The organism is Polaribacter aquimarinus (assembly GCF_003129485.1).
GTDB classification, from domain to species: domain Bacteria; phylum Bacteroidota; class Bacteroidia; order Flavobacteriales; family Flavobacteriaceae; genus Polaribacter; species Polaribacter aquimarinus.
Genome location: NZ_QFFG01000003.1, coordinates 57,672 through 115,342, shown reverse-complemented (window position 1 = coordinate 115,342; position 57,671 = coordinate 57,672). Strand labels below are relative to the sequence as shown.

The 57,671-nt window shown below is 29.7% G+C and carries 55 protein-coding genes, 1 other RNA gene and 1 riboswitch (2 of these 57 cut by a window edge); of the genes, 35 read left to right on the top strand and 21 right to left on the bottom strand.

Going from position 1 to position 57,671, the window contains the following annotated elements; genetic code table 11:
* Together DIS07_RS07730 and DIS07_RS07725 are read right to left on the bottom strand one after the other, a co-directional pair.
* Positions 1–1,099, bottom strand: the 5' portion of a protein-coding gene (locus tag DIS07_RS07730; RefSeq protein ID WP_109404674.1) for a peptide chain release factor 3. The gene continues 494 nt to the left of window position 1, outside the view; 1,099 of the gene's 1,593 nt are visible here — the first part of the coding sequence; its start codon is at positions 1,097–1,099; the stop codon falls past the left edge of the window.
* Between the two features lie 44 nt (positions 1,100–1,143).
* A complete protein-coding gene (locus DIS07_RS07725) occupies positions 1,144–1,830 on the bottom strand; it encodes a peptidylprolyl isomerase (protein ID WP_109404673.1) in 687 nt (228 codons plus the stop codon).
* A 120-nt stretch (positions 1,831–1,950) separates the two neighbouring features.
* Here DIS07_RS07725 and idi point away from each other — a divergent pair, with 120 nt between their 5' ends.
* From idi to DIS07_RS07690, 7 genes are all read left to right on the top strand, one after another.
* Positions 1,951–2,469: an isopentenyl-diphosphate Delta-isomerase gene (idi, locus tag DIS07_RS07720; protein ID WP_109404672.1), complete on the top strand. Its 519-nt coding sequence runs from the start codon at positions 1,951–1,953 to the stop codon at positions 2,467–2,469.
* Complete coding sequence (locus tag DIS07_RS07715; RefSeq protein WP_109404671.1) at positions 2,462–2,875, top strand: 6-pyruvoyl trahydropterin synthase family protein; 414 nt, start codon at positions 2,462–2,464, stop codon at positions 2,873–2,875. The genes idi and DIS07_RS07715 overlap by 8 nt, the downstream gene beginning before the upstream one ends.
* A 225-nt stretch (positions 2,876–3,100) precedes the next feature.
* Positions 3,101–4,072: a type I phosphomannose isomerase catalytic subunit gene (locus tag DIS07_RS07710; protein WP_109404670.1), complete on the top strand. Its 972-nt coding sequence runs from the start codon at positions 3,101–3,103 to the stop codon at positions 4,070–4,072.
* A 5-nt stretch (positions 4,073–4,077) separates the two neighbouring features.
* Positions 4,078–4,809 carry a 3-deoxy-manno-octulosonate cytidylyltransferase gene (kdsB, locus tag DIS07_RS07705; protein ID WP_109404669.1) on the top strand — a complete coding sequence of 244 codons (732 nt, stop codon included), beginning with the start codon at positions 4,078–4,080 and terminating at the stop codon, positions 4,807–4,809.
* Between the two features lie 3 nt (positions 4,810–4,812).
* Positions 4,813–5,514, top strand: coding sequence for an HAD family hydrolase (locus tag DIS07_RS07700; RefSeq protein ID WP_181374566.1), 702 nt, complete (start codon positions 4,813–4,815; stop codon positions 5,512–5,514).
* 41 nt (positions 5,515–5,555) lie between these two features.
* Complete coding sequence (locus DIS07_RS07695) at positions 5,556–5,816, top strand: hypothetical protein (protein ID WP_109404668.1); 261 nt, start codon at positions 5,556–5,558, stop codon at positions 5,814–5,816.
* A 126-nt stretch (positions 5,817–5,942) separates the two neighbouring features.
* Positions 5,943–6,137 carry a hypothetical protein gene (locus tag DIS07_RS07690; protein ID WP_109405052.1) on the top strand — a complete coding sequence of 65 codons (195 nt, stop codon included), beginning with the start codon at positions 5,943–5,945 and terminating at the stop codon, positions 6,135–6,137.
* A 31-nt stretch (positions 6,138–6,168) separates the two neighbouring features.
* On the opposite strand, the gene DIS07_RS07685 is transcribed toward DIS07_RS07690, so the two are convergent.
* The 4 genes from DIS07_RS07685 to DIS07_RS07670 are packed head-to-tail and all read right to left on the bottom strand — an operon-like array spanning position 6,169 to position 9,240.
* A complete protein-coding gene (locus tag DIS07_RS07685; RefSeq protein WP_109404667.1) occupies positions 6,169–6,621 on the bottom strand; it encodes a hypothetical protein in 453 nt (150 codons plus the stop codon).
* A gap of 1 nt (position 6,622) precedes the next feature.
* Positions 6,623–7,165, bottom strand: coding sequence for a hypothetical protein (locus tag DIS07_RS07680; protein ID WP_109404666.1), 543 nt, complete (start codon positions 7,163–7,165; stop codon positions 6,623–6,625).
* A 33-nt stretch (positions 7,166–7,198) separates the two neighbouring features.
* The gene (locus DIS07_RS07675) at positions 7,199–7,747 is read right to left on the bottom strand and encodes an RNA polymerase sigma factor (protein WP_109404665.1); all 549 of its coding nucleotides are present in this window, start codon (positions 7,745–7,747) and stop codon (positions 7,199–7,201) included.
* A 50-nt stretch (positions 7,748–7,797) separates the two neighbouring features.
* On the bottom strand, positions 7,798–9,240 hold the full coding sequence (locus DIS07_RS07670; RefSeq protein ID WP_109404664.1) for a nicotinate-nucleotide adenylyltransferase: 1,443 nt from the start codon (positions 9,238–9,240) through the stop codon (positions 7,798–7,800).
* Positions 9,241–9,317: 77 nt separating this feature from the next.
* On the opposite strand from DIS07_RS07670, the gene DIS07_RS07665 reads away from it, so the two are divergent.
* The 5 genes from DIS07_RS07665 (at position 9,318) to DIS07_RS07645 (ending at position 13,400) form a co-directional block, all read left to right on the top strand.
* Positions 9,318–10,100: an MBL fold metallo-hydrolase gene (locus DIS07_RS07665; RefSeq protein ID WP_109404663.1), complete on the top strand. Its 783-nt coding sequence runs from the start codon at positions 9,318–9,320 to the stop codon at positions 10,098–10,100.
* A 108-nt stretch (positions 10,101–10,208) separates the two neighbouring features.
* On the top strand, positions 10,209–10,559 hold the full coding sequence (locus DIS07_RS07660) for a hypothetical protein (protein WP_109404662.1): 351 nt from the start codon (positions 10,209–10,211) through the stop codon (positions 10,557–10,559).
* Positions 10,560–11,372 (top strand): cell envelope biogenesis protein OmpA, encoded by an 813-nt coding sequence (locus DIS07_RS07655; RefSeq protein WP_109404661.1) that lies wholly within the window; start codon positions 10,560–10,562, stop codon positions 11,370–11,372.
* Positions 11,373–11,384: 12 nt separating this feature from the next.
* Complete coding sequence (locus DIS07_RS07650) at positions 11,385–11,870, top strand: Rab family GTPase (RefSeq protein ID WP_109404660.1); 486 nt, start codon at positions 11,385–11,387, stop codon at positions 11,868–11,870.
* A gap of 6 nt (positions 11,871–11,876) precedes the next feature.
* The gene (locus tag DIS07_RS07645) at positions 11,877–13,400 is read left to right on the top strand and encodes an ATP-binding response regulator (protein WP_109404659.1); all 1,524 of its coding nucleotides are present in this window, start codon (positions 11,877–11,879) and stop codon (positions 13,398–13,400) included.
* Here DIS07_RS07645 and DIS07_RS07640 read toward each other — a convergent pair.
* From DIS07_RS07640 to lysA, 3 genes are all read right to left on the bottom strand, one after another.
* Positions 13,393–13,908: a GNAT family N-acetyltransferase gene (locus DIS07_RS07640; protein ID WP_109404658.1), complete on the bottom strand. Its 516-nt coding sequence runs from the start codon at positions 13,906–13,908 to the stop codon at positions 13,393–13,395. The two genes, DIS07_RS07645 and DIS07_RS07640, sit on opposite strands and share 8 nt — an antisense overlap.
* A gap of 1 nt (position 13,909) precedes the next feature.
* Positions 13,910–14,521, bottom strand: a complete 612-nt coding sequence (locus DIS07_RS07635; RefSeq protein WP_109404657.1) for a fumarylacetoacetate hydrolase family protein — start codon at positions 14,519–14,521, stop codon at positions 13,910–13,912.
* A 90-nt stretch (positions 14,522–14,611) separates the two neighbouring features.
* Positions 14,612–15,883, bottom strand: a complete 1,272-nt coding sequence (gene lysA, locus DIS07_RS07630) for a diaminopimelate decarboxylase (RefSeq protein WP_262503134.1) — start codon at positions 15,881–15,883, stop codon at positions 14,612–14,614.
* Between the two features lie 321 nt (positions 15,884–16,204).
* On the opposite strand from lysA, the gene DIS07_RS07625 reads away from it, so the two are divergent.
* The 5 genes from DIS07_RS07625 to DIS07_RS07605 are packed head-to-tail and all read left to right on the top strand — an operon-like array spanning position 16,205 to position 23,372.
* Positions 16,205–18,064 carry a DNA topoisomerase IV subunit B gene (locus tag DIS07_RS07625; protein WP_109404656.1) on the top strand — a complete coding sequence of 620 codons (1,860 nt, stop codon included), beginning with the start codon at positions 16,205–16,207 and terminating at the stop codon, positions 18,062–18,064.
* 3 nt (positions 18,065–18,067) lie between these two features.
* Positions 18,068–20,794: a DNA gyrase/topoisomerase IV subunit A gene (locus DIS07_RS07620; protein ID WP_109404655.1), complete on the top strand. Its 2,727-nt coding sequence runs from the start codon at positions 18,068–18,070 to the stop codon at positions 20,792–20,794.
* 11 nt (positions 20,795–20,805) lie between these two features.
* Positions 20,806–21,342, top strand: a complete 537-nt coding sequence (locus tag DIS07_RS07615) for a YcxB family protein (protein ID WP_109404654.1) — start codon at positions 20,806–20,808, stop codon at positions 21,340–21,342.
* 18 nt (positions 21,343–21,360) lie between these two features.
* Positions 21,361–22,056, top strand: a complete 696-nt coding sequence (locus DIS07_RS07610; RefSeq protein ID WP_109404653.1) for an aspartate/glutamate racemase family protein — start codon at positions 21,361–21,363, stop codon at positions 22,054–22,056.
* Positions 22,056–23,372, top strand: a complete 1,317-nt coding sequence (locus tag DIS07_RS07605) for a LuxR C-terminal-related transcriptional regulator (RefSeq protein ID WP_109404652.1) — start codon at positions 22,056–22,058, stop codon at positions 23,370–23,372. The genes DIS07_RS07610 and DIS07_RS07605 overlap by 1 nt, the downstream gene beginning before the upstream one ends.
* Positions 23,373–23,520: 148 nt before the next feature.
* On the opposite strand, the gene DIS07_RS07600 is transcribed toward DIS07_RS07605, so the two are convergent.
* Together DIS07_RS07600 and DIS07_RS07595 are read right to left on the bottom strand one after the other, a co-directional pair.
* Positions 23,521–24,657 (bottom strand): ABC transporter substrate-binding protein, encoded by a 1,137-nt coding sequence (locus DIS07_RS07600; protein WP_109404651.1) that lies wholly within the window; start codon positions 24,655–24,657, stop codon positions 23,521–23,523.
* The gene (locus tag DIS07_RS07595; protein ID WP_109404650.1) at positions 24,657–25,694 is read right to left on the bottom strand and encodes a GMP reductase; all 1,038 of its coding nucleotides are present in this window, start codon (positions 25,692–25,694) and stop codon (positions 24,657–24,659) included. Before DIS07_RS07595 ends, DIS07_RS07600 begins: the two co-directional genes overlap by 1 nt.
* A gap of 76 nt (positions 25,695–25,770) precedes the next feature.
* Positions 25,771–25,967, top strand: a riboswitch (cobalamin riboswitch).
* Between the two features lie 84 nt (positions 25,968–26,051).
* Here DIS07_RS07595 and DIS07_RS07590 point away from each other — a divergent pair.
* A complete protein-coding gene (locus DIS07_RS07590) occupies positions 26,052–27,998 on the top strand; it encodes a TonB-dependent receptor plug domain-containing protein (protein ID WP_109404649.1) in 1,947 nt (648 codons plus the stop codon).
* A gap of 53 nt (positions 27,999–28,051) precedes the next feature.
* Here DIS07_RS07590 and DIS07_RS07585 read toward each other — a convergent pair whose 3' ends face one another.
* Complete coding sequence (locus DIS07_RS07585) at positions 28,052–28,564, bottom strand: DUF7935 family protein (protein WP_109404648.1); 513 nt, start codon at positions 28,562–28,564, stop codon at positions 28,052–28,054.
* A gap of 1 nt (position 28,565) precedes the next feature.
* The gene (locus tag DIS07_RS07580; protein ID WP_109404647.1) at positions 28,566–29,828 is read right to left on the bottom strand and encodes an amidohydrolase; all 1,263 of its coding nucleotides are present in this window, start codon (positions 29,826–29,828) and stop codon (positions 28,566–28,568) included.
* A 127-nt stretch (positions 29,829–29,955) separates the two neighbouring features.
* Between DIS07_RS07580 and DIS07_RS07575 the strand changes: the two genes are divergently transcribed.
* The 12 genes from DIS07_RS07575 to DIS07_RS07525 all read left to right on the top strand — a co-directional run bounded on the left by DIS07_RS07575 (position 29,956) and on the right by DIS07_RS07525 (position 44,604).
* A complete protein-coding gene (locus DIS07_RS07575) occupies positions 29,956–32,277 on the top strand; it encodes an ATP-dependent helicase (protein ID WP_109404646.1) in 2,322 nt (773 codons plus the stop codon).
* A 131-nt stretch (positions 32,278–32,408) separates the two neighbouring features.
* On the top strand, positions 32,409–33,059 hold the full coding sequence (locus DIS07_RS07570; protein WP_109404645.1) for a DUF4290 domain-containing protein: 651 nt from the start codon (positions 32,409–32,411) through the stop codon (positions 33,057–33,059).
* Positions 33,059–34,369, top strand: a complete 1,311-nt coding sequence (murA, locus tag DIS07_RS07565) for a UDP-N-acetylglucosamine 1-carboxyvinyltransferase (protein ID WP_109404644.1) — start codon at positions 33,059–33,061, stop codon at positions 34,367–34,369. Before DIS07_RS07570 ends, murA begins: the two co-directional genes overlap by 1 nt.
* A gap of 104 nt (positions 34,370–34,473) precedes the next feature.
* Positions 34,474–35,022 carry a nucleotide exchange factor GrpE gene (locus DIS07_RS07560; RefSeq protein WP_109404643.1) on the top strand — a complete coding sequence of 183 codons (549 nt, stop codon included), beginning with the start codon at positions 34,474–34,476 and terminating at the stop codon, positions 35,020–35,022.
* 68 nt (positions 35,023–35,090) lie between these two features.
* On the top strand, positions 35,091–36,221 hold the full coding sequence (gene dnaJ / locus DIS07_RS07555; RefSeq protein ID WP_109404642.1) for a molecular chaperone DnaJ: 1,131 nt from the start codon (positions 35,091–35,093) through the stop codon (positions 36,219–36,221).
* A gap of 191 nt (positions 36,222–36,412) precedes the next feature.
* Positions 36,413–36,716, top strand: an RNA gene (gene rnpB / locus DIS07_RS07550) — RNase P RNA component class A.
* Between the two features lie 207 nt (positions 36,717–36,923).
* Positions 36,924–39,704 (top strand): bifunctional aconitate hydratase 2/2-methylisocitrate dehydratase, encoded by a 2,781-nt coding sequence (locus DIS07_RS07545; RefSeq protein ID WP_109404641.1) that lies wholly within the window; start codon positions 36,924–36,926, stop codon positions 39,702–39,704.
* Between the two features lie 189 nt (positions 39,705–39,893).
* Positions 39,894–42,161, top strand: a complete 2,268-nt coding sequence (locus DIS07_RS07540) for an aconitate hydratase (protein ID WP_109404640.1) — start codon at positions 39,894–39,896, stop codon at positions 42,159–42,161.
* Positions 42,162–42,345: 184 nt separating this feature from the next.
* Entirely contained in the window at positions 42,346–42,483 is a 138-nt protein-coding gene (locus DIS07_RS15180) for a hypothetical protein (RefSeq protein ID WP_235869111.1), read from the top strand.
* Positions 42,458–42,727, top strand: a complete 270-nt coding sequence (locus tag DIS07_RS15175; RefSeq protein WP_235869110.1) for a hypothetical protein — start codon at positions 42,458–42,460, stop codon at positions 42,725–42,727. The genes DIS07_RS15180 and DIS07_RS15175 overlap by 26 nt, the downstream gene beginning before the upstream one ends.
* Positions 42,728–42,953: 226 nt before the next feature.
* Positions 42,954–43,625, top strand: coding sequence for a Crp/Fnr family transcriptional regulator (locus DIS07_RS07530; RefSeq protein ID WP_109404639.1), 672 nt, complete (start codon positions 42,954–42,956; stop codon positions 43,623–43,625).
* A 76-nt stretch (positions 43,626–43,701) separates the two neighbouring features.
* Positions 43,702–44,604, top strand: a complete 903-nt coding sequence (locus DIS07_RS07525; RefSeq protein ID WP_109404638.1) for an anti-sigma factor — start codon at positions 43,702–43,704, stop codon at positions 44,602–44,604.
* A 141-nt stretch (positions 44,605–44,745) separates the two neighbouring features.
* Here the strand turns inward: DIS07_RS07525 and DIS07_RS07520 are convergent, their stop codons facing one another.
* The 5 genes from DIS07_RS07520 to DIS07_RS07500 form a co-directional block, all read right to left on the bottom strand.
* Positions 44,746–45,090: a hypothetical protein gene (locus DIS07_RS07520; RefSeq protein ID WP_109405050.1), complete on the bottom strand. Its 345-nt coding sequence runs from the start codon at positions 45,088–45,090 to the stop codon at positions 44,746–44,748.
* A 211-nt stretch (positions 45,091–45,301) separates the two neighbouring features.
* The gene (locus tag DIS07_RS07515) at positions 45,302–46,486 is read right to left on the bottom strand and encodes an aspartate aminotransferase family protein (RefSeq protein WP_109404637.1); all 1,185 of its coding nucleotides are present in this window, start codon (positions 46,484–46,486) and stop codon (positions 45,302–45,304) included.
* Complete coding sequence (locus DIS07_RS07510) at positions 46,487–48,091, bottom strand: OstA-like protein (RefSeq protein ID WP_235869109.1); 1,605 nt, start codon at positions 48,089–48,091, stop codon at positions 46,487–46,489.
* A 148-nt stretch (positions 48,092–48,239) separates the two neighbouring features.
* Positions 48,240–49,460 carry a hypothetical protein gene (locus DIS07_RS07505; protein WP_146190719.1) on the bottom strand — a complete coding sequence of 407 codons (1,221 nt, stop codon included), beginning with the start codon at positions 49,458–49,460 and terminating at the stop codon, positions 48,240–48,242.
* A gap of 5 nt (positions 49,461–49,465) precedes the next feature.
* Entirely contained in the window at positions 49,466–49,906 is a 441-nt protein-coding gene (locus DIS07_RS07500; protein ID WP_109404635.1) for an RrF2 family transcriptional regulator, read from the bottom strand.
* Positions 49,907–50,045: 139 nt separating this feature from the next.
* Here DIS07_RS07500 and nirK point away from each other — a divergent pair, with 139 nt between their 5' ends.
* The 5 genes from nirK to DIS07_RS07475 all read left to right on the top strand — a co-directional run bounded on the left by nirK (position 50,046) and on the right by DIS07_RS07475 (position 55,638).
* Positions 50,046–51,506, top strand: coding sequence for a copper-containing nitrite reductase (gene nirK, locus DIS07_RS07495; protein WP_109405048.1), 1,461 nt, complete (start codon positions 50,046–50,048; stop codon positions 51,504–51,506).
* Between the two features lie 19 nt (positions 51,507–51,525).
* Entirely contained in the window at positions 51,526–52,293 is a 768-nt protein-coding gene (locus DIS07_RS07490; protein WP_109404634.1) for a formylglycine-generating enzyme family protein, read from the top strand.
* A 7-nt stretch (positions 52,294–52,300) separates the two neighbouring features.
* Entirely contained in the window at positions 52,301–53,008 is a 708-nt protein-coding gene (locus DIS07_RS07485) for an SCO family protein (protein WP_235869108.1), read from the top strand.
* 1 nt (position 53,009) lies between these two features.
* The gene (gene ric / locus DIS07_RS07480) at positions 53,010–53,735 is read left to right on the top strand and encodes an iron-sulfur cluster repair di-iron protein (RefSeq protein WP_109404633.1); all 726 of its coding nucleotides are present in this window, start codon (positions 53,010–53,012) and stop codon (positions 53,733–53,735) included.
* A 106-nt stretch (positions 53,736–53,841) separates the two neighbouring features.
* The gene (locus tag DIS07_RS07475; RefSeq protein ID WP_109404632.1) at positions 53,842–55,638 is read left to right on the top strand and encodes a hypothetical protein; all 1,797 of its coding nucleotides are present in this window, start codon (positions 53,842–53,844) and stop codon (positions 55,636–55,638) included.
* A gap of 78 nt (positions 55,639–55,716) precedes the next feature.
* Here DIS07_RS07475 and DIS07_RS07470 read toward each other — a convergent pair whose 3' ends face one another.
* The 3 genes from DIS07_RS07470 to DIS07_RS07460 all read right to left on the bottom strand — a co-directional run.
* On the bottom strand, positions 55,717–56,988 hold the full coding sequence (locus tag DIS07_RS07470; protein ID WP_109404631.1) for an adenylosuccinate synthase: 1,272 nt from the start codon (positions 56,986–56,988) through the stop codon (positions 55,717–55,719).
* Positions 56,989–57,028: 40 nt separating this feature from the next.
* Complete coding sequence (locus DIS07_RS07465) at positions 57,029–57,478, bottom strand: Fur family transcriptional regulator (protein ID WP_109404630.1); 450 nt, start codon at positions 57,476–57,478, stop codon at positions 57,029–57,031.
* Between the two features lie 73 nt (positions 57,479–57,551).
* Positions 57,552–57,671, bottom strand: the end of a protein-coding gene (locus tag DIS07_RS07460) for a RelA/SpoT family protein (protein WP_109404629.1). 2,106 nt of this gene lie beyond the right edge of the window; only the last 120 of its 2,226 coding nucleotides appear in the window; the start codon falls outside the window, past its right edge; it ends in the stop codon at positions 57,552–57,554.

Below are 57,671 nucleotides of genomic sequence, written 5' to 3'. Positions count from 1 at the left end.
TATCATGTAACCCAACAATATCTCCTGGGTAAGATTCCTCAACAATTTCTTTTTTCTCAGCAAAAAAAGCATTTGGACTAGAAAATTTTACTTTTTTTCCATTTCTTACATGTAAGTAAGGAGCATTTCTTTTAAACGTACCAGATACAATTTTTATAAAAGCTAATCGATCTCTGTGTTTAGGATCCATATTTGCGTGGATTTTAAACACAAAACCAGTCATTTTATTCTCTTTAGAATCTACTAAGCGTTCTTCTGCTTTCTTAGGTTGAGGAGAAGGTGCAATTTCGATAAAAGCATCTAATAATTCTTTAACTCCAAAATTGTTTAGAGCAGAACCAAAAAAAACAGGTTGAAGCTGTCCTTCTAAATACTCATCTTGATTGAAAGGAGGGTATACTTCATCAATCAATTCTAATTCTTCACGTAAGGTTTCTGCGGCAGTTTCACCAACTACTTTATCGAGTTCTGGATTTGATAAATCGTCAAACTCAACACCTTCTGAAATACCAGTTTTATTATCTCCAGAAAAGAGATTTAATTTCTTTTCCCAAATATTATAGATTCCTTTAAAATCATAACCCATTCCAATAGGAAAACTCATAGGGGTAACCCGTAAGCCTAATTTTTGCTCAACTTCATCCAATAAATCAAAAGCATCTTTACCTTCTCTATCTAATTTATTGATAAAAACAAGCATAGGAATATTACGCATTCTACAAACTTCTACAAGCTTTTCGGTTTGCGGTTCAACACCTTTGGCAACATCAATAACCACAATAACACTATCTACAGCTGTTAAAGTTCTAAAAGTATCTTCTGCAAAATCTTTATGACCAGGGGTATCTAAGATGTTAATTTTTTTATTTTGATAGATAAAGGCAAGAACTGAGGTAGCCACCGAGATTCCTCTTTGACGCTCAATTTCCATAAAATCTGAAGTTGCACCTTTTTTAATCTTATTATTCTTAACAGCACCAGCTTCTTGGATTGCACCACCAAATAACAATAATTTCTCCGTTAATGTAGTTTTACCAGCATCTGGATGCGATATAATTCCGAAAGTTCTTCTACGTTGTATTTCCTCTAAAAAGCCCATCTACAAAATTTGAGGTGCAAAGATAGGTTTTACAAAGAGAATTATCAATCTAAAATTTCGATTGTCATTCTAATATCTTCTTCAGGCCATTCATCAACTCCAACTTTAACTCTTGATATTTTATCCATGGTATTGAAACCAGAAATAACTTCACCAAAAACAGTATGTTCTTTGTTTAAATGATGGGCACCATTTCTATTATGAACCATATAAAATTCAAATGGATTAGAGAGTTTATTTGGGTTGTCTTCCCAATCTCTTGCCGCTGCTAATGCCCCATATTTATGACGTCTATTAGCTTTAAACTCTGGTTTTAATCGGTAATTACCGTATAATCTTCTTTGTTTTATAGTGTAGGTTTCATCAGAGTTTCCACCTTGAATTACAAAATTTTTAGCCACTCTGTATATTTCTGTTGTATTAAAATATTTGATTTTTGTTAAAAAAATAAAGTTAGCTCTATGAATAGGAGTGTCTTTATACAAGCGTAATTTAATATTACCAAATTTAGTCTTTATGATAACTTTTGTTTCTTTATTTTTTTTACCATATTCTGTAAAGAAAGCCTCAACATTGTTCTTATGTAAGCTATCCCAACGTTTAACAACTTTTTTTTCAAGTTTCTTCTTCTTTTTAATTGCACTTTTTTCAGTTTCTTTTTTCTTTTCTTCGTTGCATTGAAAAAGAATGAAAGCACCAAGTATTAAAATAATGAGTTTTAAAATCTTCATAAAGACTAACTTTGCATGTTATGCAAATATAAATCATCAGTATAAAAGAATAGAAAAGAGTTATAGATTTTGTATTTTTTTTATGATTTATAACATAATCATTTCACTATTTTTGTAAATATGGAAGAACAAGTAGTTTTAGTTGATGAAAAAGACAATGCCATTGGTTTAATGCCTAAAATGGAAGCACATGAAAAAGCAGTTTTGCATAGAGCTTTTTCTGTATTCATTTTTAATAGTAAAGGAGAATTAATGCTGCAACAAAGAGCGGCTCATAAATATCATTCACCATTATTATGGACAAATACTTGTTGTTCTCACCAAAGAGATGGAGAGTGTAATATTGAAGCGGGAAAAAGGAGGTTGCAAGAAGAAATGGGTTTTGTAACTGAAATTAAAGAAGTATTTTCTTTCATTTATAAAGCACCTTTTGATAATGGTTTAACAGAACATGAATTAGACCATGTTATGGTTGGATATTATGATGAAAAACCAGAAATCAATAAAGACGAAGTACAGGATTATAAATGGATGACTTTAGCTGATGTAAAATCTGATATTAAAAAAAATCCTCAAAGATATACAGAGTGGTTTAAAATTATTTTTGATAAATCTTACGAAAAATTAGTACATGCCTAAAGTAACTGTTCATAGAAAAGCACATTTTAACGCAGCACATAGACTATATAGAAATGATTGGTCTGATGAAAGAAATTTTGAAGTTTTTAGTAAGTGTTCTAACCCAAATTTTCACGGACATAATTATGAATTGATTGTTTCTCTAACAGGAGAAATCAATAAAGAAACAGGGTACGTTTACGATTTAGGAATTTTAAAAAAAATAATAAAATCAGAAATTGAAGATTGTTTTGATCACAAAAACTTAAATATAGAGGTTCATGAATTTAAAGAATTAAACCCAACAGCAGAAAATATATGTGTGGTTACTTATCAAAAATTAAGAAAACATTTGCCTTCTAATTTAGATTTAAAAATTACTTTATATGAAACTCCAAGAAACTTTGTGAGTTATTCTGGAGAGTAATTTCTTTTAATATTTGTATCTAAATATGATGAGATTTTATTTAATATTTAAAAACCATTTGTAATATCTAGCTAATCGATTTGTTTTTTTTAAAATAAATCTACTATATTTTCCAAGTATTTTAAGCTAAATGTTAAGTGAAAAGAGTAATTTAAAAATCAAAGTTATCAATTTTTATTGTACATTTTTTCATTGTAGATTTGTAGCTTATTTTAAAAGAAATTAATGAATCAGTTATTAAAGTTTAAACCAATACTAAAAGAAAAAGTTTGGGGTGGTGAAAAGCTGAAAAACTATCTAAATAAAGAATCTGAACTCAAAAACATTGGTGAAAGTTGGGAGATATCAGATGTAAAAGAAAATGCATCTGTAGTTTCTAATGGAACTTTAAAAGGGAAAGACTTAAAAGAGTTAATTTTAGAACATAAATCAAGTTTAGTAGGAGCAAAAGTTTACAGTAAATTTAGAGATAAATTCCCTGTTCTTATAAAATTTGTTGATGCTAAAAAACCTTTAAGTGTACAGGTTCATCCTAATGATAAATTAGCACTAAAACGTCATAATTCTCTTGGTAAAACTGAAATGTGGTATGTGATGCAAGCTGACAAAGAAGCTAGTATAATTGTAGGTTTTCAAAAAGAGGTTAACTCTAAAACGTATTTACATCACCTAAAAAATAAATCTTTAACTGATATTTTAAATATTGATAAAGTAAAAAAAGGGGACGTTTATTTTATTCCTACAGGTACAGTTCACGCAATTGGAGCAGGTGTTTTATTTGCAGAAATTCAGCAAACATCAGATATTACCTATAGAATTTACGACTGGGATAGACCAAATTCCGACGGAACTTACAGAGAGTTACACACAGAAGAAGCTTTAGAAGCCATAGATTATTCAGCTAAAGAATCCTATAAAACTAATTATACAAAACAACAAAATTCTTCATCAGAAATAGTTTCTTGTCCTTATTTTACGACCAATGTTTTACCTTTAATGGGTAAAATAGCTTTAAATCATTCTGATAAAGATAGTTTTGTAATATATATATGCGTTGATGGTGATGTTGAATTTAAGTATCAAAATCAAGTAGAAAAATTAAAAAAAGGAGAAACCATTTTAGTCCCTGCTTCTATTAAGGAGTTAGAAATTTTTTCAGAAAAGCATTCTGAGTTGTTAGAGGTCTATATTAAATAAATTTTATGAAAGTTATTGCAATGATCCCAGCACGTTATAGTGCTTCTCGTTTCCCAGGTAAATTGATGAAAGATCTCGCAGGAAAACCAGTGATTTTAAGAACTTACGAAGCTGCTCTACAAACTAATTTATTTGATGAGGTTTATATTGTAACAGATTCTGATATTATTTTTAAGACAATCGAAAATGCAGGAGGAAATGCAATTATGAGTAAAAAAGAACACGAATGTGGTTCTGATAGAATTGCTGAAGCTGTTGAAAATATAGATGTTGATGTTGTAATAAATATTCAAGGAGATGAACCTTTTATAGATACAGTTTCTTTATCGAAATTGATTGATGTTTTTATAAATGACACTAATAAAGAAGTTGATTTAGCTTCTTTAAAAGTGCACATTACCAACATAGAGGATATCAAAAACCCTAATAATGTTAAGGTAATCACTGACATTAATAATATGGCAATTTATTTTTCTAGAAGCGTAATTCCTTATCATAGAGATACCTCAATCAATGTCAAATATTTTAAACATAAAGGTGTTTATGCTTTTAGAAAACAAGCCCTATTAGATTTTTATAATACACCAATGACGCCTTTAGAAGCAGCTGAAAAAATAGAAGCGATTCGATATCAAGAAATTGGTAAAAAAATAAAAATGGTAGAAACAGATGTAGAAGCAGTAGGTATAGATACACCAGAAGATTTAGAAAAAGCCATTAAATTTTTAAACTCTTAAATTATGAATAAAATAAGTGAAAACATAAAGGTAATTGCTTTTGATGCAGATGACACCTTATGGGTTAATGAAACTTATTTTAGAGAAGCAGAATTGGAGTTTGCAAAATTATTAGCCAAGTACGAAACTGCCAACAAGATTGACCAAGAATTATTTAAAACAGAAATTAAAAATTTAAAACATTATGGTTATGGAGTTAAAGGATTTGTCTTGTCTATGGTAGAATGTGCTTTAGATCTTTCTAATTATCAAATCAATCAAAGGACAATTGAGGAGATTTTAAAAATTGGAAAAGAAATGTTAGAAAAACCAATCGAATTGTTAGATGGAGTAGAAGAGGTATTGGAAAAACTTCAAGAAAAATTTAAATTAATTGTTGCAACAAAAGGTGATTTATTAGACCAAGAACGAAAATTAGAAAAATCGAATTTATCAAAATATTTTCATCATATAGAGGTGATGAGTGATAAGAAAGAAAAAGATTATAAAAAGCTCATAAAGCATTTAGATATTGAGTCTTCAGAGTTATTAATGATTGGAAATTCACTAAAGTCAGATGTTTTACCTTTGATTGAAATTGGTGCATCTGCAATCCATATCCCTTTTCATACCACTTGGATTCACGAAGAAGTTACAGACGATAAATCATCAAAATCTAATTACATTACTTTACTAAATATCAAAGAAGTTACATCGTTGTTATAAATAAATAAACTAAATTTGCAGCATTAAATTATAAATAAGTTATGGCAAGTATAAAAAACTTAAAAAAAGATATTAATTACGTTTTAGGTGATGTTATTGAATATGCATTAGATGTTTCTGCATTAAAAAACCAAGCTAAAAAGATTGATGTGATTATAGATGAAGCAATTGAAACTTTTGATGCTTTAATTGAAAAAGTGAATGCTAAAGATGTTGAAAACAAAAAAGCACATTTTAAATCAGTAAATCAGGAACTAGAAAATAAAGCAAAAGCTTTAGTAGAAAAAATAAGTAAACTATAGTTTATTTAACTTTTTTTTTAACAAATTTTATAACCAGCATCATTTTTTGATGTTGGTTTTTTTATTAAATTTGAAAAGTAATAAGTAGTTAAAGTTTACGTTTAATTATTATAAAAATTGATGAAAATGGCTAGAGCAATGTTTGAATACACAAAAACAGTACTAAAAAAGGTAAGTTTTAATTCAGATTTGTTTTGTAAAGAATTAGAGAAAGCGTTAACCAGATTATTGCCTTACGAGGTGGATGAACTTACAATTTGGTTAAGACAATTTACAGCTAATAAACCTGAATTATATTCTTGTTTAGCCTTAATAAAATAAACAAAAAAAGAAGCTCTTAAAGCTTCTTTTTTTATTTGTTATTAGATTGTTTTCTATATTTTCGCATTAGTTTTCTTGCAAACTCTCTCTGAGATAATTGTAATTTTAAAATTTGTTTGTAAGATAAAACTTTTGATATTTTTTCTAAGAATTTTTCTTTTTCTACTAATTCTTTTTTGTCCAGTTTAATTTTAGATTGCACAAAAAATTTAGATTCTTCTTCTGTTAAAGCTTCAAGCCCACCGGCATTTTTTAATTTATTTTTAATATCTAACATACCTTTTCTTCTTAGAACATCTAAATTATTTTCATGCTCATTATAAAGAGGCCAAAATTTTTGTGCAGTTTTAGTATCTAAATTTAATTCTTGAGTTAAAAAAGCGACTTTTAAAGCTTTTATTTTTTCTTTATTTTTTCTTTTCTGAGCATTAATTGTAACAGTGGACAAAACTAATACTAAGATTATTAAAATATATTTTTTCATACTAATTAATTTCGTTTAATAAAGTAGTGTTATCGTTATAAATAATGTAATCTTCTATAAGATCATTATCAATATTTGTATATGCAAAATCATTCATATTCATATTGTCGACAGATACAAAAGTAGCAATATCTTCTGATGTTATACTAGATGAATTTTCTAAAAACCAAGTTTCGATGTCTGTTTCAGCTAAATTATCAAAGCGGGTCTCAATATTCTCTTTGTTAAAATAATTTATACTGATGAATAGTGCTATTGATGCAGCTATAGCAGCAGGAATTATTTTGTAAAATTTTTGTTTTAAAGAGATTACTTTGATGTTTTTTTTCTCTGATTTTAATGAATCTAAAATAGAATCTTCTAAATTGTTAAAATAAGAAGTTGGAGTTGAAAAAGCATCCTTTTTAGGAATAGCGTTTTCAGCTAAAGCAATAAAAAAATGTTCTTCTACATCATCAAAATAATCTTTTGAAGTAGAGAAACCAGATTTTTTTCCTAAAACCGAATCTAAATACAATTCACTATTTTTTATTTTTTCTTTCATTATACCCTTTAGACCTTTTTATTTTTAATTGGTTTAATTTGACATGGTTTTTATATAATGTTCAATTTTTTTTACAGCATGAAAATAAGAAGCTTTTAATGCTCCAACAGAAGTTTCTAAAATTTCTGATATTTCATTATATTTTAGTTCATCAAAATACTTCATATTAAAAACTAATTGTTGTTTTTGAGGTAATGTTGCTATAGCTTTTTGAAGTAAAATTTGAATTTTTTCTCCTGTAAAATAATCGTCACTGGTTAAATTAGAAGCCAATTCTTGTTGATAATCAGATATATCAAGATTTCTTTGTTTTGCTCTTTTATTAATAAATGTTATAGATTCGTTTGTAGCTATTCGATACATCCAAGAATACAGTTTGCTATTTTGATTGAATTTATCTATATTTTTAAAAATTTTAATAAATGTGTTTTGTAGCACATCATCAGCATCATCGTGAGATATTACAATCTTACGAATATGCCAATACAAGCGTTCTTTATAGAGTTTAATGAGTTCTCTAAACGCTTTTTCTTTAGTCTGAACATTTTGTAATTGTTCTATTAAAAGAGATTCCTCTGTCAAGTAATTAAATTATAAGTGTAAGACTCTAAAAATATAAAAAAGTTTAAAATTTATTTTTTAGATCTAGAATAACCAAATAATCTTTTTTGTTTGATCGTTTCTGCGATGCCCTCTGGTAACATTTCTTCCCATCCTTTTTCGCCTTCTCTAATTAACTTTAAGACTGTTCTTGAAAAAATGTCTAAAATATCTTTGTCAAAATCATCAATATTTACAAGCTTTCCATTGTGTTTAAAGAATTTATATAACTCTTTCATTCTTGGATGTACTTTAAGGTTTTCGCTATTAATATATTCTCCAGATGCTTGATTATGGTATGGATACATGTAAACTTTCAAATCTCGGTAGAAAAGTTTACCGAAAGCTTCTAAAATTCCACCACTTAGATTACGGTAGTATTTTTCATCAAAAATTTGAATCAAATTTTGAACCCCCATGGTTAATCCCATTCTTTCTTTGGTAAATTCACTAAAGTATTCTACTAGTTTAAAGTATTGTTGAAAACTGGTAATCATTACATTTTGACCTAAAGAACACAATAATTCTGCTCTATCTAAGAAATCTCTTTCATTTATTTTTCCTTCTGAAGTAAGGTTACTTAGCGTAATTTCAAAAATAATTTGTGTCTTATCTTTATCAACTTTATTTTCTGCAAAAAATAACTTTTTGGATTTTTCAAACATATCCATATTTACTTTAGTAACAGGTCTAAAACTTCCTCTTAAAGCTAAAATATTTTTTTTGTAAAGTACTTGAGCAGGCAATAAGTTATTTCCATCTGGACCAAACATTACAGCATTAGTCATTCCGTATTTTAGTAGTTGTAAACTCATTAAACGATTATCTACATACATAAAACGAGGACCAGAGAAATTAATCATATCAATTTCTAATTGGTCATTACTTAAATTATCATAAAAAGATTTTACTAAATCCTTTGGGTTGTCATTTAAATAAAAAGCCCCATATATTAAATTTACACCTAAAACACCTAAAGTTTCTTGTTGCAAACGTGCATCAGTTTCTTTAAAACGTAAGTGCAAAACTATTTCATTATAACCTTCTAAAGGATCTAATTGAAAACGAATTCCAACCCAACCATGTCCTTTAAATTTCTTAGCAAAATCAATGGTAGTAACTGTATTGGCATAACTGAAAAATAATTTATCTGGATGTTTTTGTCGGCTTAAACGATCTTCCATTAAGTCAATTTCGTGACCTAACATTTTCTTTAAACGAGGTTGAGTAACATATCGCTTATCGTCTTCTACACCATATATTGCATCAGAAAAGTCTTTGTCGTAAGCACTCATTGCTTTGGCAATGGTTCCAGAAGCAGCACCAGATCTAAAGAAGTTACGAGCGGTTTCCTGTCCTGCCCCAATTTCAGCAAAAGTCCCGTAAATGTCAGTATTTAAGTTAATTCTTAGTGCTTTACTTTTAGTAGTAGGTACACTACTAATCTTTTGATCTCCTTTTAAAGAAATGGCCATGTATTATTATTTTAAGGTTAAAACAAATGTACTAAAATAGAGTGCTATCAGTCAATTTTTATACTATTTTTGTTATGATGAATTTTACCAAAAAACTGTTAAAAATTACCTTTTTAGGTACAGGAACTTCTCAAGGAATTCCTATGATTGCAAGTAATGACCCTGTATGTAAGTCAAAAAACCCTAAAGACAAACGTTTGCGTTCATCAATTTTAATTTCTTGGGATGATGTGACTTACACAGTAGATTGTGGGTTAGATTTTAGGCAGCAAATGTTAAGAGAAGACATACAATCTTTAAATGGAGTTTTTTTTACTCACGAACATGCAGATCATATTGGGGGTTTAGATGATTTACGCCCCTTTTGTTATCAATTAGGAGAGATGCCTATTTATTTAAATAAAAGAACTTTACATAGTTTGGAAAAGCGATTTGAATACATTTTTAACCCTAAGTTTAAATATCCTGGCGCTCCAACTGTAAAACCAAAAATTGTTTATAAAACTAAGTTCAAAGTAGATGGTTTAGAAGTAATTCCAATTGAAGTTTTTCATGGAAAGTTACCAATAACTGCTTATCGTTTTCAAAATTTTGCCTATTTAACAGATGTGAAATTTGTGGAACCTGCTGAAAAAGAAAAGCTTAAAAATTTAGATGTTTTAGTAGTTGATGCCTTAAGAATAAAACCACATACAACACATTTTAATTTACAAGAAGCATTAGATTTTGTTGAAGAACTTAAGCCCAAAAGAGCTTATTTTACTCACATTAGTCACAAATTAGGTTTTCATGAAGAAGTTTCAAAACAGCTTCCAGAAAATGTGTTTTTAGCTTATGATGGTTTAAAAATCGAAGTTTAGATTTTTATAATTTGTTTTTTAATGTATATTTGTTAGAATGCCTATGATTTCAGGCAACTCAATCAAACTCGTTATAGATATAGTTACAAAATAACCAACTTAAAATAAATGGCAGAAAATAAAGACAAGAATAAAGCTGTTGAAAGTCAAAAAGAAATAGACAGAATTGCAGCGGTAAGAGAACTCATCTTTGGTGAAAACATGAAGGAATACAACAGTGAATTTGCTGATGTATATAACAAAATTCAATCGCTAAAAGATGCAACAGATAAGAATTTACAAGAAGCTGTTACTAATTTAGAAAATAAATTATCTGATCTAGAAAGCTTAATGGATCATAAATTTCAAGATTTAAATGATGATTTAGATAAAAGATTAGCAGATTTAGATGATGAAAAAGCAGATAGAAGAAAATTAGGAAAAGCTTTAGAGAAAATTGCATTGATGTTGCAAGAATAGATGAAAAAAACGCCTGTAGATAACACAAAAGACAATCGTTTTGAGTTACTCAGAGAACTTTTATTAGCTGAAGATAGAGAAAAGTTTGAATCTCTTAGTAAAGAGGTAATTCTTAAAGAAAAGTTAGCTAAGAATGTTTCTCCATTAATGGATGAAAAAATCTTAGATCTTCGTGAAAAGTTTCCAGAATACTTTGGAGATACTATTACAGAAACTATTAAAGTTCAAATTAGAGATTCTCAAGACGAAGTTGTAGAAGCCTTATACCCAATAATGGGTAAGTTGGTTAAGAAAGCTATTATTAGCGAAATTACAAAGTTAACTGAGAGCGTAAACAAAACCGTTAAAGAAAAATTCTCTATTCAAGAAATTTTAAAACGCTTTTTTAAAGGAAAGAAAAATGATGCAGATGTTGTTTTACAAGAGGTTTTCGAACCTATTATAGAGGAAGTTTTTATTATCGAAAAAGAATCTGGTTTACTTTCTGGGAGCTATTCTAGAGGTAATATAGCAGACAAAGATATGGTTTCTGGAATGTTAACTGCTATTAAATCATTTGTAGAAGATGCTTTTTCAAAAGAAGGTCAAGACTTAGAAGATATTAAGTTTGAAACCTTTCAACTTTCTATTCAAAATTTTAAGAGCATATATATTGCTATTGCTTGCTCAGGTGTATTAAACACTACTTTTAAAGAAGAATTATCTGATAGAATTAACAATTTGGCAGAAATTATTTTAAGAGATCGCTCATATTTATCTGATGAAAATAGGTTGAATAATGTAATTTTTCAACAATTAATTGAAGAGCAATAATAGTCTTAGCATATGATTGCAAAAAAAGTGTTACTAGTTGGTAATTTTGGTGTAGGTAAAACCTCTTTAATTAGAAGGTTTGTCTTGAATGAATTTTCTGAAGATTATATTAGTACCATTGGTGTTAGAGTGAGTAAAAAAGTGGTAGAGTATCAAAATGAAACTATTAAACTGATGATTTGGGATGTTGCTGGTACAAGTGGTAACGAAAAAATCCCGAAAGCTTATTTTTTAGGAGCTCATGGCGCTATGTTTGTTTTTGACTTAAGTAGAGAAGAAACATTTTTAACCATTGATAAAAATTTACAAATGGTAAAAGATTTGTCTGGTATTGAAAATATTACTATTGTTGGTAATAAGAAAGATTTACTTACAGATGAAGAAGTTCAAAATGTAGTCAAAAAAGTTTCTGTTGATATTGACTTGATTACAAGTGCTAAAGAAGGAGATAATGTAGAAGATGCCTTTATGCAATTAACTGCCCAAACTTTAAAATAACTTTTTTTGATACCTGCTAAAATTGAAGATGTTTTTTTACAAATCACTACTGATTTTTCAGGAGTAATTCAAAGCATAGATGCAGGCAAGTTTATTAAGAATGAATTTATTTTAAAAGATACTGTTTACAATACTTGTCCTTTTTTAGAAGGAACTTTAGATGCTCTAGAAATTAAAGAGCCTTTTCTTTTAGAAGGTATGGTTGTTTTTTCTGATAATCAAGAGTTTAATGTTGATTTGGAGGTTTTTAAAAACAATAACTCGATTAAAATTCTCATTCATAATCGAACTAATGTTTATAAAATTGTAGATCAGCTGAATCAAAATAGAAATGATATTTTCTTTGTTAAAAGAGAGATTGCAGAAAAAAATAAAGAATTAGACAGACTTCGAAAAATTGCAGACAAAGCAAATGAAGAAAAATCTCGATTTCTAGCAATGATGAGCCACGAGATACGTAATCCTTTAAATGCTATACTAGGATATACAGAGCTTATTTCTTTAGAACAATTGAATGATAATGTAATAAAGCATATTAAAAATTTAACTGCAGCAGGAAAAAACTTAAAAGTAATTGTTGATGATATTTTGGATTTATCAAGAATAGAAGCAGGTAAATTAGAGTTGGTTTCTGAGCAAATATCATTAGAAGAAATTATTATAAATTGTAAAAATGATTTTAAGCATCAACAACAAAATAAAGATGTAAAACTTATTTTTGAAGTTGATAAGAATATACCTAATAAACTTTTAGGTGATAGTGTTAGGATTCACCAAATTTTATCAAATCTAATTAGTAATGCTATAAAATTTACAAAAAAAGGAAAGATAAAAACTATAGCCAAAATTATCTCAGAGAAATCAAAATCTATTAATATTCAGTTTGGTATTACAGATACAGGTAGAGGGATGTCTGAAAAACAATTAACTAAAATTTTTGAAGAATATCAACAAAATAAGATAGCAGACCAAAGAATAAAAGGAGGAGCAGGTTTAGGACTTGCAATAGTAAATCGATTAGTAAGCGCAATGAACGGCAAAATATTTGTTGAAAGTGAACTAAATGTAGGAACTACTTTTTTTGTTGAAATACCATTAAAAAAATACTTAAAACACACCATAAAAAAAGCAAATATATCTTTAAATGATAGTATAATAAATTTAAAAGGAAAGAAGATTTTAGTTGCAGATGATGATTTGTTAAATCAAACTATAGTTCATCATTTTTTAACTAATGCGAGTGCAGAAATTACTATTGTTAAAGATGGTTTAGAAGCATTATCTAAAATTGAATCAACAACTTTTGATGTAATTCTATTGGATATAAATATGCCAAATATGACAGGTGAGGAGTTAATTCAAAAAGCATCAATTTTTAAGGAATTTAACCCTAAAACACCAGTGCTAGCATTAACAGCTAACGCAACTAAAGAGGATATTGATGGTTATATAAAAATTGGTTTTTTTGATGTAATTTCTAAACCTTTTACTTCGGAAGTTTTTTTAAATAAAATTTATTCTGTTATTTAATCATTTTTTCAAAAGCTAAGCGTTTTGCACCATAATTTGTGTAAATTATTCCACAATATTTATATCCCATCTTCTTAATAAGAGATTGCATTCCTAAATTCTCTTCGTGTGTATCAATTTTTAAACTTTTAATGTTTTGTTGGATTAGGTTTTGATGTAATTCTTCAAACACAAACTTAGCAATACCCATGCCTCTAAATTCCTCTGCTATTGCTAATCTATGAATTACTCCATATGGTAAAGATTCGTCTATAAACCAATTGCCATCGATTACTTTTTTGTAAGTAGGTTCTTTTCTAGTAGTAAACATAGTAGTAGCCAAAATTTTATTTTCATCATTAAAAATCACATAACTTTCTTTATTAACAATATCATTTTCAACTTGTGCCTGATTCGGATACCCGTTTTGCCATTGATCAATATTTAAAGACTTTAACAATGCTTTTGCATCATTAATAATTACCATAATTCTTGGAATATCATCAATAGTAGAAAGTCTAATTTTCATTTTAGTTGATTTTAAAATCTAACCACAATTCATTTTCTACAAATAATTGTAAACGATCTCCTTTTTGGTTCTCTCCAATTCCGTCAGCTGGAGTACCTGTAAAAATTAAATCACCAGGTTGTAATGTCATAAAAGTTGATATATAACTAATAATATCAGCAAAATCATTAATCATATAAGCAGTATTACCAACTTGAACTTGTTTTTTGTTAATTTTTAAATCAAAATTAATGTCATTTAAATCAGGAAAATCGGATACAGGCCTAAAACTAGAAATTGGTGCTGCACCATCAAAACCTTTAGCTAAATCCCAAGGATGTTTAAATTCTCTATCGTTATTTAAGACATCTTTTGCAGTATAATCAATACCTACTGCAATTTCAGAAACATAAGAATTAGCATCTTCGACTGCTATATTTTTACCTTCTTTTCCAATTTTAATTACCAATTCTATTTCATAAACCAATTTATTTGTAATAACGGGATAGTCAATATCGCAGTTTATGGCTAAAGCTGTTTCTGGTTTTGAGAAGATGAACTTTTTATTTTTCTTCTTTTCTGCAATATCTTTTAAATCAGTTACGTAATTACTACCTATTCCTAAAATTTTCATTAGTTGTTTGTTTTGTTATGTAAATGTAAAAAAATATCTGCCAAAAAATCGAAATTTTATGGCAGATTTATATAGTTGTGTTGCTTGTTTTTAAGCGGTTGCTTCCTCTTTAATTGAAGCTTTAGTTGGCAACTCCACAATCTCTTGATTGTGTAAAATATCTTGAATAGTTTGTCTTTTTCTGATTAAATAATCTTGTCCATTTACAACCATAACTTCTGCTGGTAGATATCGAGAGTTGTAGTTAGAAGCCATAGAATAACAATAAGCTCCTGCATTATGGAAACATAAAATATCCTCTTCAGAAATTTCAGAAATCCTTCTATTAGAACCAAAAGTATCAGTTTCGCAAATATAACCTACAACAGAGTAGTATCTGTCCCTACCTTCTGGATTAGAAATATTAGAAATATGATGATAAGAATCATACATCATAGGTCTTACTAAGTGATTGAAACCAGAATCTACATGTGCAAAAACTGTTGAAGTAGTTTGTTTAACTACATTAACTTTTGCTAAAAAAACACCAGCCTCTGAAACCAAGAACTTTCCAGGTTCAAACATTAAAGTAATTTCTTTTCCGTACTCATTACAAAACTCATTGAAACGAGCAGAAAGTTGAATTCCTAATTGTTCAATATCTGTAGAAATATCTCCTTCTTTATAGGGTACCTTAAATCCACTACCAAAATCGATAAAATCTATATTATCAAATTGACGAGCAACATCAAATAAAATATCTGATGCACGCAAAAAAGTATCTATATCTAAAATATCAGATCCAGTATGCATATGAATCCCGTTGATGTTCATGCCGGTATTTTCTACAACACGTTTAATATGTGGAACTTGATGAATTGAAATGCCGAATTTAGAATCAATATGACCTACAGAAATTTTAGAATTTCCACCTGCCATAATATGCGGATTAATACGAACACAAACTGGAATTTCAGGGTGTTTTTGACCAAATTGTTCCAGTATAGAAAGGTTGTCTATATTAATTTGAACTCCTAACTTGGCAACTTCTTCAATTTCGGTTAATGAAACACCATTTGGAGTAAAAATAATGTCATGAGGATTAATCCCTGTAGTTAAACACAACTGAACTTCTTGAATAGAAACCGTGTCTAACCCTGAACCTAAATTTTTAAAAAACTTTAAAATATTGATATTCGAAAGTGCTTTAACTGCATAGTTTAACTTTAAATTTTTAACACTGCTAAAGGCATCAGTTAACCTGTTGTATTGTGATTCAATTTTGTCGGTATCGTAAACATATAAAGGACTTCCGTACTTATTTGCTAATTCTAAAAGTTGTGTTCTTTCCACTGTAAATGATTTATTTGAGAGACCAAAAATAATCAAAATGTTGAGTTGTTTAGCGATTTGTTAAAAAATATAACATATTGTTTTTTTTTGTTTTTTTTAGGGTGAAAAAGTAGTTTTTAAAAATAAGTGGTGGTTATACAATTCAAAAAGTTTTTAAAACGAAACCCAATAGATGATGAGTTCTTGAGTTTAGTCAAATTATTCCGGTTTAATTGATAATATATTACTTAAAATGGAGACTATGCAATCGTTGAAATCCTGTTAATAACTAATTATCACTGCCATTTCATTTTATGAGTGTTAATGCTATATTAGCAATTACTTCAAACCTAATCGTAGTAAGGATTTTTTATGAGTAGAGAAACAAAATACACAGAAGATAATATTCGCTCTTTAGATTGGAAAGAACACATTAGAATGCGTCCTGGAATGTATATTGGAAAGTTAGGAGATGGTTCTTCAGCTGATGACGGAATCTATATTCTAGTTAAAGAAGTTCTGGATAATTCTATTGATGAATATGTAATGGGAGCTGGAAAAACTATAGAAATTTCTATACAAGGAAGTAAAGTTACTGTTCGTGATTATGGTCGAGGAATTCCTTTAGGAAAAGTGGTTGATGTAGTTTCTAAAATGAATACAGGCGGCAAATATGATTCTAAAGCGTTTAAAAAATCTGTAGGTTTAAATGGAGTAGGGACCAAAGCTGTAAATGCGCTTTCTTCTTTTTTTAGGGTTGAATCTACAAGAGAAGGAAAATCTGCATCTGCAGAATTTAGTCAAGGAAGCCTAGAGAATCAAGAATTTTTAGAAGAAACCTCAAGAAGAAAAGGCACCAAAGTTCAGTTTATACCAGATGAAACCATTTTTAAAAACTACAAATTCAGAAATGAATATGTAGCTAAAATGTTGAAGAATTATGTCTATTTAAACCCTGGTCTAACCATTATTTTTAATGGAGAAAAATACTTTTCTGAAAATGGATTAAAGGACTTGTTGGAAGATAATAACAATCAAGATGATATGTTGTATCCGATAATTCATTTAAAAGGAGATGATATTGAAGTTGCTATTACACATAGTAAAACTCAGTATTCAGAGGAATATCATTCCTTTGTAAATGGGCAGCATACTACCCAGGGAGGAACGCATCAATCTGCATTTCGTGAAGCAGTTGTAAAAACCATTCGTGATTTTTTTGGTAAAAATTTTGAAGCATCTGATGTTCGTAAATCGATTATTTCTGCAATTGCCATAAAAGTAATGGAGCCTGTTTTTGAAAGTCAGACTAAAACAAAATTAGGCTCTACAGAAATGGGTGGTGATTTGCCAACGGTAAGAACCTATATAAACGATTTTGTAAAAACAAAATTGGATAATTATTTGCATAGAAATACCGAAGTAGCAGACAAACTACAGAAGAAAATAATTCAAGCAGAAAAAGAACGTAAAGAACTTTCTGGCATTCGAAAATTGGCGAGAGACAGAGCTAAAAAGGCAAGCTTGCACAATAAAAAATTACGCGATTGTAGAATTCATTTAGGGGATACCAAAAAAGAAGCACATTTAGAAACAACGTTGTTTATTACAGAGGGAGATTCAGCATCTGGTTCCATTACAAAATCTAGAAATGTAAATACGCAAGCTGTTTTTAGTTTAAAAGGAAAGCCTTTAAATTCTTATGGATTGAGTAAGAAAATTGTATACGAAAATGAGGAATTCAATTTATTACAAGCCGCATTAAATATAGAGGATGGTTTAGAGGATTTGCGTTACAATAATATTGTAATTGCTACTGATGCCGATGTTGATGGAATGCACATTCGTTTGTTATTGATAACTTTCTTTTTGCAATTTTTCCCAGAGTTAATCAAAGAAGGACATTTATATATTTTAGAAACGCCTTTATTTAGAGTTAGAAACAAAAAAGAAACCATTTATTGTTATTCTGATGATGAAAAACGAGCAGCCATAGAAAAGTTAAGAGGTAAACCAGAAATAACTCGATTTAAAGGTTTGGGTGAGATTTCGCCAAATGAATTTGTACATTTTATTGGTGATGATATTCGTTTAGATCCTGTAATGTTAGATAAAGAAATGTCTATTGAGCAAATGTTACAGTTCTATATGGGAAAAAACACACCTGATAGACAAAAATTTATTATTAATAATTTGAAGGTTGAATTAGATTACGTAGAAGAGGAAGTTTAAATTATGAGTGAAGAAATAAACGAAAACGAACACGAAGAGGAATTAACGAGTGAAGGAGAACAATTAGATTCGCCTCAAGAAGAAACCATAACTAAGGTTACAGGGATGTACAAAGAGTGGTTTCTAGATTATGCTTCGTATGTAATTTTAGAAAGAGCAGTTCCTTCTTTAGAAGACGGATTAAAACCTGTGCAACGTAGAATTATGCATTCTATGAAAGATTTAGATGATGGTCGCTATAACAAAGTAGCGAATATTGTGGGTCATACCATGCAATATCATCCTCATGGAGATGCTTCTATTGCAGATGCTATGGTTCAAATTGGTCAGAAAGAATTGCTAATAGATATGCAAGGAAACTGGGGTAATATCTTAACAGGTGATAGAGCTGCAGCATCAAGATATATTGAGGCACGTTTATCAAAATTTGCACTAGATGTTGTTTTTAATCCGAAGACTACAGAATGGAAATTATCTTACGATGGACGTAGGAAAGAACCTATAGATTTACCAGTTAAATTCCCATTATTATTAGCACAAGGTGCAGAAGGAATTGCTGTAGGTTTATCGACCAAAATATTGCCACACAACTTTAATGAGTTGATAGATGCTTCTATTAAATATTTAAAAGGAAGAAGTTTTAAAATTGTTCCTGATTTTTTAACGGGTGGAATTGCAGATTTCACCAATTATAATGATGGAAAAAGAGGAGGAAAGGTGCGTATTCGTGCAAAAATTTCTCAATTGGACAAAAAGACCTTGGTAATTAATGAAATTCCATTTTCTACCACCACATCTTCTTTAATTGATAGTATCTTAAAAGCGAATGATAAAGGGAAAATCAAAATAAAAAAGATTGAAGACAATACTGCTGCAGAAGTAGAAATTTTAGTGCATTTACCACCAAATGTATCTCCAGATAAATCAATTGATGCTTTATATGCTTTTACCAATTGTGAAACTTCCATATCGCCATTAGCTTGTACAATTAAAGATAATACTCCTGTTTTTACTGGGGTTTCAGACATGTTAAAACACTCTACAGATTTAACTGTAGAATTGTTAAAGAAAGAGCTTGAAATTCAGTTAAATGAATTGGAAGAACAATGGCATTTTTCATCCTTAGAACGCATTTTTATAGAAAACAGAATCTATAGAGATATAGAAGAAGAGGAAACTTGGGAAGGTGTAATTGCAGCAATTGATAAAGGTTTGCAACCTCATATTAAACATTTAAAAAGAGCTATAACTGAAGAAGATATTGTACGCTTAACAGAAATTCGAATTAAGAAAATATCAAAATTCGATATTGATAAAGCTAAACAATATATAGAAAGTTTAGAAGATAAAATTGCAGGTGTAAAACATCATTTAGATAATCTAATTGAATTTGCAATCGACTATTTTAAAAACTTAAAAGATAAATATGGTAAAGGAAAAGAACGTAAAACTGAAATCAGAATTTTTGATGACATTGTTGCAAGTAAAGTAGCTATGAACAATGCAAAACTCTATGTAAATAGAGAAGAAGGTTTTATTGGTACTTCTTTACGAAGAGATGAATTTGTCTGCGATTGTTCTGATATTGATGATATCATCGTTTTTAGAAAAGATGGTAAAATGATGGTGACTAAAATCGATTCAAAAACTTTTGTTGGTAAAGACATCATTCATGTTGCAGTCTTTAAAAAGAAGGATAAAAGAACCGTATACAACTTTATGTATAAAGACGGAACAAGAGGCCCTAGTTATATGAAGCGCTTTAATGTAACTTCTGTAACTCGTGATAAAGAATACGATTTAACAAACGGAAGTAAAGGATCTAAAGTGTTGTATTTTACTGCAAATCCTAATGGTGAAGCTGAGGTTGTTACCATAAACTTACGTGCAGTTGGTAGTATTAAAAAATTAAAATGGGATATTGATTTTGCAGATTTGGCTGTAAAAGGACGTGGAGTTCGTGGAAATACTATCACTAAATTTGCTATTAAAAGTATTGATTTTAAATACGCTGGAGTTTCTACATTAAAACCTCGTAAAATCTGGTTTGATGAGGCTGTTCAACGTTTAAATGTTGATGAAAGAGGCGAATTATTAGGAGAGTTTAGAGCAGAAGATAAGTTGTTAATCATCACTCAAAGTGGAAAAGCAAAAGCAGTAAAACCAGATTTGGCAATGCATTTTGAAGATGATATGATTGTTTTAGAGAAATGGAAACCTAACAAACCAATTTCTGCCATTTATTTTGATGCAGAAAAAGCGCGTTACTACGTAAAAAGATTTTTGATAGAAACTCCAGAAAAAGAAGAAATATTTATTTCAGAACATCCCAAAAGTCAATTAGAAATTGTAGCAACAGATTACAGACCAATGGCTGAAGTACAATTTTCGAAACGCAGTCTAGAAAATATCCAAGTAAATTTTGAAGAATTTATTGCTGTTAAAGGAATTAAAGCATTAGGAAATCAATTAACGATGGATAAAATTAAGAATGTGAATTTATTAGAATCACTCCCTTATGAAGAACCAGAATCACCAACTTCAGAAGAAATAGAAGTGGTTGATGAAGAAGTTGTAGAAGAAAAATTGCCTTTAGATGTACCAACTATTGAAAAATCTTCTGTGTTAGAAGTACCCAATAAAGAAGATAAAAAGCAAGCATTGTTAAAGAAAGCGATTCAAAAGAAAAAGGAAAATACGGATGATGATACTCAGCAGAGTTTGTTTTAGAATTTAGTTTTATGAAAATAACATATCAACTCAAAAATTCTGACTTTCTAGAATATCAACTTTATACTTCTTCAAAATCTAAATTGCATAAAAAGAAAAGACTTAGGTCTAGAATTATAGTACCTATTTTTTATTTTTTATTTGGCTTTTACTTGTCAAATAAAAATGATAATCTATTATTCTTTGCTGTTTTTTCCTTAGTTTCAATTATATGGTTTTTATTGTATCCTTTATATTCTAGATGGAAATATAAAAACCACTTTAAAAAACATATTAAAGAAAACTATAAGAATAGGATTAATAAATCAGTAGAAATTTTATTTGATGATGAAATAATAAAAACTAAAGATTATTCATCTGAAAGTAAAATTAATAAAACAGAATTGAAGGAATTGATTGAAACTAAAAATCATTACTTTTTAAAACTTCAAACTGATCTATCTATAATTATACCTAAAGATTCTTTTGTTAATCAAGAGGAGTTTATAAAAAGAGTAAAAGACTATGGAGTAGATTATATTGATGAGTTATCTTGGGTTTGGAAGTAATTTTTTAATAATGTAAAAATGAAAAAAATTGGATTAATAGGAGGGATTACACCTGAATCAACTATTCTGTATTATCGAATTCTAAATGAACTAAATTCTAAGAGTCTAGGGAAACCTCATTCAGCAGAAGTTATTATCAATTCTTTTGATTTTGGACAAATATCTAAACTGCAAAAAGAAAGCAAATGGGATTTGTTAGATGAGTTAATGGCAAATGCAGGTAAAAACTTAGAAAATGCAGGCGCTACTTGTATAGTTATTTGTGCAAATACCATGCATTTATGTATTAATGCTGTAAGAAGTGTAGTAAACATTCCTGTAATTCATATTGCTGAAGCTACATCAAAAAGTATCACAGCAAAAAAGTTAAAAAAGGTAGCTTTATTAGGAACTAAATACACTATGGAAAAAGACTTTTTTAAAGATATCTTATCTTCTTTTAATGTTGAAACAATCATTCCTAATGAAGAAGATAGAAATGAAATTCATAGAGTTATTTACCAAGAACTTTCTTCAGGTGAAATACATGAAAAATCTAAAGAAAATTATATTAAAATCATAAATAAATTGATTAAAAGTGGGGCAGAAGGTATCATTTTAGGTTGTACAGAAATTCCTTTGTTAATTCAACATAATGATGTTGATGTTCCTGTTTTTGATACGACTAAAATTCATGCAACTGCAGCCTATAATTTTGCAACTAAAAGCTCTTAATGAAATATCAAATTTTATACATATATCTATTAATTACTGGTAGTTTTTTTGCACAATCCGAAATCTATTATGCAATTGATACAGCCAATAATATTAATATAGAAAATGTAAAAGATCAAGAATTTCAGCTTTTAAAACATCAGATTTCTGATAAATATTCTCAAAATTCGTATTGGTTTAAAATTCCTGCTGCAGAAACAGATTCTGATTATATTTTTAAAATTTTATATGAAAGAATACGTGAAGCAGAGGTGTATCAGAATTCAAAAAAAATAGAAAGACTTAGAAATCAACGTTTTTTGAGTTATCAGTTTTCACGTAAGTATGATGTTTATGTAAAAGTTAGTCCAAAACTACATGCTTATATTCCTGTTGAACTCTATAAAATTGAGCAATCAAATTTAAAAGAGAATGATCATTTTCTTTTAAATGGCTTCTATTATGGTTTTGCTTTTCTTGTAATCATTAATAATCTATTTTATTTTTTCTTATTTAAAGATAATGCATTTCTTTATTATTCATTGTTCTTAATGAGTATGAGTTTTGGCGTTTTTACTATGGATGGAATGCTTAATTTTTATGAAGTTGGTGAACAAATGAGTAATGTATTGATGGTATCAAATTATATATTTCTCGCTTTTTTCTCATCAAAATTTGCCAATAACTATTTGTTTTTAGATTCTTTTTATCCAAACTTAAAGAAATTTAGTTACGCTATTGGTATTGTTATTATTGTTTTTGGAATTCTATATTTAATTTTCGAGAATTATTATTATTTACTTTTATTAAACATATTAGTTTTTTCACTGCTTATAATTTATTGGGTTTGTTCACTTTTATTGTTCAATAAAAATGTATACACAAAAGTTTTGGTAATAGCATATGTAATTATATTATTTTCAGCTATCGATTTTTTTGTTTTAAAATTTTTGGGAATTTCTATTGTAAATGTAAATTCAGTAAATATAAAAATTGGAGCTTTTGCAGAAATGATTATTCTTTCAATTGCAGTTCTATATAGAATGAATACCTTGAAAGAAGAAAACGAATTGATGCGACAAGAGATTATAAATTATTCAAAAGAATTGTTTCATTTAAATGTTGTCCAAAAACAAAACTCTAATAAAAATATTGATGAACTAAGCCAGAGAGAAAGGCAAATTTTCAACTTAATTGCTCAAGGAAAATCGAATAAAGAAATAGCTGCTGAGTTAAATATTTCTGTAAACACTGTAAAATTTCATGTTAAAAATATTTATGAAAAATTAAATATTAAAAGTAGGAAAGAAGTGTTGTCTCTTGAGGTTATTGTCTAAATTTATAGGTATTGTAACAGAACTACCCATAAACTACCCATATTAAAGTTTAAAATTAAGAGGATTATAATTAAATTTGTAATGAACAAATTATTATAGTCCCCCAATAATTTCATAACCTTCAGTATAATTTATACTGAGGGTTTTTTTATTTCATCTTCTCAAAGAAAGTCAATTGGTAATTTGGCAATAAATCTGGATTGGTAATTTTAATAATATCTTTTAAAACCAAATCGGGTCTTGTGGGAGCTAATTCATAATAAATAACTCCACCTGTTTTTCCTTTTTTAGTTGAAGGTGTATAAATTTGATTCTTTTTAAAAGCCTTAAACTGATTGTATAATTCATTGCTATTTAATAATTGTTCTTTGGATGAAAAATACCCAGGAGCAATCCAAAAATCTGCATTTGCCCCTTTGTCAAAAACACTTTCAAAACTGAGTGATAAACTACCTTTTCCAGTTGAGTCTTTCCATAAATAATCCAAATTGGCGTCTTTTAAAAATTGAGCTACAAAACTATCGCCAGCAGGTAAATTCCATATGTCTTTACTCATAATAGCACCAGAAAGAATTGTCGGTTTTTTAGTTGATTGTAGCGCTATTTGTTTGGCGTCTAAATAATTAGTTTCTATCGATTTAAAAATACTATCTGCTTGTTTTTCCTTATCAAATAAAACTCCAAAAAACTTTATCCATTCAGCTCTACCTAAAGGAGTTTCTTCTAACCAATCGCCATTATAAATAACATTAATCCCTGATTTTTGAAGTGTAGATAAACTCTTATCTGCTGAAGAAACACTATACCCAACTATCAATTCAGGTTGTAAAGCCAATAAAATTTCAGTGTTTAAAGAACTCTCTTTACCAATTTCTTTAATACTTCCATTGTCAATTAGTGCTCTTGTTTTCTCAGAAGAAACATATTTAGAATACGGAAAACCTATGATAGATTTTTCTTCGTTTAACAATTCTACCATTGGAATGTGAGTTGTAGAGGTTACTACAATATGTTTTGTTGGGATACCAATTTCATTTTGCTTTTTATGTCTAATCGTATTTTTTTGTTTTTCAAAAATTATATACTCAGAAATTTTATCAGAATTTTGATAAGCAGATTTTATAATCAGCTTTTTAATTCCATTCTCAACAACAATATCAAAACCTTTAGCATATTTTATGGTACTTTCTAGTGGTGTTTTCTTGTCAATTTTTACAATTTCTTTTTTGCAAGAAATACCAAGTATAATCAGCAGAAAAAATGAGAATAATTTTAGTTTTTTCATTAAGAATAGATTTGATTTTCTTGCTCTTGAACTCTAATAAAAGTCGTTCTTTTGGTAAGACTTTTTAATTTATTGGCACCTACATAAGTACAAGTAGAACGAATTCCCCCTAAAATATCAGTTATGGTATTTTTTACATTTCCTCTAAAAGGAACTGCAACTGTTTTTCCTTCAGAAGCTCTATAGTTGGCAACTCCTCCAGCATGTTTATTCATTGCAGTTTCAGAACTCATTCCGTAAAAAGCTTTGAATTTTTCTCCATTTTTTTCTATCAATTCCCCACCACTTTCTGTGTGTCCTGCTAACATTCCTCCAAGCATTACAAAATCAGCACTTCCACCAAAAGCTTTAGATAAATCACCAGGAATTTTGCAGCCTCCATCAGAAACAATATGTCCTCCAATTCCGTGAGCAGCATCAGCACATTCTATAATTGCAGACAATTGCGGATAGCCAACGCCTGTTTTTACACGAGTGGTACAAACAGAGCCAGGTCCAATACCTACTTTTACTATATCTGCTCCAGATAATAACAATTCTTCAACCATTTCTCCAGTTACAACATTTCCAGCAATGATGATTTTATTCGGATGATTTTTACGCATTTTAGCAACAAATTTCACAAAATGCTCAGAATATCCGTTAGCAACATCAATACAGATAAAATTAATTTGTGGGAATTCTGATAAAATTTGTTTTACTTTTTCTGAATCTTCCTTTCCTGTTCCTGTGCTAACAGCTATATTGTTTAGAACATCATCTGTAGAATTTGAGGCGAATTTTCTCCATTCATCTAAAGAATAATGTTTGTGAATGGCTGTAAATAATTTAAGTTTTCCAAGTGCTTTTGCCATTTCAAAAGTACCAACAGTATCCATATTTGCTGCCATTATTGGAATTCCTTTCCAAATAAGATCACTATGCAAAAATTTGAATTCTCTCTCTAAAGTAACTTGTGATCGCGATTTTAAAGTAGATCGTTTTGGACGAATCATTACATCTTTAAAACCTAATTTTAATTCATTTTCAATTCTCATAATTCTAAATACAAATTAGACTTTAAAGGTATAAAATTTGAATACGATTTTATTAGATTGTTAATAAGAATGCATATATATTTGCAGCGATTTTGGTTTTGATGTAAAAATCATTTTGCATCAAATTAAAAGGGAATCTGGTTAAAATCCAGAACTGTTCCCGCAACTGTAAGCTATAAGGCTTGTAACTAATACTTTAACCACTGTTTTTATAAATGGGAAGGTTTGTTACAAGACGCAAGTCAGGAGACCTGCCACTATCACGAGTTAAAAACTTTCGGGATAAAAGTTTATGTACTAATAAATATTCGTACACAAAATTTACCTGATTTATTGTATCAATTAAATCATTAAAAAATGAAAAAACAATTCGTAATTGTAAGTGCTTTGGCATTAAGTTTTGTCAGCACAAATCTTTTGGCGCAAAAAAAAGAGACGCAGAAAGAAAAAGTAGAAACTTTAGATGAAGTTGTAGTCACTGCAACCAAATTTAGCTTGAAAAAGGAAAACACAGGTAAAGTTATTACCAAAATCACTCCAGAACAACTGAAACAAAATGCAGGAAAAAACGTAATTGAAATTTTAAATACTGTGGTTGGTATTGATGTAAGAGGAGTAAATTCAAATGCATCAGAACCACGTAGTATTTACATTAGAGGAGGAAGAAGTAGGCAGGTTTTAGTATTGATTGATGGTGTGCCAGTAACAGATCAATCTGCTATTAATCAAGAATTTGATTTACGTTTATTGGCGGTAAGTCAAATTGAAAGTATCGAGATTTTAAAAGGAGCATCTTCAACTTTATATGGTTCAGGTGCAGCAACCGCTGTTATAAATATCATTTTAAAGAAAGCTTCTAAAGATAAAATTTCGGGGTCTTTTGAAACAAGTTTTGGAACTAACAAAACTGCAAATTTAAAGAGTGAAAATTCATCAGATAACAATCAAAATGTATCTATAAATGGTACATTAGGAAAGTTTAATTTCTTAGGAACTTTTAATATCTCTAAAGTTGATGGAATGTCTGCTGCAAAAAGTAAAACGAATGCTGTTTTTGGTGAAGACGGATTTTATAGCAAAAATGCTTTAGTAAAACTTGGCTATAAAGTAAATGATAATATATCTGTAGAAACTTTTTTAAATTATGATGAATTTGATTACAGTTTTGATGCTGGTGCTTTTGCAGATAGTAATGTTAACATAGGAAATCAAAACCAGTTTAGATTCGGAATTAAACCACAGTTTAAATATAATAATGGACAATTATATGTTTTGGCATCTGTAAATGAAGTAAAAAGAGGTTTAGATCAATTTAACTCTTTTGCTAAAACCTTAGATAATTATCAATTTAATGGAAGAAGTCTTAATGTAGATTTGGTAAATAAATATGAGTTTTCAGAAAAGATTCAATTAATAACAGGAGTAAACTATCAAGAGCACACAAATCAAACAGTTACTCCTTTTGCTACTATAGATAAATTGGTAGCTAACTTTAATACTATTGATCCTTATGCAAGTATTGTATATGTGTCTGATTATGGTTTAAGTGTTAATGTTGGCGGACGATTAAATATTCATAACGTATATGGAAATCACCTGGTTTATGATGGGAACTTAGCTTATCAAGCCTTAAAAAAAGATGATATTTCTTTAAAGTTAATTGCATCTTATAGCACAGCATTTATAGCACCAAGTTTGTATCAATTGTATGATGGTTTTGCGGGTAATATTGATTTAAAACCAGAGTCAAACAAAACTATTGAAGCAGGTTTTGAGGCTAAATACCAAGATTGGATTTATTTTGATGCTGTATATTTTAATAGAAAAGAAGAAGATGCTATTATTTATGATAATACAACTTTTAAATACGGAAATGGATCTTCTGATGCTAATGGATTTGAAGTTAGCACAAAAATAACACCAACAGATTATTTAGTATTTAATGGGTCTTATACATTAATTGATAGAGATAAATTTGAAGGAGCTGATGATTATATTGCTTCAAATAAATTAGTTGCTGGAGTAGATATTACAGCATTAGAGAATACATTTTTTAATCTAACTTACAGAAACGTTGGTGAAAGAACTATTTTTGATAGATGGGGAAGTTTTGGTACTGCAGGGATAGATGTTATTTTACCAAGTTATCAAGTGTTAGATTTATCTGCTAATTATAAATTATTAGATGAAACAGTTACTTTTTTTGGTGCAGTAACTAATATTTTAAATGAAGATTATGATGATGTTTTAGGTTTTTCTACTCGTGGTAGAAATTATAAAATAGGAGTAAGATTACAATTTTAATTCGTGTTATAACTATTGAAAAGTATAAAAAAGGCTCCGTTTTGGAGTCTTTTTTATAGTATGTTTTTTACTTCATTTTTAATAAAACTAATTGCGGTATCAGTAGGAGGTAGGGTTTTAGAGTAATCTATCAATATGTTTTCTCGTAAATCGTTTGCAGAGTTAGAACTTTCTGCTACTTGTTTCAATTTATTTATGGTAGCATTTTTTGCACCTAAAACAGCTGTCCAAGTAGTATCAGAAATATAAATCTGTTGTACTAAATTGTGTTCAAACTCTTGTTCTATATTAGATAGTAATAATTGTAAATAATCTTCTGTTTTGTTAGAAATGGGTTTAATTCTTACTACAATTTTGGTAGGATTTATACGCTCACAAAATAGCAACATTCTTTCATAGGCTTGCAATTTTATAGGTAATGATTCTTTCTTTTTCTGTTTGATTAACTCTAATTTTCTTTCTGAGTTTTGTTGTTTTAATAAGCTTTTAAACATATAAAAAGCCACAAACCCAACAACTAAAGCAGGTAATATATAAGCGATACTCTCTATAATTTTATCTTCCATTTTAATTGTTCAAATAATCAAAAGTTAGTTGAATCATTGCTTTTACGCCTAAAATTAATCCACTTTCATCAATTTTAAAATCTGGTGTATGATGTGGAAAAGGTTCTTTATTTCCTGGAGTCATTCCTCCTAAAAAGAAGTACATTCCAGGAACAACTTCTTGAAAATATGAAAAATCTTCACCACCAGTGGTCGCTTTCATAATTTTTACGTTTTCTTTTCCTGCTGCTTTTCTTAAAGAAGGCAACATTTTTTGGGTGAGTTTTGGGTCGTTGTAAGTAATGGAGGTATTGTTTTGAAATGTAATAGTTGCTTCACCTCCATAAGCTTTTGCTAGTGTAGTAACCATCTCTTTCATTCTAGTTTCAATATGAGTTCTCATTTTTGGATCTAAAGTTCTAACTGTTCCAATCATTTCAGCAGATTCTGGAATAATATTAAAACGCGATCCTGAAGTAATCTTACCAACTGTTATTACTGCAGCTTCATTTGTTAATTGAGATTCTCTACTGATAATAGTTTGCAAACCGTCTATAATTTTAGCTGAAATTAAAATAGGATCAACCCCAGACCAAGGTTGAGACCCGTGAGTTTGTTTTCCTTTAACATTAATAACAAAACGTTCAACAGAAGCCATAATTCCACCTTTTTTATATTTAATAGTTCCTACAGGTGTTAATGAATTGATATGAAGTCCAAAAATAGCATCTACTTTAGGATTATTTAAAACACCTTCTTTAATCATTAATTTTGCTCCTCCTTCTTCTCCTGGAGGTGGACCTTCTTCTGCTGGTTGAAATATGAACTTTACAGTCCCTTTAATTTTATCTCTATTTTTTGACAATAATTCGGCAACACCCATTAAAATAGCGATGTGTGTATCATGTCCACAGGCATGCATTACCCCAATATCTTTTCCTAAGAAAGTTGACTTCACGTTAGATTTAAAAGGTAAATTATTTCTTTCTGTTACTGGTAGAGCATCAATATCTGCACGAAGTGCAACCACTTTTCCTGGTTTTTTTCCTTTCAAAATTCCTACAACTCCAGTTTTAGCAACATTTTCCTGAACTTCAATACCAAGAGATTTTAAATGTTTAGCAATAGTTTTTGCTGTTTTAAATTCTCTGTTAGATAATTCTGGGTTTTGATGAAAATGACGTCTCCATTCAATAACTTTTTTTTCAATTTTTGAAAAATCTAAATCTTGAGCGTTAACTGATAATGTCAATAAAAAAACAAAAACAATTGATAAATATTTCATAAGATAAATTAAAAAGTTCAGCCCTAAAGGTATAAATTTAACTTGTGAATAAAAACTAACAACCTTGTTTTATAAAAACGAATAGTTTGGCTAAATTCACGCTTTCAAATTCTTTCAAAATAAACTATTGAATACCTATTTAAATTCTTTAAACGAAGCGCAAAAACAAGCTGTAATTCAGAAAGATGGCCCAATGATTATTATTGCGGGTGCAGGTTCTGGTAAGACAAGAGTATTAACGTACAGAATAGCGCATTTAATGCAACAAGGCGTTGACGCTTTTAATATTTTGTCGCTCACATTTACCAATAAAGCTGCAAGAGAGATGAAAGAAAGAATTGCAGGAGTGGTAGGAGTTAGTGAAGCCAAAAATCTCTGGATGGGAACTTTTCACTCGGTTTTTGCAAGAATTTTACGCTCTGAAGCTGATAAATTAGGTTTTCCATCAAACTTTACCATTTACGATACCCAAGATTCAGTTCGTTTGATAACAGCTATTATCAAAGAAATGAATTTAGATAAAGAACGTTACAAACCCAAACAGATTTTAGGCAGAATCTCATCTTTTAAAAATAGTTTAATAACGGTCAGAGCATATTTTAATAATTCTGATTTACAAGAAGCAGATTTACACGCAAGCCGACCAAAAGTAGGCGATATTTATAAAGAATATGTAGACAGATGCTTTAAATCAGGAGCAATGGATTTTGACGATTTATTGTTGAGAACCAACGAATTATTAGCACGTTTTCCAGATGTTTTGGCAAAATATCAAGACCGTTTTAGATATATTATGGTAGATGAGTATCAAGATACGAATCATTCTCAATATATCATTGTTCGTGCTTTAGCAGATAAATTTGGTAATATTTGTGTGGTAGGTGATGATAGTCAAAGTATTTATAGTTTTAGGGGAGCAAATATTCAGAATATTTTGAATTTTCAAAAGGATTATCCTGATGTGAAAACCTTTAAGTTAGAACAGAATTATCGTTCTACAAAGAATATCGTAAATGCAGCAAACTCTGTTATTGCAAGAAACAAAACCAAGTTAGATAAAGAAGTTTGGACTTCTAATGATGCTGGGGATTCTATAAATGTAATGCGCACCATTTCTGATGGAGAAGAAGGACGTTTTGTGGCACAATCCATTTGGGAAAATATGATGAATAATCAATTATCTCCTGATAATTTTTGTGTTTTGTACAGAACAAACTCTCAATCTAGAGCTATAGAAGATGCATTGCGTAAAAAAAACATCGACTATAAAATTTATGGTGGAATCTCTTTTTATCAACGAAAAGAAATAAAAGACATTCTATCGTATTTGCGCATTTTAATCAATCCAAATGATGAGGAAGCATTAAAGAGAATCATCAATTATCCAGCAAGAGGAATTGGTGCAACTACAATAGATCGATTAACTATCGCAGCAAATCATTACAAAAAATCAATTTTTGAAATCATAAAATATATTGATAAAATCGATGTCAAAATAAATTCTGGAACCAAAAATAAACTTCAGAATTTCATGAATATGATTTTGCGTTTGCAAATAGAAAGTCAAACTAAAAATGCTTTTGAAATTGCTGAAACTGTTGTAAAAGAAACCAGATTAATTAAAGATTTAGAGAAAGATGGAACTCCTGAAGCAGTGAGTAAAGTAGAAAATGTTCAGGAACTTTTAAACGGAATTAAAGATTTTATTACTGATAAAATTGAAGAAGGTGAAGATGCTTCCTTAACATCGTTTTTAGAAGATGTAGCATTGGCGACAGATTTTGACGCTAAAAAAGAAGATGATAAACCAACAGTTTCTTTAATGACCATTCATCAATCTAAAGGATTAGAGTATTTATACGTTTATATTGTTGGTTTAGAAGAAAACTTATTTCCTTCTGCAATGAGTATGAATACCCGAAGTGAGTTAGAAGAGGAGCGCAGATTGTTCTATGTTGCACTAACAAGAGCAGAAAAAGTTGCCTATTTATCTTATGCACAAACACGTTACAGATGGGGGAAATTAGTTGATGCAGAACCCAGTCGTTTTTTAGAAGAAATAGATGATCAATATTTACATTACATCACTCCAAAAGCTCCAGAACCTTCAATTAATAGGTTTGTAGATAAAAGTATTTTTGATGATGCACCTAAAGGTATTCGTTTTCAGAAACCAATTCAACGTAAAAAAATGGAGCGCGATTTTGTAAAAAAGAAAGAAATTATAATTCCTAAAAACTTAAAAAAAGTATCTCAAGCCACATCAAAATCAAATTTATTTGATGAGAATATTGTTGTGGGTAATATTGTAGAACACAACAGATTTGGTGCAGGTGAAGTAATTGCTTTAGAAGGAAAAGGACCTAATAAAAAAGCAGAAATAAAGTTTAGTACAGTAGGGAAAAAGAAATTATTATTGCAATTTGCTAAATTAAAAGTGATTGGTTAAAAAATCAATCTAAAAACAAAAATAAAGTGTTATTTTGCAACGATAAATAACTACAAATAAAGAGTTGTCAGTTCAATTGTTTTTATCCCAGAAAAAAGACTTTTAGAACACACTTCACAAATAATACATAAATGACATTCGATTTAGAATACAATTCAGAAAGACCGTTAATGATTATCCCAGAATACGGTAGACATATACAGAAATTAGTAGACCATTGTGTTGCTTTAGAAACTAAAGAAGAACGCGATAAAATGGCGAAAGCAATTGTAGATGTAATGGGGAATTTACAACCGCATTTACGTGATGTCCCTGATTTTAAGCATAAATTGTGGGATCAATTGTATATTATGGCAGATTTTAAATTAGATGCAGAATCTCCATATCCACAACCTTCAAAAGAAGAATTACAAGAAAAACCTGAGGCTTTGGCATATCCAAAATCAGCTTCTAGATACCGTTATTATGGTAACAACATTCAAACAATGATAGATGTTGCTTTAAGTTGGGAGGAAGGCGAAAAAAGAGAAGCCTTAGTGTATACTATTGCCAATCATATGAAAAAGTGTTATTTAAATTGGAACAAAGACACTGTTGATGATGCTGTTATTTTCAATCATTTATATGATTTATCTGATGGAAAACTAGATTTAAGAAACTCAGAAGAAGAATTGACTGATAGTAAAAATCTACTGAGAAAAAGAAACTCACAAGGTCAAAATCATTCAAAAAGTAATCATAAGAAACAACATCACAATAATAAAAATAGAAAGAGATATTAATGGCATCATTTAAAATTGAAGGTGGTCATAAGTTAAATGGAACAATAACACCACAAGGAGCAAAAAACGAAGTTTTACAAATATTATGTGCGGTTTTACTAACTCCAGAACGAGTAGTTGTAAATAATGTTCCAGATATTATTGATGTAAATAAACTCATTTTTATTTTAGGTGAATTAGGAGTTAAGGTCGAAAAATTGAGCGCTAATTCTTACGCTTTTCAAGCAGATGAAATTGATTTACCGTATTTAGAATCCGATGATTTTAAACGTGATGGAAGCTCCTTAAGAGGTTCTATTATGATTGTTGGACCTTTATTAGCTCGTTTTGGTAGAGGATATATTCCACGTCCTGGAGGAGATAAAATTGGACGTAGACGTTTAGATACCCATTTTGAAGGTTTTATTAGACTTGGCGCAAAATTCAGATATAACAAAGAAGAAAAGTTTTACGGTGTAGAAGCAGATGAACTTTTCGGAACTGATATGTTATTAGATGAGGCTTCTGTTACAGGAACTGCAAACATTATTATGGCTGCAGTTTTAGCAACAGGTACTACTACTATTTACAATGCTGCTTGCGAACCTTACATTCAACAATTGTGTAAAATGCTGAATGCTATGGGAGCAAAAATTGAAGGCGTAGGTTCAAATTTGTTAAAAATAACTGGTGTTGGTAACTTAGGTGGATGCGAGCATACAGTTTTGCCAGATATGATTGAAATTGGTTCTTGGATTGGTGTTGCTGTAATGACACAATCAGAATTGACTATCAAAAATGTAAGCTGGGAGAATTTAGGTCAAATACCAAATGTATTTAGAAAATTAGGAATTCAACTTGAAAAAAGGGGAGATGATATTTACATTCCTGAACAAAATTCTTATGAAATTCAAAACTATATTGATGGTTCTGTTTTAACAGTGGCAGATGCTCCTTGGCCAGGGTTTACTCCAGATTTGTTAAGTATTGTTTTGGTCATTGCGACGCAAGCTAAAGGAACGGTTTTAATTCATCAAAAAATGTTTGAAAGTCGCTTGTTCTTTGTCGATAAATTAATAGATATGGGAGCTAAAGTTATTTTATGTGATCCACATAGAGCAACAGTAATTGGGCAAAATCATAAATCACAATTAAAAGCAACCAAAATGACTTCTCCAGACATTAGAGCTGGTATTTCTCTTTTAATTGCGGCACTTTCTGCAAACGGTACAAGTATTATTAATAATATTGAACAGATAGACAGAGGTTACGAAAATATTGAAGCACGATTAAAATCGATTGGTGCTAAAATTGAAAGAATGAATGACTAATTTTTTTTAATTTTAATATTTAAAAATAGTGTCAATTTGACACTATTTTTTTGTTGGCAACATTTTTGCCAATAAATTGTATACAATTTAACGATTACAAAGAAATGAGTAAGAAAGAAAATATAAAAGAAGAAGAAATACTAAACGAGCAAGAAAATATTCAAGTAGAAGAAAATCAAGAGGTTGAGGAAGTTGTTGAGAAAAAAGAACCTACTGCTGAAGAGTTAATTCAAGCAGAAAAAGATAAGTTTTTACGTTTATTTGCCGAGTTTGAAAATTATAAAAAAAGAACTTCTAGAGAAAGAATAGAGCTGTTTAAAACGGCGGGTCAAGAAGTAATGACATCTTTACTGCCAGTGATAGATGATTTTGAACGCGCTTTGTCACATATAGAAGAAGATAAAGAAGCAGAAGAATTAAGAAAAGGTGTTCTATTAATTTATAATAAATTTTATAACACTTTAGAGCAAAAAGGATTATCAAAAATAGAAACCAAAGCTGGTGATGTTTTTGATGCAGAAATTCACGAAGCGATTACACAAATTCCTGCACCTTCAGAAGATTTAAAAGGTAAAGTAATCGATTGTGTAGAAAAAGGATATAAGTTAGGAGATAAGATAATTCGTTACCCAAAAGTGGTTATCGGACAATAATTAATTACAATTAACAACGTACAATTACCACTGATCATTGATTATTGTTAATTGATAATTGAAAAATTATGGCAAAACAAGATTTTTACGAAGTATTAGGGATATCAAAATCTGCATCAAAAGCAGAAATAAAGAAAGCCTACAGAAAGATGGCTATCAAATACCATCCAGATAAAAATCCAGATGATAAAGTAGCTGAAGAAAACTTTAAAAAAGCTGCAGAAGCTTATGAAGTTTTAAGTGATGAAAACAAAAAAGCAAGATATGACCAATATGGTCACGCTGCTTTTGATGGACCTCAAGGAGGTGGCTTCGGTGGTGGCGGAATGAATATGGATGATATATTCAGTCAATTTGGAGACATCTTTGGAGGTGGTGGTTTCGGTGGCGGCTTTGGTGGTTTTGGCGGAGGAGGCCAGCGTCAAGCTAGAGTTAAAGGAAGTAATATGCGTATTCGTGTAAAATTAACTTTAGAAGAAATTGCAAAAGGAATTGAAAAGAAAGTTAAAGTTCGTAGAAAAGTTCAAGCAAACGGAGTTACTTATAAAACCTGTACAACTTGTAATGGTTCTGGTCAACAAATGCGTGTGACTAATACTATTTTAGGAAGAATGCAAACTGCAACTACTTGTGGAATGTGTTCTGGTGCTGGAGAAATAATGAATAGTAAACCTAATGGTGCAGATGCACAAGGTTTAATTATTGAAGAAGAAACAGTATCTATCAATATTCCTGCAGGTGTAACCGAGGGAGTGCAGTTAAAAGTAGGAGGTAAGGGTAATGAAGCTCCTGGTAAAAACTCAATTGCTGGTGATTTATTAGTGTTAATTGAAGAAATTCCTCACGAAACTTTAAAAAGAGAAGGCACAAATATTCATTACGACTTATATGTAAACTTTTCTGAAGCAGTTTTAGGAACAAGTAAAGAAGTAGAAACTGTAACTGGTAAGGTTAAAATTAAAATTGAGGCAGGTACGCAATCAGGTAAAATCTTACGTTTAAAAGGAAAAGGTTTGCCAAGTATTGAGCGTTATGGAACAGGAGACTTTTTAATTCATATTAATGTTTGGACACCTCAAGAATTGAATAAAGAACAAAGACAATTTTTTGAAAAAATGTCTGAAAATGAGAATTTTGTACCAAATCCGAACAAATCTGACAAGTCCTTTTTTGAAAAGGTAAAAGATATGTTTTCATAAACTTATGTTAAGAAATTTAAAAAAGTGATTTTTTTTTTGAAAAAAAGTTTTTTGTAACACTTTTTAAGCTATATTTGTATTGTTGTTGATTTATCAGCAACACTTTTTCTTTTTCATAGCAATTTTTCCCACTCAAATTTTGAGTGGGTTTTTTTATGATTAAGAATTGTAATTTTACATTAATATAGAAAATAGCAGACTTATCTTATCGTCACATTTTAATGTGAAGGAAAGTCCGGACACCAAAGAGTAGCATAGCGGATAACATCCGTCCAACGTGAGTTGAGGACAAGTGCAACAGAAAGCAAGTACAGTTAGGCTGTAGTGAAACCAGGTAAACTCTATGCGGTGCAATGCCATGTAAATTAGATTTTGAGGGTTACTCGCTCGATTCTAAAGGGTAGGCAGATGGATTCTAAGAGTAATTTTAGAACTAGATAAATGATAAGAACCTTTTTAAGGATACAGAATTCGGCTTATTAGTCTGCTTTTTTATATTTATTTATCAAATCTTCAAAATAAATTAAAAAAACAGGCTTTTTGTTGATTTTAATTCATTGTTTTTAGTAATAACTTTTTTTTATTCATTAATTGCTCCAATCTATTATTTATCTTTCAAAACTGAGTTAAAAAATGTAAGTTTGTACACTATAATTAACCACTACTTTTTATCAAAAGTTAATAGTATTAAAGATTTCATTAATGAGTATTTATAAAGATTACCTACAAGAGATTGAAGACAGAAAGGGTCTAGGTTTACATCCAAAGCCAATTGATGGTGCAGATTTGTTAAGCGCAATCATTGAACAAATTAAAGATGAGGATAATGAGTATAGAGAGGATTCTCTTAACTTTTTTATCTATAATGTGTTACCAGGTACCACAAGTGCTGCAGGTGTAAAGGCAACCTTTTTAAAAGAGATTATTCTTGGTGAATCAATTGTTAAAGAAATTTCTTCAGATTTTGCTTTAGAACAATTATCTCATATGAAAGGTGGTCCTTCAATTGAAGTGTTACTTGACTTAGTGTTAGATCAAAAAGATTTTGATATTGCTAAGAAAGCTGCAGAAGTTTTAAAAACTCAGGTTTTCTTATACGAAGCTGATACTGAAAGATTGGAAAATGCCATGAAAAAAGGTTGTCCAATTTCAAAAGATATCATTGAAAGTTACGCACAAGCAGAGTTCTTTACCAAACTTCCAGAAGTAGATGAAGAAATTGAAATCGTAACTTACATAGCTGGTGTTGGTGATATTTCTACAGATTTATTATCCCCTGGTGCAGATGCGCATTCAAGATCAGATAGAGAACTACATGGGCAATGTATTTTTGAGCATAACAAAGACATGCAAAAAGAAGTGTTAGCTTTAAAAGAGCAACATCCAGATAAACGTGTGATGTTAGTAGCTGAAAAAGGAACTATGGGCGTTGGGTCTTCAAGAATGTCTGGAGTTAATAACGTAGCCTTATGGACAGGTGTTCCATTTAGCAAATATGTTCCATTTATTAATTATGCTCCAGTAATTGCTGGTACAAATGGTATTGCACCAATTTTCTTAACTACAGTGGGAGTTACTGGTGGAATTGGAATAGATTTAAAAAACTGGGTAACAAAAAAAGATGAAAACGGTAAAACTGTTTATGATGCAGATGGAGAACCGGTTTTAGAACAAGTATATTCTGTAGAAACTGGTACAGTTCTTACCATTAATACAAAAGAGAAAAAATTATACAAAGACGGTAAAGCCGTTAAAGATATTTCTACAGCATTAACACCTCCAAAAATGGAGTTCATTAAAGCAGGTGGGTCATATGCTGTTGTTTTCGGTAAAAAATTACAAACTTTTGCTTGTAAAGCTTTAGGAATTGATGTTCCTCAGGTATATGCACCTTCAAAAGAAGTATCAATAGAAGGACAAGGCTTAACAGCTGTTGAAAAAATATTCAACAAAAATGCTGTTGGAACTACACCAGGAAAAACATTACATGCAGGGTCTAATGTGCGTGTAGAAGTTAATATTGTAGGATCTCAAGATACTACAGGTTTAATGACATCTCAAGAGTTAGAAATGATGGCAGCAACTGTTATTTCTCCAATTGTTGATGGTGCTTACCAATCAGGTTGTCATACAGCTTCTGTTTGGGATGATAAGTCAAAAGCGAATATCCCAAGACTTATGCAGTTTATGAACGACTTTGGTTTAATTACTGGTCGTGATCCAAAAGGGAAATATTTCCCAATGACAGATGTAATTCATAAAGTATTGAATGATATCACAGTAGGTGACTGGGACATCATTATTGGTGGAGATTCACATACACGTATGTCCAAAGGTGTGGCTTTTGGAGCAGATTCAGGAACCGTAGCTTTAGCATTAGCAACAGGAGAGGCAACAATGCCAATTCCAGAATCAGTGAAAGTTACTTTTAAAGGTGATATGAAGCCTTACATGGATTTTCGTGATGTAGTGCACGCAACACAACAACAAATGTTGAAGCAGTTTGGAGGAGAAAATGTATTCCAAGGACGTATCATTGAAGTTCATATAGGAACATTAACTGCTGACCAAGCATTTACTTTTACAGATTGGACAGCAGAGATGAAAGCCAAAGCTTCTATCTGTATTTCTGAAGATGATACTTTAATCGAATCTTTAGAAATTGCAAAAGGTCGTATCCAGATTATGATTGATAAGGGTATGGATAACGAAAAGCAAGTATTACAAGGTTTAGTTGATAAAGCAAATACTAGAATTACTGAATTAAAAACTGGTATTAAACCAGCTATAAGACCTGACGCTAATGCAAATTATTATGCTGATGTTATTATTGATTTAGATGAAATTGCTGAACCAATGATTGCGGATCCAGATGTTAACAATGAAGATGTTTCTAAACGTTATACGCATGATACTATTCGCCCATTATCATATTATGGAGGAATTAAAAAGGTAGATTTAGGTTTTGTTGGTTCATGTATGGTTCATAAAGGAGATATGAAAATATTAGCTCAAATGTTAAAAAACATTGAGGCTCAAAAAGGAAAAGTTGAATTTAATGCACCATTAGTTGTTGCACCTCCAACATACAATATTGTTGACGAACTAAAAGTAGAAGGAGACTGGGAAGTATTGCAAAAATACTCTGGTTTTGAATTTGATGATAGTGCACCAAAAGGTTTAGCACGTACTAAATATGAAAATATGTTGTACTTAGAGCGTCCAGGTTGTAACCTTTGTATGGGTAACCAAGAAAAAGCAGAACCAGGAGATACAGTAATGGCAACATCTACACGTTTGTTCCAAGGACGTGTTGTAAAAGATTCTGGTGAGAAAAAAGGAGAATCTTTATTATCATCAACTCCAGTAGTAGTATTGTCTACAATTTTAGGTAGAACTCCTACTATGGCAGAATATGAAGCTGCAGTAGATGGTATTGTTTTAACTAAGTTTAAACCATCACAAAAACAATTGGTAAGATAATCTTTCAATTGTTTAAGAATATTTAAAAGTCCAAATCTTAAGATTTGGACTTTTTTTATGGACTGTCATTTATCAATATCTTTTATTTAACCATAATTAATTTCATTTAAAAACCAAAAATCAAATTTTACCATAGTCTTATTATTTTGTATCTTAGGCTTATTAAATAATCATTAAAAAAATTAATGTATGGCTTTTGATATTGATATGATAAAACAAGTGTATTCAAACGTTGCAGAACGTGTTGATGCAGCTCGTAAGATTACAGGAAAACCTTTAACATTAGCGGAAAAGATTTTGTATTCGCATTTATGGGGTGGAAATCCAACAAAGGCATTTACAAGAGGTAAAGATTATGTCGATTTTGCTCCTGATAGAATTGCATTACAAGATGCAACAGCTCAAATGGCTTTATTGCAATTTATGCAAGCTGGTAAAAGCAAAGTTGCTGTTCCAACAACCACACATTGTGATCATTTAATTCAAGCAAAAAATGGAGCAAGTTCAGATTTGCAAACAGCATTAAATACAAGTAATGAAGTTTTTAATTTTTTAGAATCAGTTTCTAATAAATATGGATTAGGTTTTTGGAAACCAGGTGCTGGTATTATTCACCAAGTGGTTTTAGAAAATTATGCTTTTCCAGGAGGAATGATGATAGGTACAGATTCTCATACTGTAAATGCTGGAGGATTAGGTATGGTAGCTATTGGAGTAGGTGGTGCTGACGCAGTAGATGTAATGGCGGGTATGGCTTGGGAATTAAAATTCCCTAAACTAATTGGAGTTAAATTAACAGGAAAACTTTCTGGTTGGACAGCTCCCAAAGATGTTATTTTAAAAGTTGCTGATATACTAACGGTTAAAGGAGGTACAGGAGCTATAGTAGAATATTTTGGGCCTGGAGCTACTTCAATGTCTTGTACAGGTAAAGGTACCATTTGTAATATGGGAGCAGAAATTGGTGCAACAACTTCAACTTTTGGTTATGATGATTCTATGGAACGTTATTTGCGTGCTACAGATAGAGATGATGTTGCTGATGCAGCTAATGAAGTAAAAGATTATCTAACAGGTGATGCTGAGGTTTATGCAAATCCTGAGCAATATTTTGATCAAGTTATTGAGATTAATTTATCAGAATTGAGTCCTTTATTAAACGGACCTTTTACACCAGATTTATCAACTAAAGCAGGTTCAGATATGACTGCAGCTGCTAATAAAAATGATTGGCCTCTGAAAGTAGAGTGGGGATTAATAGGGTCTTGTACAAACTCTTCTTATGAAGATTTATCAAGAGCATCATCCATTGCTCAACAAGCAATAGATAAAGGATTAAAAACAAAAGCAGAATTTGGTATCAATCCAGGTTCTGAACAAGTAAGATATACTGCAGAAAGAGATGGTATTTTAGGTGTTTTTGAAAAATTAGATGCCACCATTTTTACAAATGCTTGTGGACCTTGTATTGGACAATGGGCAAGGTATTCTGATCCAGCTAACGCACCAAAAAATTCAATAATTCATTCATTTAATAGAAATTTTGCAAAACGTGCTGATGGAAATCCTAATACACACGCATTTGTTGCATCACCAGAAATGGTAGCTGCTGTAGCAATTGCTGGTCGTTTAGATTTTAATCCGATTACAGATAAATTAATCAACGAGAATGGTGAAGAAGTGATGTTAGATGAACCAACAGGATGGGAATTGCCTCCTAAAGGTTTTGAAGTAAAAGACGATGGTTTCATTGCTCCTGAAGAGGACGGAAGTCATGTTCAGGTTGCCGTAAAAGAAGATTCTGAAAGATTACAATTATTAACCCCTTTTGTTCCTCTAGGTGATACAATTACTGGAGCAAAACTATTAATCAAAGCCTTTGGAAAATGTACTACAGACCATATTTCTATGGCAGGTCCTTGGTTACGCTTTAGAGGTCATTTAGATAATATTGCAAATAATACGTTAATTGGAGCAGTAAATGCTTTCAATAAAAAGACAAACTTTGTTAAGAATCAATTAACAGGAGAATATGATGCAGTTCCAGCAACTCAAAGGGCTTACAAAAAAGCAGGTATCAAAACCATTGTAGTTGGTGACCATAATTATGGAGAAGGTTCTTCAAGAGAGCATGCTGCTATGCAACCTAGGCATTTAGGTGTTGCTGCTGTATTGGTGAAATCTTTTGCTAGAATTCATGAAACAAATCTAAAAAAACAAGGTATGTTAGGTTTAACATTTGCGAATGAATATGATTACGATTTAATTCAAGAAGATGATACATTTAACTTTTTAGATTTAAATGAATTTGCGCCAGATAAACCATTAAAAATAGAAGCAGTTCATGCAGATGGAACTAAAGATTTAATTGTGGCTAATCATACCTATAATCAAAGTCAAATTGATTGGTACAATGAAGGTTCTGCTTTAAACTTAATTAAAAAAGAAAACGCTTAATATTTAATAATTAGAAATTAAAACTCTCAAAGCAATTTGAGAGTTTTTTGTTGTAATAATATGATACTACAATCATTATAAATTTCTTAAATAATATTTCTAAAGAATCAATTCCTTTAACAGATAACTCATTTCCTTAGAAGATTATGTACACATAGATATTTCTAAAAACAACAAAGATTTATTGGATTTTGATTCATCTTCTTCCAAAGAATGGGAAAAATATATTGAATCTTATTTAGAAAAAAGTGACGCTAAAGTTGCTTTTGGAGGTTATTTAGAACAAAGAGATTTGTATGATAGAAGTGATTATTTTAAATAATCAAACTAAAGATAATCAAAGAAATATTCATTTAATAATTGATTTATGGTGTAAAGAAAACATAAAGGTTTTAGCAGTTTTAGATGGAGAAATTCATAGTTTTAAAAACAATAATAATTATGGAGATTATGGCCCTACTATTATATTGAAACATGGAATAGGTTCTCATAGGTTTTATACACTCTATGGTGATTTAACATTAAATTCTATTAAGAATATAAAAGTTAGAGATAAGGTATTGTAACTATAAATGGTGATTATGCTCCACATTTACACTTTCAAATTATTAAAGATTTAGAAAATAATATTGGTGATTACCCAGGAGTTTCATCTAAAGAAAATATTGAATTTTATAAAGATAATTGTCCGAATCCGAATTTTTTACTAAAAATTCCATCTAATTTTTAATGTTTTGTAAGCAATAACTTTCTTTTTAGACTTTAATATTAGTAATCATAAAGTTATCTGATATGAAAAATATTTGGTTTTTTGACAATGTAAACTTATTCAACCTTCTTTGTCCTCATAAATTTAAAGAATACAAGCAATGTCACACTTTTGATTCCTATAAAAAAAGTGACTATGTTTATTTTGAAGAAGATGCTGCCAATAAAATTTATTTAATAGAAAAAGGAAAAGTAAAAATTGGTTATTATACAGAAGAAGGAGATGAGATTGTGAAAGCAATTCTAACAAAAGGAGAGTTGTTTGGAGAAAAAGCCATTTTAGGAGAAGAAACAAGAAATGAATTTGCACAATCTATAGATGCTAAAACTTCAATATGTCCAATAGGAGTGGAGACCATGCACGATTTAATGCGTGATAATAAAACCTTCAGTTTAAAAATATATAAGTTTTTAGGGCTTCGTTTTAAAAAGTTAGAACGTAGATTACAATTAATTTTATTTAAAGATACCCGAACACGTTTTTTAGAATTTATGAAAGAATTGTGTGAAGAATATGGTTATGATTGTGATAAAACTGGTGATAAAGTAATTGTGCATCCCTATACTCAAAAAGACATTGCATCATTAATTGGTACTTCCAGGTCTAACTTAAATGTGCTCATGAATGAATTAAAAGAAGAAAATATCATCAATTTTAATAGAAAAGAGATAAGAATTTTTCAAAAAACTGCATAAGTGTTCGCTAGCTAACATTTCATCATTTCTTTAGCTAATAACTTTGTCATCAACATTAACATATAAAATTATTAAGATGAAAAAAGTTTTAAATTTAGTAATCGCATTTATCATAGCAACCGTATTTGTTGCTTGTAGCGATGACAATGCACCAACAACAGGTAATTTAACAATAGACTTAACAGGATTAGAAGAATTAGGTTCTAATTATGTTTATGAAGGATGGTTAATTGTAGATGGAAATCCGGTAAGTACAGGTACTTTTACAAGTGTTTCTTTTCCGCAAACTTACACTGTAGGTATTAGTGATTTACAATCAGCTACAAAGTTTGTATTAACAATTGAGCCAGCAGGAGAAACAGGAGCTGCAGCATTAGCACCAGCTGCTACAAAATTATTAGCAGGAGATTTTTCTGGAAATTCAGCAAGCGTTAATTCTGATAATATTGTTGTAGATAATTCAGGTTCTATTAAAACTTTAGGTGCATCTAGGGGAAAATACATTTTAGCAACTCCTACAGATGCAGACACTACTAATGAAGCAAGTGGAGTTTGGTTTTTAGATAACTCTAATGCTCCACCAGCAGTTGCAGGATTAGGTTTACCAACATTATCTGCAGGATGGAAGTATGAGGGATGGGTTGTTTTAAATGGAACACCTGTTAGTACAGGAACTTTTACTACTGCAGAAGGAGCAGATGATAATGCTACAACATCTCCTTACAAAGGAACTACTGGAAATGGACCAGGTTTTCCTGGAGAAGATTATTTAATAGGTTCTGCTGCTGGAGTTAATTTCCCAACAGATTTAAAAGGAGCAACAGTTGTAATTTCTGTAGAGCCTAGTCCAGATAACAGTCCAACTCCATTTACATTAAAACCTTTAGCACATGTAGTACCAGCTAATGCTGCTAATCATACAGTTTTAACAATGGGTGTAGGTCCAAAATCAATTTTATCTGGTACTGTCAACAGATAACAGAAATACAATCTTCTATTTAGTGTTAATGGTTGATTAAAAAAAAGGGTAATTGCTTTTACAATTACCCTTTTCTGTAAAAAATGCCTATGGAAACTTAAAAAGTTTACAATAGGCACCAACTAACCAACCAGTTGTTTTTTATGCTGCGTTAAGTTTTACAGGTATTCTGTATACTTCGCCTTTTTTTATGTTTTTTAAACTTAATTTTTTGTAATTTAATTTTCTTTTTACGAAAGATTCGAATTTAGCAATTTTAGAATCTACGTTCAAAACAACAACTTCGTTATTGTTATTTATTATAAAAGATATTTCTGCTCTACAAGAATGGTTAATTTGAAAAGGAATATTATCTCCTAGTAAAGAAACTATTTCGGTTCTAATGGTTTTCTCTTTTTTTAATGGATTTTTTTCGACTGCTGTTGCAGAAAATACAGTTGATAAACTAATTGCGACTACGGTAATAATTGTTTTTAAATTTTTCATGATATTAATTGTTTTAGGTTGCATTTATATCTGAAAGACGACCATTTTTAAAAAAGGTTTCACTAAAACATCACCTTTAATATAATCTTAACGTTATTTAACTGAAATTAAGAATATAATAATGATTTGTTAATTTTATTATATATAATTATGTATATGGGGTAAAGTTCTGTGAAATTATACTAAAAAGGTACAATATAGCTTCTTAAAATTAAGAGTTTTTTATGGTGTCAATAGCTTGCTTTATAATAGCGCACCCTTTTTTAAGTTCCGTATCAGAAATTGTTAGTGGAGGTGTAATTCTAATAGCTCTATTTTCAAATAGTAAAAAGAAAAGAATTAAACCATTTTCTAAACACTTATGAATAATTTTAGCAGCCAATTCGGGAGTTTCAACAATAGCAGATAACATTAAACCTTTACCTCTAATTTCTTTAATGGCTTTGTGTTGTAAATTTTTTCTGATAATTTTTTCTTTTCTTAAACTTTCAGATATTAAATTTTTAGAACTTATTTCTCTTATAGTTGCTAGACCAGCTGCAGCCATTACAGGATGACCAGCGAAAGTAGAAATGTGACCTAGCTTAGGATTATTTTTTAGTAAATTCATCATGTTAAATGAAGCAATAAAGGCACCAATAGGCATTCCTCCACCTAAACCTTTACCTGTAATAATAATATCTGGTGTAACATTATAGTTCTCAAAACCCCAAAAAAATCCTGTTCTGCCAATTCCTGTTTGGATTTCATCTAATATCAATAATGCTCCAACATCATTGCATTGTTTTTTTACTTTTAACAAATAATCATTTTTAGGTTCTATAAAGCCAGCACCACCTTGAATTGTTTCTAATATTACTGCAGCTGTTCTGTGTGTAATTTTTTTTAAATCATCTTCATTATTAAAACCAATAAACTTTGTGCCAGGAATTAAAGGTCTAAAGGCGGCATTTTGTTTTTCAACACCAGAAACACTCATGGACCCCATTGTATTTCCATGATACGAATTTTTAGCAGCAATAACTTCAAAACGGTTGGTAACTCTTTTTGCTAATTTTAAAGCTCCCTCAGTAGCTTCAGTCCCAGAATTTGTGATATAAACAGAATTTAAGCTTTTTGGTGATTTTTGTACCAATAACTTACATAAATCAACTTGAGATTGCTGAATAAACTCACCATAAACCATTACATGACTGTATTTTTCAAGTTGGTTTTTAATAGCATTAGTAACTTTAGGATGATTGTGTCCTAGACTATTTGCTGAAACACCAGCTACAAAATCTAGATATTCTTTTCCAGAAGAATCGTAAATATAACTTCCATTAGCATGAGAAATTTCTAAGGCAAGTGGGTGTGGAGAAGTCTGAGCTTGATATTTAAAAAAATCTGATTTCATTTATTCTTTTTTTAAAGGCAGATTTTTCTTTTTTTCATCAATAATGATGGGAGATTTTTTCAAGTAATTTTTAGGAGTATTATCTTTCTTTTGGTTAGAATCGTTTATAAAGATATCTTCTTTTGTTTTGGGTTGTTCATCTTCTCTCCAAATAAAACCATTAAGTTTTCGATCGTTTTCAGGAAACATAGATGGAGGATAAGTTTTTCCATCTGATTTTTTTAAATATTTAATAGTTTCAATTTCACCATTATTTAAAATAAACTCTATGTTACTAGAAATTTCTTTAGTAATGGTTTCAAGTTCATTGGTTTCTTCGTTTCTATTATAATAAATAGATTCAGCATTTCCTTTAACTAGTAGGGTTCGAAGTTTGTTTTTTTCGAATTTACCAAACATATTTCTGCCTTTTATTTGGTTAAAATCTTTTTCTGATATAGAATCTTTAGAAACAATAAAAGCATTATTTAAAACTTTTAACGAATCTAATTTTTCGGTTTCGACATTAGATAAAAGATGAATTGTGTCTCCGGTAATTTGATTTTTTTCCGACCATAAAACAGGGTTTTTAAACATTCGAGTTAATCCAGTTTCTTGATTGGTATGAATTGAATCGCACTTTCCTTGTAAATCCGACTTAAAGATTTTTACATTATGAAATGTTCTAAGTATTCTTTTTTCTGGTTTTCCGGTAATTAATAAAGTGTCACCGTGAACAAACATGGAGTCTTTATCTACAATAGATATTGCTAAAGCTCTTTTTACAACAAAAAGTGAGTCTTTAAATTCAAAAATTTCAGCATAATTACCTCTAGTAACAAGATTTTGAACTGTATCTATTACTTGAATATTATTTGTTGCAGATGCAAATCCATTTTTTTTGTCATAATACAAACTATCACCTTCTACAGTTCTTTCTTTTAAATACAGTTTTGCATTTTTTACAAAGTGAGAAATATCTGTTTTTGTATTATAAAAACCTCTTTCACAATAAATTTTATTCTGATTTTGTGTATTTGTTATTGTTGACGGTCCATAGAGATAAGCTAAACCACTATTAGTATAGTAATCTAAATGGTTAGAATTTATTTTATTCTCAGGATTTATAACAATAACTTTTGTAGTAGCAGTAAATTTTTTATTTTCTAAATAATAGTTTCCGTTTTTACTATTTAAAGTATTTGTGTCATCTTTAATGGTTGCATACGATTTGTAATATAACTTTTGATTTAACCTATCAAAATTTAAGGTATCAGTAGTTAGAGTCATTGTAGGGTCTTTTAGAACTACATTTCCCCAAGATAATGCTTGCTTAGAATTTGCATCATAATCTGCATAGTCACTAGTTTGTGTAATCGTATCTCCTTGTTTTACAATTACGTTTCCAATTGCTCTAAAAAAATTTCTTTCTTTATAATATAATGCTTGTTTACAAGTTAAGACAGCTCCTTCATGAGTCATTTTAACTTTACCAATTAGTAAAGTAGCCCCAGGATATTTTTTTTCATCTGCTTCTTGAATTTCAGCTTCATAAATTATCTTTTTGTTTTGCGAAAAAATAAAAGATGTTTGTAACAAGACAATAAATAAAAATATTTTTTTCAAAATAAGGTTTTGATTTTAGCAAAAATAATGAAAAGTCTATCGCTAGCTATTAAAGAAAAGTGAAATTATAATTTAACTATTATTCTATAAAGAAAATAATTTGTGTTTTATACTTTTTTTTGGGGGTAATATTTTTTTTACCCTTAGTTTAAATAATAATTTCTAATTTTCTTTTTAAATAATGCCTTAAACCCTGAATAATTATAGTCGAAACCCCAAAAAACATTAATGAACTAACAATTACTAAAATAAAGAAATAATGTTTTATTAATGACAATTGAAACCAGTTGCAAATTCCTTTATAAAAAATTAATACTTCAGATAGTATAAAGCCCAATAGGTAAATTTTTACCCCAAGTTTTGACAATTTAATTAAACCAAATTCATTAAAGAAAACAAATAAAGCTAAACTTACAATTCCTAAAAAAGTGAGATGCAAGTAACCAATTACAAAATCTGTAAAATAGGATACTAATTCAGCAAAAAAAGGAAAAATAGTTAATGTCTGTAAAACGATTTTAAGTATAAAAAGAAAGTAAATAAACTTTAATAATTTGAATACAGAAGGAGTGAATTTCTTGATGATAAATATCTTATAACTATTAAAGATAAGCTGTAGTTTTCCTAATGCAAATAATTGGTATAAAACTCCTAACCCAGATAAGAAGTATAAGAATTTATTTGGTTTCATCCACAAAAAAGATAAAAACAAGGTTAATACACCGCTAATAACCATATACTTGTAAAAAGGAGAAATAAATTCATTGTGAATATGTATTTTATGTTTTTCTAAAATAAAAATAAATATTCCTAAAAGACAAAAAATAAACCATCCGTTATATTGAAAGTGTAAGTAAAAATAAATTGCGTTTTTGTAGTAGGGTGAGGTATTTCCTAAAGTGTTCATTATTATTCCTAATGCCCAAGGTCCAAGACTAGAAACGGTCATAAAAATTAGGGAAGTATTTATAAACTTATATATATAAGATTTTTTCTCTAAATGATGATATTTCTTAAACAGGAAATAAAACCAATAAGAACAAATTAAAAAAAGAGTAGAGAAAAGTATAGAGAATAAAGCATACCCAGTAACAGGAAAACTAAAAAGCATTCCTACAATGGTAATGTGTGTTGCATAAAAAATATTTCTAAATTTCTTTTGTGCAGTTTTTTTTATGAATAAATAATAAATTAATGATGTTAAACTCACATATACCCAACCCAATAAAGCAATATGTGAATGAGTATGAAGTACATATTTATAATTTGCGTCAACATTTGTAACAGGAAAAAGACGAAGAAGTATTCCTAAAGATGAAGCTAATAATAAATAAAATAATGCAATGAGCATCTGTTTTTTTGCAGACATCATGCTTAAGAATTCAAAATATCTGAAATGTTATTATTAGCATCAAATTCTTTTGCCATTTCTAAAATGGATTTTGTTTTTAACTTTGTTAAAAGTTTATTTTTAAAAGGTGTATATAAGTGATGAACAACACAGGGTCTGTCTTCATTGCATTCTAATTGACCTAAAAAACATTCTTCAAACTTATCTATATTATCTATAGCGGCTATAATATCATATAATGTTTTCTTTTTATTACCTATAGTAAGATAAAAACCGCCATTAGGACCTTTTACAGAAGTTATAATTTTATTCCTTGATAATTCTTGCATCGTTTTTGCTAAAAAAGGTGCAGGAATCTCTAATTTTTCAGCTATTTGCTTGGCACCCATTTTATTATATACCGAACCAGTATTGGTTAGATATAAGACTGCTCTTATTGCGTATTTACTTGATTTCGTTAACATAGAAGATTGCAAGTTTGTAATTTAAATATAACAATATTATGATAATTATCAGCTTTTATTTTTTAAAACTATTATAAATTTGCTTTAATAAAAGATAGTTTTGTCTTTTATTATTTTAAAAGAACTAAAAACAAATAAAATGAAAATAATAAAAACAGTATGCTTACTAACTATTGCTAGTATATTATTGATTAGCTGCGGTAGTAAAAGCGATAAAAAAGAAATAGCATCAGTAGATCCTACAACAATCTATATTAAAGGAACAATGGATGCAGAACTAACTGCACCTCCATTTGTACCAGCACCAGTAGGTAATAGATCTGCTAAAAAATTAATAGTAAATATGGAAATTCTTGAAGAAGAAGGAACTATGACTGATGGTGTTAAATATGTGTATTGGACTTTTGGTGGGTCTGTTCCTGGAAGTTTTATTAGAACTCGAGTAGGAGATGAAGTAGAATTTACACTTTCTAATCATCCAGATAATAAATTACCTCACAATATAGATTTGCATGCAGTAACTGGTCCTGGTGGTGGGGCAACATCTTCTTTTGTGGCTCCAGGTCATAAAAAAACATTTTCTTTTAAAACCTTAAACCCTGGTTTATATGTATATCACTGTGCAACTGCTCCAGTTGGAATGCACATTGCAAACGGAATGTATGGATTAATTTTAGTTGAACCAGAAGGAGGTTTACCTAAAGTAGATAAAGAATATTATATAATGCAAGGTGATTTCTATACCAAAGGAGCTAATGGTGAAAAAGGATTACAACCTTTTGATATGAACAAAGCCGTTAAAGAAGATGCAGATTATGTGGTTTTTAATGGTAGTGTCGATGCTTTAACAGGAGATAATGCCATAACTGCAAATGTTGGAGAAACTGTGCGTTTATATGTTGGTAATGGTGGGCCGAATTTAACTTCGTCTTTCCACGTTATTGGTGAAATCTTTGATAATGTGCACATAGAAGGTGGAGATATGATAAATAAAAATGTACAGACTACTAGTATTCCTGCAGGTGGAGCAGCAATCGTAGATTTTAAAGTTGATGTACCTGGTACTTTTATAATAGTAGATCACGCCATTTTTAGAGCCTTTAATAAAGGTGCTTTAGGAATGTTAAAAGTAACTGGTGAAGAAAAGAAAAGAGTGTATTCAGGTGTAAAACAAGAAGGAATTTACAATCCGGAAGGAGGAACCATTCAAACAATGCCAGAAGATAAAAACAAGAAAAAAGTTGTCGTTCATTCAGGTGAAAAACCTTTGGCTAAAAAGATAGCAGATGGTAAACAAGTCTATATGAAAACCTGTTTTGCATGTCATCAAGCAGAAGGTCAGGGAATTCCAAATGCTTTTCCTCCTTTAGCAAACTCAGATTATCTAAATGCTGATGTAAAAAGAGCTGTAGGGATTATTTTAAACGGAAAAACAGGAGAAATTACTGTGAACGGTAAAAAATATAACAGTGTTATGACTAAGCAAACACTATCTGACGAAGAAGTTGCAGATGTAATGACGTATGTCTATAATTCTTGGGGTAATAATAAAACTAATGTAAAAATTAGTACTGTACAAGAAGTAAAAAACGGACACTAATAAGCTTTAAACCAACTCAATGAGAACTATTTTAAGATTGACAATCTGTATTTTATTTTTGTACACAACACATACAAGTTGTCAATCTAAAATGGTAAAAATTAAAGGTGGAGATTATATTCCGCTTTATGGTAGAGATTCTATGAGAGTAGCTGTAAAGGATATGCTTATTGATGTTTACCCAGTAACCAATAAACAGTTTTTAGAATTTGTAAAGAAGTATCCTAAATGGCAAAGATCTAATGCCATCAAATTATTTGTTGATGAGAGTTACTTAAGAGCATGGAAATCTGACACGATTTTAAACAAGAATCAAAAATTGAATTCACCAATTACAAACATTTCTTGGTTTGCAGCAAAAAGTTACTGCGAAAGTGAAGGCAAAAGATTACCAACTGTAGATGAATGGGAATATGTTGCCATGGCAAACAAAACAGTACCAGACGCAAGAAAAATTAAAAGTTATAATGAATTTATTTTAAGTTGGTATGAAAAACCTAAAACCTACGATCATATCATAGGTTCTACATTTAAAAATTATTGGAATGTCTATGATTTACATGGTTTAGTCTGGGAATGGACATCTGATTTTAGTTCAGTATTAATTTCTGGTGAATCTAGAAAAGATGTAGATACTGATAATAATTTATTTTGTGGAAGTGCTGCTGTAAATGCCACAGATTTAATGAACTATGCAGCCTTTATGCGCTATGCAATTAGAGGAAGTTTAAAAGCAAAATACACTATGAAAAATTTAGGGTTTAGATGTGTGAAAGAAGTAAAATAAAATTAAAATGAAGAAATACATATTTGTTTTTATGGCAATCGCCTCAATATTAGCTTCTTGCAAAAAGAATGCTGAAAAGGTAATTAGTAAAGTTGAATATCAATGTCCAATGAAATGTGAAGGGGATATAGTGTATTCTAAAAATGTCACTTGTCCTGTTTGCAAGATGGATTTAAAACCGATTTCAAAGCCTATAAAAGAAGTTAGTGCAGAGATTTCAGACGAATCAATTTTCAATTTAACTTCTAAATGGAATACAGAAGAAGGGAAATCTATCGTTTTAAAAGATTTAAAAGGGAAAACATTGGTTATGGTAATGATTTATACTACTTGTAAAGCAGCTTGTCCAAGATTAACTGCAGATATGAGGAATATAGAAGCTAAAATTCCTGAAGATCTAAAAAAGAAAGTACACTATGTTTTGGTTAGTATAGATCCAAAAAATGATACCTCAAAACGACTAAAAGAATTTGCAAAAGAAAATTATATGGATGGAGAAGAATGGACTTTTTTGCAAGGAACAGAAGATAATGTTAGAGAATTTGCAAACGTACTTGCAGTAAAATACAAGCAAATATCTCCTTTAGATTTTTCACATTCAAATATTATAAGTGTATTTAATCCGTTAGGAGAATTAGTGCATCAACAAGAAGGTTTGGGTGTAGATAACAAAGAAACAATTACAAAAATTATAGAAACAGTTAATAATAATTAAAATGAATATCACAGAAGAAAACACAATAGCAGAAGTAGTTACCTATAATATAAAAACAGCAGATGTATTCAAAAAACATGGAATAGATTTCTGTTGTGGCGGTGGAATCTCAATAAAAAAAGCATGTGAAAAGCACAATGTTTCTTATGAGAAAATTGAGGAGGAATTATCTTTAATTAATAACCCTGCTTCTAAGGCATACAATTACGATAGCTGGAAATTAGATTTTTTAGTAGACCATATAGAAAACATTCATCATACTTACGTGGCAGAAAACACGCCTTTAGTATTACAATATGCCGCAAAAGTGGCTAAAGTATACGGACATCATTATGCAGAAGTTATAGAAATAAACAAGCTATTTATGGCAGTTGCTCAAGAATTGGCTTCTCATATGAAAAAAGAAGAATTAATCTTATTTCCATTTATCAAACAATTGGTAAAAGCTGATAGAGAAGGACTCAAAGCAAATGTTCCTCATTTCGGAACTGTAAATAACCCTATTGCTATGATGGAAGATGAGCATGAAAATGCGGGTGATATTTTAAAAGAAATTAAAAAACTTTCGAATAATTACACCCCTCCAGAAGGAGCTTGTAACACGTTTAGAGCTTTGTATGCCAAACTAGAAGAGTTTGAAAACGATTTGCATCAGCACATACATTTAGAAAACAATATTTTGTTTCCCAAAGCCATTAGCTTAGAAGAAAAAAATAATAGCTTTTAAATGATTTGATAAGACACTTTTATTTCAATGATATAAGTCATCTTTTAAGAGAGTAAATAAGAATACATTGCGAACTTATTAAAATTTATAAATTTTAAATTAAATAATGAAAAACACACACACATTTCATATTCCTGTTATGGGAATTGGGTTCACAATAGATTCTCCATTAAAAGTTGCGCAATATGGTATAGATTCTGTAATTTCCTTGGTTGATGATATTTTAATCGAGAAATTAAGAAAGATTTATAGCGAAAAATTAGAGATTCCGTATAAAGAAATTTCTAATAAAGTTGATGATTTTAGAGCTAAACGAATTACGGCTTATTTAAACTTTATACATGAGCAAGCAGAGAAGAAGTTTCAAGCTTTAAAAAATGTTACCTCAGAAACTACAGATGCTCTAAAAGAGTATTTAGAGATGCTTCCTGAAACTTCAACTCTTAAAAAAGATTTCAAAACTTTCAAAACTAAAGGTTTTAATGTATCAAAAATAAAAGATTGGGCAAATGAAAATTTAACTATGGGTAGTATTGATGTAAATATTATGACCAAAATAGATAAAGATAATTATAGCAATAAAGAACAATTGCCCGTTGAATATAATGATGCTCATGCAGCACTTAGAGGTTATGCTCAGAGTGAATTGTCTTCTTCGTTAGTGCTTTCTGCTGGATTAAATTCTCGTTTGTATACGTACATTAGTAATTTTAAAGACTTTTTTCCTGATGAAAAAGGATTCATAAAAAAGAAAATTATTTTAAAAGTTAGTGATTATCGTTCTGCACTTATTCAAGGAAAAATTTTAGCAAAAAAAGGTTTATGGGTTTCTGAATATAGAATTGAATCTGGACTAAATTGTGGTGGACACGCTTTTGCCACTGATGGTTTTTTAATGGGACCCGTTTTAAAAGAGTTTAAAGAAAAAAGAAACGAGCTAAAAAATCAAATTCAAGAATTGGTTTTTGCTGCTCTTAATTTAGATGATAAAACAGTCCCTAATAAAGATTTAAGTTTAAAAATAACGGCGCAAGGTGGCGTAGGAACAGAGGAGGAGCAAGCCTTTCTTTTGGAAGAATATGATATTGATTCTGTTGGTTGGGGAAGTCCATTTTTATTAGTGCCAGAAGCTACAACTGTAGATAATGATACCTTAGAAAAATTATCAAAAGCAAAAGAAAAAGATTTGTATTTGAGCAATACGTCGCCTTTAGGAGTTCCTTTTAATACGTTAAAAGGAAATACAAAAGACATTCAAAAACAGATTAATATTGATAAAAATAGACCAGGAAGTTCTTGTCCGAGTAAATTTGTGGCTTTAAACAAAGAATTTAAAGAAACAGGCTTATGCACAGCATCTAGAGAATATCAATATTTAAAATTAAAGGAATTAGAGATTTTAGATTTCTCAGAAGAAGAAAAGGTTAAAAAGCAAGATGAAATTACCGAGAAATCTTGTATTTGTGTAGGTTTAGGAACTTCAGCTTTAATCATAAACAAAGCAGATCTTTCTAAAACTGGTGCTGGTGTTTCTGTTTGTCCTGGGCCTAATATGGCCTATTATTCTAAAATAATGAGTTTAAAAAATATTACAGATCATATTTATGGAAGAAAAAATGTAATTGATAGAACAGATAGACCTAATATGTTTATCAAAGAATTAAACTTATATTTTGAGTTTTTAGAAAACAAGTTAGAAGAAGTAAAAACTTCTTTGGATAAAAAACAGAAGCGTTATTTGATAAAATTTAAAAGAAACTTAGAACAAGGTATTTCTTATTATTCAGAGTTGTTTTCTGCTCAAAAGGAGCGTTTTTTAGATACCAAAGAGGATTTAATTAAAACTTTAGAATTAAAAGACAAAGAATTACAGTTTATTGGTTTAGAGTTAGAAAAACTATAATAATTAATTTTAGAAAAACTTAAAAAGCATCTTTTGATTTTTCAAAAGATGCTTTTTATATTTAAGAATAAGTAAATATTATCTATTAATTGTTTGTTTTCTATCTGGACCAACAGAAACAATTTTTACTGGAACTCCTGTTTCTTTTTCAATAAAAGCAACATAGTCTAATAAATTTTGTGGTAATTGATTTGCAGAAGTCATTTTTGTTAAATCTTCTTCCCAACCTTTAAATTCAGAATAGTTTACAGAAACATTTTCAGGTTCTATATTATAAGGCAAATGGCTTATTTCTTTACCTTTATAATTGTATGAAGTACATACTTTTAAGGTATCAAATCCAGATAAAACATCACCTTTCATCATCATAAGTTGAGTAACACCATTTACATCTACAGCATATTTTAAGGCTACTAAATCTAACCAACCACAACGTCTTGGTCTTCCGGTTGTTGCTCCAAATTCGTGACCAATTTTAGCCATTGTTGCTCCATCTTTATCAAATAATTCTGTTGGAAATGGTCCTGAACCAACTCTAGTTGTGTATGCTTTAAAGATTCCGAAAACTTCTCCAATTCTGTTTGGAGCAACGCCTAAACCTGTACATGCACCTGCAGCGGTTGTATTAGAGGATGTTACAAAAGGATAGGTTCCAAAATCAATGTCTAATAAAGAACCTTGTGCACCTTCTGCTAAAATTGTTTTTTTATCTTTTATAGCTTGATTTAGAAATTCTTCACTATCAATGAATTGTAAAGTTCTAAGCTTATCAATTCCTTTGCAAAATTCTGCTTCTAATTCTTTTAAATCATAATCAATTTGAACATCAAAAAATTCTAACATTTTAATGTGCTTTTCAGTTAAAGCATCATATTTTTCTTTCCAATTGTCTAGTTCTAAATCTCCAACACGCATACCGTTTCTACCGGTTTTGTCCATATAAGTAGGGCCGATTCCTTTTAAAGTAGAACCAATTTTAGCTTTTCCTTTAGAAGTTTCAGAAGCAGCATCTAAAAGCCTATGAGTTGGTAAAATTAAATGAGCTTTTCTTGAAATTAATAATTTAGATGTATAGTTAATGTTATGCTTGTCTAAGTTTTCTAATTCTTTTTGAAAGATAACAGGATCTATAACCACTCCATTTCCAACAACATTTAAAGCTGTTTTGTGAAAAATTCCAGAAGGAATAGTATGTAAAACATGTTTACTGCCATCAAAAATTAAAGTATGTCCAGCGTTTGGGCCTCCTTGAAAACGAGCAATAATATCGTAATTTTTTGTAAGTACATCTACAATTTTACCTTTTCCTTCATCTCCCCATTGTAATCCCAGTAATAAATCTACAGCCATTTTAGTTGTGTAATTAGTTGTTTGTGTTGTGTATTGTTAATTAAGATTTTTTCTTTTTTGTTCCGTAAAAATAAAGCGAATGACTATGAATATCTATATCAAATATATCTTCTATGGTTTTTTTTATAATTTGAATTCTAGGGTCACAAAATTCTTTTACATCACCAGAGTCTGTAAAAATTACATGATCGTGATTTTTATCAAAATAACTTTTTTCATATCGTGCCATAGACTGCCCATCAAATTGATGTTTTCTAACCAAACCACAGTCTAAAAGTAAATCTATAGTGTTGTATAATGTAGCTCTACTAACCCTATAATTTTTATTTTTCATTTTTATATAGAGCGATTCTATGTCAAAATGTTCATCAGCGTCATATATTTCTTGAAGAATAGCATAGCGTTCCGGAGTTTTTCTATGTTTTTTTTCTTCTAAATATGAAGTGAAAACTTTTTTAACTACTTCTTGGTTTTCAAGAGAATTACTCATTTATACAATGTTTTACGAAAAGGCAAATTTACAGTTATTTCTTAATAAAATATACTTTTTCATTAAAGGATATTTACAAAGTATTAACACGTTCTACTTTTTTCATACCTTCAATTTTCTGGAGATTTTTCATGAGCTTATCTAATTGAGAGCTGTTTTTTACAATAATTGATACTTTTCCATCAAAAATACC

Coding starts and splice junctions, on each gene's coding strand:
- DIS07_RS07725 (WP_109404673.1), bottom strand. CDS start 1,830: ATGAAGATTTTAAAACTCATTATTTTAATACTTGGTGCTTTCATTCTT.
- idi (WP_109404672.1), top strand. CDS start 1,951: ATGGAAGAACAAGTAGTTTTAGTTGATGAAAAAGACAATGCCATTGGT.
- DIS07_RS07715 (WP_109404671.1), top strand. CDS start 2,462: ATGCCTAAAGTAACTGTTCATAGAAAAGCACATTTTAACGCAGCACAT.
- DIS07_RS07710 (WP_109404670.1), top strand. CDS start 3,101: ATGAATCAGTTATTAAAGTTTAAACCAATACTAAAAGAAAAAGTTTGG.
- kdsB (WP_109404669.1), top strand. CDS start 4,078: ATGAAAGTTATTGCAATGATCCCAGCACGTTATAGTGCTTCTCGTTTC.
- DIS07_RS07700 (WP_181374566.1), top strand. CDS start 4,813: ATGAATAAAATAAGTGAAAACATAAAGGTAATTGCTTTTGATGCAGAT.
- DIS07_RS07695 (WP_109404668.1), top strand. CDS start 5,556: ATGGCAAGTATAAAAAACTTAAAAAAAGATATTAATTACGTTTTAGGT.
- DIS07_RS07690 (WP_109405052.1), top strand. CDS start 5,943: ATGGCTAGAGCAATGTTTGAATACACAAAAACAGTACTAAAAAAGGTA.
- DIS07_RS07685 (WP_109404667.1), bottom strand. CDS start 6,621: ATGAAAAAATATATTTTAATAATCTTAGTATTAGTTTTGTCCACTGTT.
- DIS07_RS07680 (WP_109404666.1), bottom strand. CDS start 7,165: ATGAAAGAAAAAATAAAAAATAGTGAATTGTATTTAGATTCGGTTTTA.
- DIS07_RS07670 (WP_109404664.1), bottom strand. CDS start 9,240: ATGGCCATTTCTTTAAAAGGAGATCAAAAGATTAGTAGTGTACCTACT.
- DIS07_RS07665 (WP_109404663.1), top strand. CDS start 9,318: ATGAATTTTACCAAAAAACTGTTAAAAATTACCTTTTTAGGTACAGGA.
- DIS07_RS07660 (WP_109404662.1), top strand. CDS start 10,209: ATGGCAGAAAATAAAGACAAGAATAAAGCTGTTGAAAGTCAAAAAGAA.
- DIS07_RS07655 (WP_109404661.1), top strand. CDS start 10,560: ATGAAAAAAACGCCTGTAGATAACACAAAAGACAATCGTTTTGAGTTA.
- DIS07_RS07650 (WP_109404660.1), top strand. CDS start 11,385: ATGATTGCAAAAAAAGTGTTACTAGTTGGTAATTTTGGTGTAGGTAAA.
- DIS07_RS07640 (WP_109404658.1), bottom strand. CDS start 13,908: ATGAAAATTAGACTTTCTACTATTGATGATATTCCAAGAATTATGGTA.
- DIS07_RS07635 (WP_109404657.1), bottom strand. CDS start 14,521: ATGAAAATTTTAGGAATAGGTAGTAATTACGTAACTGATTTAAAAGAT.
- DIS07_RS07625 (WP_109404656.1), top strand. CDS start 16,205: ATGAGTAGAGAAACAAAATACACAGAAGATAATATTCGCTCTTTAGAT.
- DIS07_RS07620 (WP_109404655.1), top strand. CDS start 18,068: ATGAGTGAAGAAATAAACGAAAACGAACACGAAGAGGAATTAACGAGT.
- DIS07_RS07615 (WP_109404654.1), top strand. CDS start 20,806: ATGAAAATAACATATCAACTCAAAAATTCTGACTTTCTAGAATATCAA.
- DIS07_RS07610 (WP_109404653.1), top strand. CDS start 21,361: ATGAAAAAAATTGGATTAATAGGAGGGATTACACCTGAATCAACTATT.
- DIS07_RS07605 (WP_109404652.1), top strand. CDS start 22,056: ATGAAATATCAAATTTTATACATATATCTATTAATTACTGGTAGTTTT.
- DIS07_RS07600 (WP_109404651.1), bottom strand. CDS start 24,657: ATGAAAAAACTAAAATTATTCTCATTTTTTCTGCTGATTATACTTGGT.
- DIS07_RS07595 (WP_109404650.1), bottom strand. CDS start 25,694: ATGAGAATTGAAAATGAATTAAAATTAGGTTTTAAAGATGTAATGATT.
- DIS07_RS07590 (WP_109404649.1), top strand. CDS start 26,052: ATGAAAAAACAATTCGTAATTGTAAGTGCTTTGGCATTAAGTTTTGTC.
- DIS07_RS07585 (WP_109404648.1), bottom strand. CDS start 28,564: ATGGAAGATAAAATTATAGAGAGTATCGCTTATATATTACCTGCTTTA.
- DIS07_RS07580 (WP_109404647.1), bottom strand. CDS start 29,828: ATGAAATATTTATCAATTGTTTTTGTTTTTTTATTGACATTATCAGTT.
- DIS07_RS07570 (WP_109404645.1), top strand. CDS start 32,409: ATGACATTCGATTTAGAATACAATTCAGAAAGACCGTTAATGATTATC.
- murA (WP_109404644.1), top strand. CDS start 33,059: ATGGCATCATTTAAAATTGAAGGTGGTCATAAGTTAAATGGAACAATA.
- DIS07_RS07560 (WP_109404643.1), top strand. CDS start 34,474: ATGAGTAAGAAAGAAAATATAAAAGAAGAAGAAATACTAAACGAGCAA.
- dnaJ (WP_109404642.1), top strand. CDS start 35,091: ATGGCAAAACAAGATTTTTACGAAGTATTAGGGATATCAAAATCTGCA.
- DIS07_RS07545 (WP_109404641.1), top strand. CDS start 36,924: ATGAGTATTTATAAAGATTACCTACAAGAGATTGAAGACAGAAAGGGT.
- DIS07_RS07540 (WP_109404640.1), top strand. CDS start 39,894: ATGGCTTTTGATATTGATATGATAAAACAAGTGTATTCAAACGTTGCA.
- DIS07_RS15175 (WP_235869110.1), top strand. CDS start 42,458: ATGATAGAAGTGATTATTTTAAATAATCAAACTAAAGATAATCAAAGA.
- DIS07_RS07530 (WP_109404639.1), top strand. CDS start 42,954: ATGAAAAATATTTGGTTTTTTGACAATGTAAACTTATTCAACCTTCTT.
- DIS07_RS07525 (WP_109404638.1), top strand. CDS start 43,702: ATGAAAAAAGTTTTAAATTTAGTAATCGCATTTATCATAGCAACCGTA.
- DIS07_RS07520 (WP_109405050.1), bottom strand. CDS start 45,090: ATGAAAAATTTAAAAACAATTATTACCGTAGTCGCAATTAGTTTATCA.
- DIS07_RS07515 (WP_109404637.1), bottom strand. CDS start 46,486: ATGAAATCAGATTTTTTTAAATATCAAGCTCAGACTTCTCCACACCCA.
- DIS07_RS07505 (WP_146190719.1), bottom strand. CDS start 49,460: ATGTCTGCAAAAAAACAGATGCTCATTGCATTATTTTATTTATTATTA.
- DIS07_RS07500 (WP_109404635.1), bottom strand. CDS start 49,906: ATGTTAACGAAATCAAGTAAATACGCAATAAGAGCAGTCTTATATCTA.
- nirK (WP_109405048.1), top strand. CDS start 50,046: ATGAAAATAATAAAAACAGTATGCTTACTAACTATTGCTAGTATATTA.
- DIS07_RS07490 (WP_109404634.1), top strand. CDS start 51,526: ATGAGAACTATTTTAAGATTGACAATCTGTATTTTATTTTTGTACACA.
- DIS07_RS07485 (WP_235869108.1), top strand. CDS start 52,301: ATGAAGAAATACATATTTGTTTTTATGGCAATCGCCTCAATATTAGCT.
- ric (WP_109404633.1), top strand. CDS start 53,010: ATGAATATCACAGAAGAAAACACAATAGCAGAAGTAGTTACCTATAAT.
- DIS07_RS07475 (WP_109404632.1), top strand. CDS start 53,842: ATGAAAAACACACACACATTTCATATTCCTGTTATGGGAATTGGGTTC.
- DIS07_RS07470 (WP_109404631.1), bottom strand. CDS start 56,988: ATGGCTGTAGATTTATTACTGGGATTACAATGGGGAGATGAAGGAAAA.
- DIS07_RS07465 (WP_109404630.1), bottom strand. CDS start 57,478: ATGAGTAATTCTCTTGAAAACCAAGAAGTAGTTAAAAAAGTTTTCACT.